The sequence below is a fragment of the Variovorax sp. CF313 genome (genome assembly GCF_000282635.1).
Classification (GTDB): domain Bacteria; phylum Pseudomonadota; class Gammaproteobacteria; order Burkholderiales; family Burkholderiaceae_C; genus Variovorax.
Map to the genome: position 1 here is coordinate 167,398 of NZ_AKIW01000033.1, position 56,175 is coordinate 223,572.

The 56,175-nt window shown below is 65.2% G+C and carries 55 protein-coding genes and 1 tRNA gene (2 of these 56 cut by a window edge); 33 read left to right on the top strand and 23 right to left on the bottom strand.

Going from position 1 to position 56,175, the window contains the following annotated elements; genetic code table 11:
• The 7 genes from nusA to PMI12_RS11415 all read right to left on the bottom strand — a co-directional run.
• Positions 1-206: the beginning of a transcription termination factor NusA gene (nusA, locus tag PMI12_RS11385; RefSeq protein ID WP_007832261.1), read on the bottom strand. Its footprint begins 1,288 nt before the window's first position; 206 of the gene's 1,494 nt are visible here — the first part of the coding sequence; the start codon lies at positions 204-206; its stop codon lies beyond the left edge, outside the window.
• A 16-nt stretch (positions 207-222) separates the two neighbouring features.
• A complete protein-coding gene (rimP, locus tag PMI12_RS11390) occupies positions 223-870 on the bottom strand; it encodes a ribosome maturation factor RimP (RefSeq protein WP_042673195.1) in 648 nt (215 codons plus the stop codon).
• A 195-nt stretch (positions 871-1,065) separates the two neighbouring features.
• Complete coding sequence (locus tag PMI12_RS11395) at positions 1,066-2,268, bottom strand: YbfB/YjiJ family MFS transporter (protein WP_007832268.1); 1,203 nt, start codon at positions 2,266-2,268, stop codon at positions 1,066-1,068.
• 16 nt (positions 2,269-2,284) lie between these two features.
• Positions 2,285-3,922 carry an ABC transporter ATP-binding protein gene (locus PMI12_RS11400; protein ID WP_007832270.1) on the bottom strand — a complete coding sequence of 546 codons (1,638 nt, stop codon included), beginning with the start codon at positions 3,920-3,922 and terminating at the stop codon, positions 2,285-2,287.
• Positions 3,919-4,995, bottom strand: coding sequence for an ABC transporter permease (locus PMI12_RS11405; protein ID WP_272943559.1), 1,077 nt, complete (start codon positions 4,993-4,995; stop codon positions 3,919-3,921). Before PMI12_RS11405 ends, PMI12_RS11400 begins: the two co-directional genes overlap by 4 nt.
• Positions 4,996-5,008: 13 nt before the next feature.
• On the bottom strand, positions 5,009-6,049 hold the full coding sequence (locus PMI12_RS11410) for a microcin C ABC transporter permease YejB (RefSeq protein WP_007832274.1): 1,041 nt from the start codon (positions 6,047-6,049) through the stop codon (positions 5,009-5,011).
• An 18-nt stretch (positions 6,050-6,067) separates the two neighbouring features.
• Complete coding sequence (locus tag PMI12_RS11415) at positions 6,068-7,882, bottom strand: extracellular solute-binding protein (RefSeq protein WP_007832276.1); 1,815 nt, start codon at positions 7,880-7,882, stop codon at positions 6,068-6,070.
• 37 nt (positions 7,883-7,919) lie between these two features.
• Here PMI12_RS11415 and fabI point away from each other — a divergent pair, with 37 nt between their 5' ends.
• The gene (gene fabI, locus PMI12_RS11420; protein WP_007832278.1) at positions 7,920-8,702 is read left to right on the top strand and encodes an enoyl-ACP reductase FabI; all 783 of its coding nucleotides are present in this window, start codon (positions 7,920-7,922) and stop codon (positions 8,700-8,702) included.
• Positions 8,703-8,764: 62 nt separating this feature from the next.
• Positions 8,765-9,607: a DNA ligase gene (locus PMI12_RS11425; protein WP_042673198.1), complete on the top strand. Its 843-nt coding sequence runs from the start codon at positions 8,765-8,767 to the stop codon at positions 9,605-9,607.
• Positions 9,608-9,644: 37 nt separating this feature from the next.
• Here PMI12_RS11425 and PMI12_RS11430 read toward each other — a convergent pair whose 3' ends face one another.
• Positions 9,645-11,933 (bottom strand): arginine/lysine/ornithine decarboxylase, encoded by a 2,289-nt coding sequence (locus PMI12_RS11430; RefSeq protein ID WP_007832282.1) that lies wholly within the window; start codon positions 11,931-11,933, stop codon positions 9,645-9,647.
• A 216-nt stretch (positions 11,934-12,149) separates the two neighbouring features.
• On the opposite strand from PMI12_RS11430, the gene PMI12_RS11435 reads away from it, so the two are divergent.
• From PMI12_RS11435 to PMI12_RS11455, 5 genes are all read left to right on the top strand, one after another.
• Positions 12,150-12,575 carry an NfeD family protein gene (locus PMI12_RS11435; RefSeq protein ID WP_007832283.1) on the top strand — a complete coding sequence of 142 codons (426 nt, stop codon included), beginning with the start codon at positions 12,150-12,152 and terminating at the stop codon, positions 12,573-12,575.
• A 36-nt stretch (positions 12,576-12,611) separates the two neighbouring features.
• Entirely contained in the window at positions 12,612-13,541 is a 930-nt protein-coding gene (locus tag PMI12_RS11440) for an SPFH domain-containing protein (RefSeq protein ID WP_007832284.1), read from the top strand.
• Positions 13,542-13,566: 25 nt separating this feature from the next.
• A tRNA-Ser gene (locus PMI12_RS11445) sits at positions 13,567-13,657 on the top strand.
• A 197-nt stretch (positions 13,658-13,854) separates the two neighbouring features.
• The gene (locus tag PMI12_RS11450; protein ID WP_007832285.1) at positions 13,855-14,211 is read left to right on the top strand and encodes a hypothetical protein; all 357 of its coding nucleotides are present in this window, start codon (positions 13,855-13,857) and stop codon (positions 14,209-14,211) included.
• 99 nt (positions 14,212-14,310) lie between these two features.
• The gene (locus PMI12_RS11455) at positions 14,311-14,700 is read left to right on the top strand and encodes a response regulator (RefSeq protein ID WP_007832286.1); all 390 of its coding nucleotides are present in this window, start codon (positions 14,311-14,313) and stop codon (positions 14,698-14,700) included.
• A gap of 89 nt (positions 14,701-14,789) precedes the next feature.
• On the opposite strand, the gene PMI12_RS11460 is transcribed toward PMI12_RS11455, so the two are convergent.
• The 4 genes from PMI12_RS11460 to PMI12_RS11475 form a co-directional block, all read right to left on the bottom strand.
• On the bottom strand, positions 14,790-15,995 hold the full coding sequence (locus PMI12_RS11460; protein WP_007832287.1) for a branched-chain amino acid ABC transporter substrate-binding protein: 1,206 nt from the start codon (positions 15,993-15,995) through the stop codon (positions 14,790-14,792).
• A gap of 136 nt (positions 15,996-16,131) precedes the next feature.
• On the bottom strand, positions 16,132-16,527 hold the full coding sequence (locus PMI12_RS11465; protein WP_007832288.1) for a hypothetical protein: 396 nt from the start codon (positions 16,525-16,527) through the stop codon (positions 16,132-16,134).
• A 1-nt stretch (position 16,528) separates the two neighbouring features.
• On the bottom strand, positions 16,529-16,969 hold the full coding sequence (locus PMI12_RS11470) for a DNA polymerase III subunit chi (RefSeq protein ID WP_007832289.1): 441 nt from the start codon (positions 16,967-16,969) through the stop codon (positions 16,529-16,531).
• Entirely contained in the window at positions 16,966-18,480 is a 1,515-nt protein-coding gene (locus tag PMI12_RS11475) for a leucyl aminopeptidase (RefSeq protein ID WP_007832291.1), read from the bottom strand. Before PMI12_RS11475 ends, PMI12_RS11470 begins: the two co-directional genes overlap by 4 nt.
• 21 nt (positions 18,481-18,501) lie before the next feature.
• Here PMI12_RS11475 and lptF point away from each other — a divergent pair, with 21 nt between their 5' ends.
• From lptF to PMI12_RS28145, 6 genes are all read left to right on the top strand, one after another.
• Complete coding sequence (gene lptF, locus PMI12_RS11480) at positions 18,502-19,623, top strand: LPS export ABC transporter permease LptF (RefSeq protein WP_007832293.1); 1,122 nt, start codon at positions 18,502-18,504, stop codon at positions 19,621-19,623.
• Positions 19,620-20,729, top strand: coding sequence for an LPS export ABC transporter permease LptG (gene lptG, locus PMI12_RS11485; protein ID WP_007832294.1), 1,110 nt, complete (start codon positions 19,620-19,622; stop codon positions 20,727-20,729). Before lptF ends, lptG begins: the two co-directional genes overlap by 4 nt.
• Positions 20,726-21,088, top strand: coding sequence for a sirohydrochlorin chelatase (locus PMI12_RS11490; protein WP_007832296.1), 363 nt, complete (start codon positions 20,726-20,728; stop codon positions 21,086-21,088). Before lptG ends, PMI12_RS11490 begins: the two co-directional genes overlap by 4 nt.
• Before the next feature lie 63 nt (positions 21,089-21,151).
• Positions 21,152-22,093 (top strand): CysB family HTH-type transcriptional regulator, encoded by a 942-nt coding sequence (locus tag PMI12_RS11495; protein ID WP_007832298.1) that lies wholly within the window; start codon positions 21,152-21,154, stop codon positions 22,091-22,093.
• Positions 22,090-23,262: a pyridoxal phosphate-dependent aminotransferase gene (locus PMI12_RS11500; RefSeq protein WP_007832300.1), complete on the top strand. Its 1,173-nt coding sequence runs from the start codon at positions 22,090-22,092 to the stop codon at positions 23,260-23,262. Before PMI12_RS11495 ends, PMI12_RS11500 begins: the two co-directional genes overlap by 4 nt.
• Before the next feature lie 155 nt (positions 23,263-23,417).
• The gene (locus tag PMI12_RS28145; RefSeq protein ID WP_007832302.1) at positions 23,418-23,576 is read left to right on the top strand and encodes a DUF3309 family protein; all 159 of its coding nucleotides are present in this window, start codon (positions 23,418-23,420) and stop codon (positions 23,574-23,576) included.
• Positions 23,577-23,636: 60 nt separating this feature from the next.
• Here PMI12_RS28145 and hrpA read toward each other — a convergent pair whose 3' ends face one another.
• Positions 23,637-27,416 (bottom strand): ATP-dependent RNA helicase HrpA, encoded by a 3,780-nt coding sequence (gene hrpA, locus PMI12_RS11505; protein WP_007832303.1) that lies wholly within the window; start codon positions 27,414-27,416, stop codon positions 23,637-23,639.
• Positions 27,417-27,860: 444 nt separating this feature from the next.
• Here hrpA and PMI12_RS11510 point away from each other — a divergent pair, with 444 nt between their 5' ends.
• The 10 genes from PMI12_RS11510 to PMI12_RS11555 all read left to right on the top strand — a co-directional run bounded on the left by PMI12_RS11510 (position 27,861) and on the right by PMI12_RS11555 (position 40,030).
• Complete coding sequence (locus tag PMI12_RS11510) at positions 27,861-29,846, top strand: AAA family ATPase (RefSeq protein ID WP_007832304.1); 1,986 nt, start codon at positions 27,861-27,863, stop codon at positions 29,844-29,846.
• Positions 29,847-29,895: 49 nt separating this feature from the next.
• Positions 29,896-31,242, top strand: a complete 1,347-nt coding sequence (argA, locus tag PMI12_RS11515) for an amino-acid N-acetyltransferase (protein ID WP_007832305.1) — start codon at positions 29,896-29,898, stop codon at positions 31,240-31,242.
• Positions 31,243-31,278: 36 nt separating this feature from the next.
• The gene (locus tag PMI12_RS11520) at positions 31,279-31,920 is read left to right on the top strand and encodes a LysE family translocator (RefSeq protein WP_007832306.1); all 642 of its coding nucleotides are present in this window, start codon (positions 31,279-31,281) and stop codon (positions 31,918-31,920) included.
• A 71-nt stretch (positions 31,921-31,991) separates the two neighbouring features.
• Entirely contained in the window at positions 31,992-33,221 is a 1,230-nt protein-coding gene (gene dapC, locus PMI12_RS11525; protein ID WP_007832308.1) for a succinyldiaminopimelate transaminase, read from the top strand.
• A 40-nt stretch (positions 33,222-33,261) separates the two neighbouring features.
• Positions 33,262-34,086: a 2,3,4,5-tetrahydropyridine-2,6-dicarboxylate N-succinyltransferase gene (gene dapD / locus PMI12_RS11530; RefSeq protein WP_007832310.1), complete on the top strand. Its 825-nt coding sequence runs from the start codon at positions 33,262-33,264 to the stop codon at positions 34,084-34,086.
• A 63-nt stretch (positions 34,087-34,149) separates the two neighbouring features.
• On the top strand, positions 34,150-35,298 hold the full coding sequence (locus tag PMI12_RS11535; RefSeq protein WP_007832312.1) for a PilT/PilU family type 4a pilus ATPase: 1,149 nt from the start codon (positions 34,150-34,152) through the stop codon (positions 35,296-35,298).
• 16 nt (positions 35,299-35,314) lie between these two features.
• On the top strand, positions 35,315-36,493 hold the full coding sequence (dapE, locus tag PMI12_RS11540; RefSeq protein WP_007832315.1) for a succinyl-diaminopimelate desuccinylase: 1,179 nt from the start codon (positions 35,315-35,317) through the stop codon (positions 36,491-36,493).
• Positions 36,490-37,377: a 50S ribosomal protein L3 N(5)-glutamine methyltransferase gene (gene prmB / locus PMI12_RS11545; RefSeq protein WP_007832317.1), complete on the top strand. Its 888-nt coding sequence runs from the start codon at positions 36,490-36,492 to the stop codon at positions 37,375-37,377. Before dapE ends, prmB begins: the two co-directional genes overlap by 4 nt.
• 126 nt (positions 37,378-37,503) lie before the next feature.
• Positions 37,504-39,498: an ABC-F family ATP-binding cassette domain-containing protein gene (locus PMI12_RS11550; RefSeq protein WP_007832319.1), complete on the top strand. Its 1,995-nt coding sequence runs from the start codon at positions 37,504-37,506 to the stop codon at positions 39,496-39,498.
• 28 nt (positions 39,499-39,526) lie between these two features.
• Positions 39,527-40,030: a hypothetical protein gene (locus PMI12_RS11555; RefSeq protein ID WP_007832320.1), complete on the top strand. Its 504-nt coding sequence runs from the start codon at positions 39,527-39,529 to the stop codon at positions 40,028-40,030.
• Here PMI12_RS11555 and PMI12_RS28715 read toward each other — a convergent pair.
• A complete protein-coding gene (locus tag PMI12_RS28715) occupies positions 39,981-40,214 on the bottom strand; it encodes a hypothetical protein (protein ID WP_157632175.1) in 234 nt (77 codons plus the stop codon). The two genes, PMI12_RS11555 and PMI12_RS28715, sit on opposite strands and share 50 nt — an antisense overlap.
• 3 nt (positions 40,215-40,217) lie before the next feature.
• Complete coding sequence (locus tag PMI12_RS11560; RefSeq protein ID WP_007832323.1) at positions 40,218-40,451, bottom strand: XRE family transcriptional regulator; 234 nt, start codon at positions 40,449-40,451, stop codon at positions 40,218-40,220.
• A 92-nt stretch (positions 40,452-40,543) separates the two neighbouring features.
• On the opposite strand from PMI12_RS11560, the gene PMI12_RS11565 reads away from it, so the two are divergent.
• The gene (locus tag PMI12_RS11565; protein WP_237726078.1) at positions 40,544-41,236 is read left to right on the top strand and encodes a helix-turn-helix domain-containing protein; all 693 of its coding nucleotides are present in this window, start codon (positions 40,544-40,546) and stop codon (positions 41,234-41,236) included.
• A gap of 44 nt (positions 41,237-41,280) precedes the next feature.
• Here PMI12_RS11565 and PMI12_RS29410 read toward each other — a convergent pair whose 3' ends face one another.
• From PMI12_RS29410 to PMI12_RS11575, 3 genes are all read right to left on the bottom strand, one after another.
• Complete coding sequence (locus PMI12_RS29410; RefSeq protein WP_157632176.1) at positions 41,281-41,583, bottom strand: hypothetical protein; 303 nt, start codon at positions 41,581-41,583, stop codon at positions 41,281-41,283.
• A gap of 359 nt (positions 41,584-41,942) precedes the next feature.
• Positions 41,943-42,689, bottom strand: a complete 747-nt coding sequence (locus tag PMI12_RS11570; protein WP_007832325.1) for a hypothetical protein — start codon at positions 42,687-42,689, stop codon at positions 41,943-41,945.
• 15 nt (positions 42,690-42,704) lie between these two features.
• Positions 42,705-43,742, bottom strand: coding sequence for a hypothetical protein (locus PMI12_RS11575; protein ID WP_042673202.1), 1,038 nt, complete (start codon positions 43,740-43,742; stop codon positions 42,705-42,707).
• Positions 43,743-45,128: 1,386 nt separating this feature from the next.
• On the opposite strand from PMI12_RS11575, the gene PMI12_RS28150 reads away from it, so the two are divergent.
• Together PMI12_RS28150 and PMI12_RS11580 are read left to right on the top strand one after the other, a co-directional pair.
• Complete coding sequence (locus PMI12_RS28150; RefSeq protein WP_081502641.1) at positions 45,129-46,118, top strand: DNA-primase RepB domain-containing protein; 990 nt, start codon at positions 45,129-45,131, stop codon at positions 46,116-46,118.
• Positions 46,119-46,393: 275 nt separating this feature from the next.
• On the top strand, positions 46,394-46,795 hold the full coding sequence (locus PMI12_RS11580; protein ID WP_042673203.1) for a plasmid mobilization protein: 402 nt from the start codon (positions 46,394-46,396) through the stop codon (positions 46,793-46,795).
• A gap of 213 nt (positions 46,796-47,008) precedes the next feature.
• Here PMI12_RS11580 and PMI12_RS28725 read toward each other — a convergent pair whose 3' ends face one another.
• Complete coding sequence (locus PMI12_RS28725; RefSeq protein ID WP_157632177.1) at positions 47,009-47,146, bottom strand: hypothetical protein; 138 nt, start codon at positions 47,144-47,146, stop codon at positions 47,009-47,011.
• A 288-nt stretch (positions 47,147-47,434) separates the two neighbouring features.
• On the bottom strand, positions 47,435-47,806 hold the full coding sequence (locus tag PMI12_RS11585) for a hypothetical protein (protein ID WP_007832332.1): 372 nt from the start codon (positions 47,804-47,806) through the stop codon (positions 47,435-47,437).
• Here PMI12_RS11585 and PMI12_RS11590 point away from each other — a divergent pair.
• From PMI12_RS11590 to PMI12_RS11620, 7 genes are all read left to right on the top strand, one after another.
• Positions 47,805-48,209 (top strand): hypothetical protein, encoded by a 405-nt coding sequence (locus PMI12_RS11590; protein WP_042673204.1) that lies wholly within the window; start codon positions 47,805-47,807, stop codon positions 48,207-48,209. The genes PMI12_RS11585 and PMI12_RS11590 overlap by 2 nt on opposite strands.
• Positions 48,206-49,504, top strand: a complete 1,299-nt coding sequence (locus PMI12_RS11595) for a hypothetical protein (protein ID WP_042673206.1) — start codon at positions 48,206-48,208, stop codon at positions 49,502-49,504. The genes PMI12_RS11590 and PMI12_RS11595 overlap by 4 nt, the downstream gene beginning before the upstream one ends.
• Positions 49,501-50,301, top strand: a complete 801-nt coding sequence (locus tag PMI12_RS11600) for a hypothetical protein (RefSeq protein WP_007832338.1) — start codon at positions 49,501-49,503, stop codon at positions 50,299-50,301. Before PMI12_RS11595 ends, PMI12_RS11600 begins: the two co-directional genes overlap by 4 nt.
• Before the next feature lie 841 nt (positions 50,302-51,142).
• A complete protein-coding gene (locus tag PMI12_RS11605; RefSeq protein WP_202801676.1) occupies positions 51,143-51,433 on the top strand; it encodes a hypothetical protein in 291 nt (96 codons plus the stop codon).
• A 25-nt stretch (positions 51,434-51,458) separates the two neighbouring features.
• Entirely contained in the window at positions 51,459-51,725 is a 267-nt protein-coding gene (locus PMI12_RS11610) for a hypothetical protein (protein ID WP_007832343.1), read from the top strand.
• Between the two features lie 24 nt (positions 51,726-51,749).
• The gene (locus PMI12_RS11615; RefSeq protein WP_007832346.1) at positions 51,750-52,406 is read left to right on the top strand and encodes a ParB/RepB/Spo0J family partition protein; all 657 of its coding nucleotides are present in this window, start codon (positions 51,750-51,752) and stop codon (positions 52,404-52,406) included.
• Positions 52,403-52,723, top strand: coding sequence for a hypothetical protein (locus PMI12_RS11620; RefSeq protein ID WP_007832347.1), 321 nt, complete (start codon positions 52,403-52,405; stop codon positions 52,721-52,723). Before PMI12_RS11615 ends, PMI12_RS11620 begins: the two co-directional genes overlap by 4 nt.
• Positions 52,724-52,849: 126 nt before the next feature.
• Here PMI12_RS11620 and PMI12_RS11625 read toward each other — a convergent pair whose 3' ends face one another.
• The 3 genes in view from PMI12_RS11625 to PMI12_RS11635 are tightly spaced (at most 37 nt apart) and all read right to left on the bottom strand, a layout consistent with a single transcriptional unit that may run on beyond the window.
• Positions 52,850-54,301 (bottom strand): TolC family protein, encoded by a 1,452-nt coding sequence (locus PMI12_RS11625; RefSeq protein ID WP_162130817.1) that lies wholly within the window; start codon positions 54,299-54,301, stop codon positions 52,850-52,852.
• Positions 54,302-54,338: 37 nt separating this feature from the next.
• Positions 54,339-55,706 (bottom strand): HlyD family type I secretion periplasmic adaptor subunit, encoded by a 1,368-nt coding sequence (locus tag PMI12_RS11630; protein WP_007832351.1) that lies wholly within the window; start codon positions 55,704-55,706, stop codon positions 54,339-54,341.
• Positions 55,703-56,175, bottom strand: the end of a protein-coding gene (locus tag PMI12_RS11635; protein ID WP_007832360.1) for a type I secretion system permease/ATPase. The gene runs 1,696 nt beyond the window's last position; the window shows 473 of its 2,169 coding nt (coding positions 1,697-2,169); its start codon lies beyond the right edge, outside the window; its stop codon occupies positions 55,703-55,705. The genes PMI12_RS11630 and PMI12_RS11635 overlap by 4 nt, the downstream gene beginning before the upstream one ends.

Here is a 56,175-nt window from a genome sequence, read left to right on the forward strand (position 1 = left end):
GCCTCGTCGGGCACGACATGCCAACGGCGGAAGGTCTCGTAGTCGCCGCTGTCGCGATCGACCGCGACGCGGATGTCCACGTCGCCCTGATGGAGCTTCTTGGTGGCTTGCGCCAGTGCGGATTCGACCGCGCCGAAGACGACGTCACGCTCGACGTTCTTCTCGCGCGAGATCGCATCCACCAACATCAACATTTCGCGATTCATGCCACCACTCCTCTGGTCAGTCCGGAACCTGCGTTCCGTCGTCAATATCCGAAAAACCCGGTTGGGTTTTGGCCTTGCGGCCCTTGAAATCCACAATGGGCGCGAGCCGCGCGTCGCGCAGCTCGTCCAGCACGAAGCCCAGCGCCTGCAGCGTTGCGGGCGCGCGCTTCTTGCTCACTTTTTGACCTGGCTTGGGCTCCGGCGCATCGCTCCAGACGATTTGCCAGCCCTGGGCGCCAGCGGCACCCTCTACCTTTGCGACCCGCTCCAGCGTGCCGCGAAACTTCTTGCGGTTGGCCGACACCTGGCCCGCCGCTGCAGCGCCCATGGGCGCCTTGAGCGTGATGTCGATCACCTCGCCCACGAAACGCTCGAAATCCTGCTCATTGCGCAGCGGACGGTCAATACCCGGCGAGGACACCTCGAGCCGCTTGTAATCGACACCATCGACCTCGAGCGCGAATTGCAATTGGCGCGTCACCTTCTCGCAGTCCTCAACCGTCACGAAGGGCTCGGGCACACCGGCAGCCACAGCTTCGGAGGTGGGGGCCGTCCAGGGCAAATCAATCGTCACGCGCAGCAATCCCCCGGCCGAGCGCTCGATCTCGACCAGGTCATAGCCGAGACCGGCCACGGTTTGTTCCACTATTTGCTGCAATGCCACGTGTTCGAATGCGCCTTTTGAGTAACTGGATTCATGCCACCCGCCCGCCACGGATGCCAAATCGCCACGAGCTCAGCCATGAATGCTCAGCCCAGAATGCATAGACCAAAAAAAACGGGCGGTTGGTACCCGCCCGTTTGGTCGTGAGCCTCGAATTATATGCTATTTGTGCAATATATGAAGGGGCTTTGCCCCTCAATCGGCTATTGCGCGACGCGATTTAGACCAAACCAACGCAAACAGGACCGCACCGAGTGCCAGCGCCGCCGCCGCGACGAGCAGCGGCAACTGAAAAGACCCGGTTCGCTGGGCCAGCGGCGCCGCAAACAACGGCCCGATGATCTGCCCTACCCCATAAGAAGCCGTTGCATAGCCGATCAGCCCGGCCGCCGCATTGCCTCGCAGACGACGGGCATCCCGCATGGCGAAAAGCGTGATGGCGGTGAACGGCATGCCCAGCAGCAGGCTGCCGAGCGCGAATCCGGCGATGCTCGGCCACGCCACCGACAGAACGACACCGAGCGCCTGCAGCGCGTAGGCGCCAGCCAGCAGCAGCCGATTGTCCCAATGCGTTGGCGCGCGGGCTCCGATCAACGCCCCCGGAATGATGGCCAGCCCGAACAGCGGCCAGAAGAAATCGGGCCAGGGCGACCCCGGCAGCGCCTGCCGGGCGATCACTGGCAGGAAGGTGGCGGTGATGATGTAGCCAAAACCGGCCAGGCCATAGAGCGCGACCAGCCAGATGGCGTCGCTGCGGTCGGCCGCCGATCCGGCTTCGCGGGCCGCGGCAGCAGGCGCCGGCGCAGCCCCGCCGCCGACCGGTGCCCGCTCGCCGTCGTCGAAAACCCGCCAGATCACCGCGACCAGCACGATTGCCAGGATGCCCAGGCCGATCCACCCCGCCTCGGAACCCCAGCGCCCCAGCACCCCGCCGAGCAGGCCGGTCATGGCGATGCCGATGCCCGGCCCGGTGTAGATCACCCCGGCCAGCGTTGGCGCGTTCGTTTCCGACAGGCGGCGCAACCCCCAGCCCGAGGCAAAGACAAAAACCCAGGCGCTCATCACGCCCGCCGCCGTACGCAGCACGCCCCAGCTGGTAAAGCTGTGCAGCAACCCCATGCCGATCAGCAGGGCCGCCGTGGCCGCCAATCCGCCGCGCACCATGCTCGAAGCCTTGATGCCGATGGCCGCGCAGCTCAGCGCGCCGAGGAAATAACCCAGGTAGTTGAGCGACGCCAGCACCCCGCCCGCCGCGAGCTCCAGTTTTCCCTCGTGCAGCATGATGGGCAGCATGGGCGTGAAGGCGAAGCGCCCCAGGCCCATCGCCACCGCAAGGGTGACCATGCAGGCCAGCGCCGCGCGCCAGGCGCCGCGCCGGTCGCGTCCGATTTCCGACATTTCCTGCAATCTCCGTTTATTCCAGCAGCGCGGCGGCCACCAGCTTTTTTGTGTAGGGGTGATCGGGCGCGTCGAGCACTCGCTCGACCGGCCCGGTTTCGAGAATGGCACCGTCCTTCATCACGATGACGTGGTGCGCCATGGCACGGATCACCTCCACGTCGTGCGTGATCAGCAGATAGCTCAGCCCCCGCTCGCGCTGCAGGCGCTGCAGCAGGCCCAGCACCTGCTTCTGGATCGTCACGTCGAGCGCGCTGGTCGGCTCGTCGAGCACCAACAGTTGCGGATCGACGATCAGCGCGCGGGCGATCGCCAGGCGCTGCCGCTGGCCGCCCGAGAACTCGTGCGGATAGCGGTCGAGCAGCGAGGGGAACTGGGCCTCCGTCAGCCCGACGTCGGCCAGTGCGGCGAGCGCGCGGGCGCGGCGCGCTCCGATGTTGAGTTCGGGTGCATGCACGCGCAACCCCTCGCCCACGATCTGCTCCACCGTCATGCGCGGCGACAGCGAAGAGAACGGGTCCTGGAACACTACCTGCATGACGCGGCGCAAGCCGAGATCGGAGGCGCGATCGACCGCCCAGCCCTTGCCCGCGACCTCCAGTGCACCCTGGTGCTTCAAGAGCCCCAGCGCCGCCAGCGCAAGCGTCGACTTGCCTGAACCCGATTCACCCACCACGCCCAGCGTCTCGCCCGGCACGATGCGGAAATCCGCGCCCTGCACCGCCACGAACTCGCCCTTTCGGAACCAGCCGGCGATGCCGGGCCTCGGCACGGGGTAGATCACGCGCAGGGCCTTCGCCTCGATCACGGGCGTTGCGTCGGCACGCGCGGCAACGGCCGCCACATTGCGCTGCGGATGGCTGTCGATCAGCTTGCGCGTATAGGGATGCTGCGGGGCATCGAACACCGGCGCCACGGCGCCATGCTCGACGACGTGGCCGTTCTCCATGACCACCACGCGATCGGCGAAACGACGCACCAGGTTCAGGTCGTGCGTGATGAGCAGCACGGCCATGCCGTACTTGCGCTGCAGATCGGCCAGCAGTTCCAGGATCTGCGCGCGCACCGTGACGTCGAGCGCGGTGGTCGGTTCGTCGGCCAGCAGCAGGCGCGGCTTGCAGGCGAGCGCCATCGCGATCATCGCGCGCTGGCGCTGGCCGCCCGAGAGCTGGTGCGGAAACGCCCTCGCCCGTCGCGCCGGCTCGGGAATACCGGTATCGGCCAGCAACTGGACAGCGGCCGCCTGCGCGGCGCGAGCCGACAGACTCTCATGCAGTTCGAGCACCTCGGCGATCTGGTCGCCGACGCTGTAGAGCGCATTCAGTGCAGTCATCGGCTCCTGGAAGATCATCGCGATCTCCTTGCCGCGGATGCCGCGCAATTCGCGCTCGGGAATCGACAACAGGTCGCGCGCGCCCTGCGAGCGCTCCCCGCCGAAAAGCCGGGCAGTGCCGGACAGATCGGCGTTCTGCACCAGCCGCAGCAGCGACAGCGCAGTGACCGTCTTGCCCGAGCCCGACTCGCCGACGAGCGCGAGCTTTTCGCCAGCGGCCATCTGGAAGTCGATGCCGTGCACGACCTCCTTGCCGCTGAATGCGACACGCAGGCCTTTCACGTCCAGCAGGGCCTGCTTGAGTTGCGGATCGTTCATCATTTGTCGGCCTTGCGCGGATCGAGTGCGTCGCGCAGCGCGTCGCCCATGAATGTCAGCAGCATCAGGGTAACGACGAGCACGCCGAAGGTCGATATCGAGATCCACCAGGCATCGATGTTGGCCTTGCCCTGGCTGAGCAGCTCGCCGAGCGACGGCGTGCCCGGCGGCACGCCCAAGCCCAGGAAGTCGAGCGAGGTCAGCGCCAGGATGGCCGCGCTCATGCGAAACGGCAGGAAAGTGACGACCGGCACCATGCTGTTGGGCAGGATGTGGCGCCACATGATCTGCAGGTTGCCGACGCCCAGAGCGCGCGCGGCGCGCACGTAGTCCATCTGGCGGTTGCGCAGGAACTCCGCGCGCACGTAGTCGGCCAGGCCCATCCAGCCGAACAGGCTCAGCAGGATGAGCAGCAGTGCCACGCTGGGAACGAAGATCGCGCTGAAGATGATCAGCAGGTACAACTCCGGCATGGAGCCCCAGATTTCGATGAAACGCTGGAACGCGAGATCGGTCTTGCCAGCGAAGTAACCCTGCACGGCACCGGCGACCACGCCCAGCACCGTGCCGATGGCGGTGAGCGCCAGGCCGAACAGCACGCTCACGCGGAAACCATAGATGAGCTGCGCCAGCAAGTCGCGGCCTCGGTCATCGGTGCCGAGCAGATTGTCGGCCGTCGGGGCGGCCGGGCTCGGCGACTTGGCGAAGTAGTTGAGCGTTTTGGGGCCGTAGGGATTGGGTGCGTAGATCGCCCAGTTGTCGCCCTTCGTGATGCGCTCGCGAATGAAGGGGTCAAGGTAGTCGGTTGGCGTTTCGAAGTCACCGCCGAAAGTCTTCTCGGAGTAGTCGCGCAGCACCGGAAAATAAGTGTGCCCTTCATAGTGCAGGACAAGCGGCTTGTCCGTCGACAGCACCTCCGCGAACAGGCTCAGCACCACCAGCGTCGCGAAGATCACCAAGCTCCAGAAGCCGAGGCGGTCACGCTTGAAACGCATCCACGCACGACGACCAGGCGAGAGGTGGGCCGTTGTGGCCACCGGCGCTGCCTTCGTCTCCGTGCCACCGGTCGCACTCACGGGCACAACGCCCTCAGTCGAATTTGACACGCGGGTCCACCCAAACGTAGCAAAGATCGGAAATCAACTTGGTCACCAGGCCGATCAGCGTGAAGAGATAAAGGGTGCCGAGTACGACGGGATAGTCACGCCGGATCACGCTCTCGTAGCCCAGCAAACCCAGGCCGTCTAGCGAGAACAGCGTCTCAATCAGCAGCGAGCCGGCGAAGAACGCACCGATGAACGCCGAAGGCAGCCCGGTGATGATCGGAATCAGCGCATTGCGGAACACATGCTTCCAGAGCACCTGCTTCTCGCCCAGCCCCTTGGCCCGCGCCGTCAACACGTACTGCTTGCGGATTTCCTCGAGGAAGGCGTTCTTGGTGAGCATGGCCGTCACCGCGAAGCTGCCGAGCACCATTGCCGTGACAGGCAGCGTGATGTGCCAAAGATAATCGACGATGCGCGCGCCCCAGCCCAGGTCGTCCCAGTTGGCCGAGGTCAGGCCTCGCAGCGGGAACCACTGCAGTTGCCCTCCGAACACCACCAGCAGCGCCACACCCAGCACGAAGCCCGGGATGGCGTAGCCGATGAGCACAATCAGCGTGCTGATCAGGTCGAAGCGCGTTCCCGCCTTTACCGCCTTCGCGACACCCAGCGGCACCGCCACTCCATAACTGATGAAGAAGGTCCAGAGGCCCAGGCTGATCGAGACGGGCAGTTTCTCGAGGATCAGCGTCCAGACGTCCTTGTTCTGGAAGAAGCTCTTGCCCAGGTCGAAGCGCGCGAACTGGCCTAGCATCTGAAACAGCCGTTCGTGCGGCGGCTTGTCGAAGCCATACAGCGCCTTGATCTGCTCGAGCCGCTTCGGGTCGACGCCCTGGTTGCCGCGATAGCTGCCACCGCCGGACTCGAAGCCGCCGCCACCGCCGCCCCGCCCCGCCGTCTTGGCTTCAGCCAGGTACTGCTCCACCGGCCCGCCAGGCACGAACTGGATCACGAGGAAAGTCACCAGCAGCACGCCGAGCAGGGTCGGGATGAACAGCAGCAGACGCTTGAGGACGTAGGAGAGCACGGCCTGTTTCCTTCTCTTCTATTTCTGGCGCGCCGGCTTGGCCCACCATGTGCCCATGACCCAGTCCTCGCCGTTGGCGTACGGCGGCATGGGCGATTTGAACGCGAGCCGCCAGTCGTCATAGACGATGCGGTGCGAGTTCAGCGTCCATTGGGGAATCAGGTAGTGGCTGTGCATGATCACGCGGTCGAGCGCACGGCAAGCGGGTATCAGGTCGGCCTTGGTGTCGGCATCGACGATGTCCTTGAGCAAGGCATCGACCGCCGGCGTCGACACGCCCATGTAGTTGCCCGAGCTCTCCGTCTTGGCCGCCTTGCTGCCGAAGATCTCGAGCAACTGCTGCCCGGGGTTGTTCGTGCCCGGGAAATTGATGGTCGTGATATCGAAGTCGAAGCGGTCGAGGCGCTCCTGGTAGAGAGCGAAGTCGACGGTCGCGAAGTTCAGGGTGATGCCGAGCTTCTCGAGGTTGCGGATCCAAGGCGACACGGTTCGCACGCCGCCTTCCTTGCTGTCGAGGTATTCCAACGTCATGGCCTCGCCCTTGGCGTTGCGCAAGGCGCCGTCGCGGTATTCCCAGCCGGCCTGCTTGAGCAGGTCGCGCGCGCGGCGCAGGTTGTTGCGCAGCGAGTGCCCCTCGCCTTCGGTGATTGGCGGCGTGAACATTGGTCCAAAGCTCGCGTCGGGGATTTTGCCGCGCCAACGTTCGAGCAGCGCCTTCTCCTCGGGCGACGGCGAGCCCTGCGCCTCGCAATCCGTATTTCCGAACAGGTCCTTCACGCGCGGATAGCCGTTGTAGAACATCTGCCGGTTCATCCACTCGTAGTCGAGCGCCAGGCCCAGCGCCTCGCGCACGCGCGGGTCACTCAGCCTGTCGCGGCGGCTGTTGAGCACGAAGCTCTGAAAACCCGCCGGCTTCTTGTGCGGGAACTCGTGCTTGACGAGTTCACCCGTAGTGAAGCGCTTGCCGTTCACCCGGCGCGCCCAGTCGCCGGCCGAGTAGAAGCTCATCATGTCGAACTCACCCGCCTTCAGGGCTTCAAGCCGGGCCGTGTTGTCCTTGTAGATCTTGACAGTGATCCGGTCGAAATTGTGCAGGCCACGGTTCACAGCCAGCTCGCGACCCCAGTAGCCGGGATCGCGCACATAGGTGATGTCCTTGCCGAAGCGCACAGGGCCGATCTTGTAGGCGCCGCTACCGATGGGAATATCCATCACGACTTGGTCGAAGGGCTTGGGCTTGCCGTTCTCTACGCCCCAGGCACGGCTGAAGATGGGCAGGCTGCCCACGATCAGCGGCAACTCGCGGTTGACCGTCTTGAAGCGAAAACGGATGGTGCGCGCATCCAGCACGTCGGCACCGTCGACTTCCTGCAGCAGCGTCTTGTAGCCCGGCGAGGTGAAAGGGCCGATGAGCGTGTCGTAGCTGTGCTTCACGTCAGCCGCCTCGACTGGCATGCCATTGTGGAATCTCGCCTCGGGTCGCAGGCGGAAGGTGACGCTGCGGCGGTCGGGGGCTACCGCGACGTCCTCGGCCAACAGGCCGTAGCCCGACCCGGTTTCGTCCATCGAACCGGCCAACAGAGACTCGAACAGCATGCTGTCGAGGTAGGCCGGCGGTGCCCCCTTGATGGTGAAAGGGTTGTACTTGTCGAAAGTCGAGTAGCGCTGGTTACTCACCAGCCGCAACTCGCCGCCTTTCGGGGCGTCCACGTTGACGTAGTCGAAGGCCTTGAAGCCTGGGGCGTACTTCAGGTCGTCCCAGAGCGCATATCCATGCGCGGCCCACGCGGGAGCCGCACACACCATCAACCACCAGACCCGGAGAAACCGCATGCGAGAATTCTGCCCAAGATTTTCACGAGGCAACTTCATGGGCTTTCTTTCCGGCAAAAAACTGTTGATCACCGGTGTGTTGAGCAATCGCTCCATTGCTTATGGCATTGCCAAGGCCTGTCATGAACAGGGCGCGGAGCTCGCCTTCAGCTATGTCGGCGAGCGATTCAAGGACCGTATCACCGAATATGCCGCAGACTTTGGCTCGAAGCTGATTTTCGATTGCGACGTGGGCGACGACGCGCAGATCGACAAGCTCTTTGCAGACCTCTCGCAGACCTGGCCGAAGTTCGATGGCTTCGTGCACAGCATCGGCTTCGCGCCGCGCGAATCCATTGCGGGCGACTTCCTCGACGGGCTCTCGCGCGAAGGCTTCAAGATCGCGCACGACATCAGCGCGTACAGCTTTCCGGCCATGGCCAAGTCGGCGCTGCCCTACCTCAACGACAAGGCGGCCCTGCTCACGCTGACCTACCTGGGCGCCGAACGCGCGCTGCCCAACTACAACACCATGGGCCTGGCCAAGGCCTCGCTCGAAGCCTCGGTGCGCTACACCGCCGCCTCGCTCGGCCCGAAGGGCATGCGCGTGAACGGCATCAGTGCGGGCCCGATCAAAACGCTGGCAGCCAGCGGCATCAAGGGCTTCGGCAAGATGCTGGCGGCCGTGGCCGACGCCTCGCCCATCCGCCGCAACGTGACCATCGAGGAAGTCGGCAACGTGGCCGCCTTCCTGCTGAGCGACCTGGCCAGCGGCGTGACCGCCGAGATCACCTACGTGGACGGCGGCTTCAGCAACGTCGTCGGCGGGATGGCCGAGTAGTCCTGCGCCAAACCCCGGCACGGCTGCCAAACGGCCGTGCTGCGCAACCCATTTCACACATCGTGCTGAATCGACGCTCCTTGCTGCTTGCCGTTTTCGGCGTGATCGTCGCGCCCTCCGCATTCGCGCGCGAGGCAGCGCCCTCGCTGATGCTGGCCGACGTCTACCGCCCCGGCATGTCGCTGAACGACTACTGGGTCAGCGAGAAGTACGACGGCGTGCGCGGCTACTGGGACGGCAAGCAGCTCTGGACGCGCGGCGGCGAGCGGATCATGGCGCCCGCATGGTTCACCGCCCCGCTGCCCAGGCAACCGCTCGACGGCGAGCTGTGGGCCGGACGCGGCCGCTTCGCCCATGCGATGTCGACAGTGCGCAGCCAGACGCCCAACGATGTCGCATGGCACGAGATGCGCTTCATGGTGTTCGACCTGCCCGCCCAGGGCGGCGACTTCACGACGCGGCTGGCCGCGCTGCGCAACCTGCTTCCCATCACCGACGCTCCCTGGGTGGTGCCGGTGCCGCAGCAGCGCGCGACCACGCATGCAGAGCTGCAGGCGCTGCTCGACAAGACAATCAAGATGGGCGGAGAGGGGTTGATGCTCCACCGCGGCAGTTCCCAGTACCGCGGAGAGCGCAACAGCGACCTGCTGAAGGTCAAGCCCTATGAAGACGCCGAGGCCCGCGTGATCGAGCACGTGGCCGGCAAGGGCCGGCACAGCGCCCGGCTCGGCGCACTGGTGGTCGAGACGTCAGACGGCAAGCGCTTCAAGCTCGGCACCGGACTGACCGATGCCGAACGGGAGAACCCACCCGCCATCGGCAGTTGGGTGACCTACCGCTACAACGGCACCACCGCCAAGGGCCTGCCCCGCTTTGCGCGCTTCATGCGCGTTCGCGAGGGCTGACCACCCCTCGAACGACTTCGGCCGCGCCCTACTTCGCTTACTTGACGCAGTCCGCGTAGTAGCGCTTCTTGCCCGTCTCGTCGATGCGCGCCACGAGGCCGTGGATGTCGGTCTCGAAGCCCGGGCACTGCGTATTGAACTCGCGCGAGAACTTGAGGTAGTCGACGATCTTCTTGTTGAACACTTCGCCAGGAATCAGCAGCGGAATGCCCGGCGGGTACGGCGTGATCAAGCTGGTGGTGATTCGGCCTTCGAGCTCGTCGATCTCCACGCGCTCGGTCTTGCGGTGCGCGATGTGGGCGAAGGCGTCGCTGGGCTTCATGGCCGGCGTCAGGTCGCTCAGGTACATCTCGGTCGTGAGGCGGGCCACGTCGTAGCGCGCGTACAGCTGGTGGATGTGCTGGCACAGGTCGCGCAGGCCGAGGCGTTCGTAGCCCGGATGCTGCTGGCAGAACTCGGGCAGGATGCGCCACATCGGCTGGTTACGCGCGTAGTCGTCCTTGAACTGCTGCAACGCCGTCAGCAGCGTGTTCCAGCGGCCCTTGGTGATGCCGATGGTGAACATGATGAAGAAGCTGTAGAGCCCGGTCTTCTCCACGATCACGCCATGCTCGGCGAGGAACTTGGTCACCACGCTGGCCGGGATGCCGGTTTCGGCGAAGTTACCTTCGAGGTCGAGACCCGGCGTGACGATGGTCGACTTGATCGGGTCAAGCATGTTGAAGCCGTCGGCCAATTCGCCAAAGCCGTGCCAGTTGCGCGGCGACTTCTTGTTCTTGGGCTTGCCGTTCTTCTCGCCCTGCATGATCCAGTCGTCGGCGCGGCCGATGCCTTCTTCGACGAGCTTCTCGGGGCCCCAGACCTTGAACCACCACTCGTCCTTGCCGAACTCCGCCTCGACCTTGCGCATGGCGCGGCGAAAGTCGAGCGCTTCGAGGATGCTTTCTTCCACCAGCGCGGTGCCGCCGGGCGGCTCCATCATGGCGGCGGCCACGTCGCAGCTCGCGATGATCGCGTACTGCGGGCTGGTCGACGAGTGCATCAGGTAGGCCTCGTTGAAGAGGTCGCGGTCGAGCTGGCGATTCTGCGAGTCCTGCACCAGCACATGGCTGGCCTGGCTGATGCCGGCCAGCAGCTTGTGCGTCGACTGCGTGGCGAACACCAGCGATTCCTTCGGGCGCACGCGGCGCTTGCCCATCGCGTGATAGGCGCCATAGAACGGGTGGAAGGCCGCGTGCGGCAGCCACGCCTCGTCGAAGTGCAGCGTGTCGACGTAACCGTCGAGCATGTTCTTGATGGTCTCGGTGTTGTAGATCACGCCGTCGTAGGTCGACTGCGTGAGCGTCATCACGCGCGGCTTGACCTTGTCGGGGTCCACGTCGGCCAGCAGCGGGTTGGCCTTGATCTTGGCCTTGATAGCGCTCTGCTCGAACTCGCTCTTGGGAATGGGGCCGATGATGCCGAAGTGGTTGCGCGTGGGCTTCATGAACACCGGAATCGCGCCGGTCATGATGATCGCGTGCAGGATCGACTTGTGGCAGTTGCGGTCGACCACCACCACGTCGCCCGGCGCCACCGTGTGGTGCCACACCATCTTGTTGCTGGTGCTGGTGCCGTTGGTCACGAAGAAGCAGTGGTCGGCATTGAAGATGCGCGCCGCGTTGCGCTCGCTGGCCGCCACCGGGCCAGTGTGGTCGAGCAGCTGGCCGAGTTCTTCCACCGCGTTGCAGACGTCGGCGCGCAGCATGTTCTCGCCGAAGAACTGGTGAAACATCTGGCCCACCGGGCTCTTCAGGAACGCCACGCCGCCCGAGTGGCCCGGGCAGTGCCACGAGTAGGAGCCGTCTTCCGCGTAGTCGATGAGCGCCTTGAAGAACGGCGGCTGCACGCTCTCGAGGTAGCTCTTGGCCTCGCGGATGATGTGGCGCGCCACGAATTCCGGCGTGTCCTCGAACATGTGGATGAAGCCGTGCAGTTCGCGCAGGATGTCGTTCGGGATGTGGCGCGATGTCTTGGTCTCGCCGTAGATGTAGATCGGCACGTCGGCGTTCTTGCGCCGCACTTCGCCGATGAAGTTGCGCAGGTTCAGCACGGCCGGATCGAGGTCGGGGCCGATGGTGAATTCCTCGTCGTCGATCGACAGGATGAAGGCGCTGGCCCGGCTTTGCTGCTGTGCGAACTGGCTCAGGTCACCGTAGCTCGTGACGCCCAGCACCTCGAAGCCCTCCGTCTCGATGGCCTGCGCGAGCGCGCGGATGCCGAGGCCCGAGGTGTTCTCGGAGCGGAAGTCCTCGTCGATGATGACGATGGGAAAGCGGAATTTCATGAGCGGGGCTCCGGACAGGCAGACAGACAGGCAATGAGGCGAGGCGCGAAGTGTACGGAATTCGGATGACGAATCTGGTCAGGCTCGTGCAAGCCATTCGGGCCCGTCCGGCAAGGCCCATTTCTCCGGCTGCGGCGCAGTACCCCTACCCAGGGCAAGCGCTTGGGGCATATGCCTCAGAATGGCGCGCATCGAACAAGGAAAAGAGGAGTTGAAATGGCGAATTCCACCGTCTGGTGGCTGATTGCGGGGGCCGCCATCGTGGTCGAGTTGCTCTCGGGCACCGTCTACCTTTTGCTGCTGGCCGCAGGCTTTGCAGCCGCGGCGATCTCGGCGCACCTGGGCTTCGGCACCGTCACCCAGCTGATCGTGGCCTCGGTGATCGGCGTGGGCGCCGTGCTGACCTGGTACTCGATCCAGCGTAAGCGCCCCCCTGCCCCGCCCACCGGAACCAACCGCGACGTGAACCTCGACATCGGCGAGAGCGTGCAAGTCGATGCGTGGAATGCCGATGGCACGGCGACCGTGCGCTACCGCGGCGCGCAGTGGACCGTGATCCAGCGCGCGGGCCGCACGCCGTCGACCGGAGAGCACCGGGTGGTCGAGGTGATCGGCAGCCGGCTGGTCGTCGACAAGGTCTAGTCACAGTCCATAGAACTCAGAAAAAGGAAGCGCACCATGGAATTTTCGGTCCCTCTCATCATCCTGGTCATCGCGATCATCTTCATCAGCCAGTCGGTCAAGTTCGTGCCGCAGCAGAACGCCTGGGTGCGCGAGCGCCTGGGCAAGTACCACGGCACCATGACGCCCGGCCCCAACTTCCTGATTCCGTTCATCGACCGGGTGGCCTACAAGCACAGCCTGAAGGAAATCCCGCTCGACGTGCCGAGCCAGATCTGCATCACGCGCGACAACACGCAGCTGCAGGTCGACGGCATCCTGTACTTCCAGGTGACCGATCCGATGCGCGCGAGCTACGGTTCGTCGAACTACATCGTGGCCGTGACGCAGCTTGCACAGACCTCGCTGCGCAGCGTGATCGGCAAGCTGGAGCTCGACAAGACCTTCGAGGAACGCGACGTCATCAACGCCCAGGTGGTGGCCGCGATCGACGAGGCCGCGCTCAACTGGGGCGTGAAGGTGCTGCGCTATGAAATCAAGGACCTGACGCCGCCGAAGGAAATCTTGCTGGCCATGCAGGCGCAGATCACGGCCGAGCGCGGCAAGCGCGCGCTGATTGCGGCCTCCGAAGGCCGCCGCCAGGAGCAGATCAACATCGCCACCGGCGAACGCGAGGCCTTCATCGCCCGCTCCGAGGGCGAAAAGCAGGCGCAGATCAATAACGCACAGGGTGAAGCCGCCGCGATCACCGCGGTGGCCACCGCAACGGCAGACGCCATCGAACGCGTGGCAGCGGCCATCCGCCAGCCCGGCGGCGAGCAGGCCGTGCAGCTCAAGGTGGCCGAGCGCGCCGTCGATGCCTACGGCAAGGTGGCGGCCGATTCCAAGACCACGCTGATCGTGCCGAGCAACATGACCGAGACCGCCGCGCTCATCGCTTCGGCGATGCGCATGGTCCAGGCAGGCAAGCCGTCGAATCCGGCCTGAACTGACTGCTACAATCGTGGGCTCAGGAGCGGTGGATGAGCGGTTTAAGTCGCACGCCTGGAAAGCGTGTGAGGGTTAATAGCCCTCCGCGGGTTCGAATCCCGCCTGCTCCGCCAGAGATCGATTGTTCGTAACCGTTCACGAACATCAGACAACGCAAGAAGCCCAAGTTGCCACAAGCACTTGGGCTTTTTTGTCGTCCGGCTCACCAAGCAGTGCGTTGCTTTGCAACAACTGGATATCACCTGCCGGATCCTTTCATCTGGCGCTACGATCCGAATGTTTTAGTTTCAAAGCCTGCAAAGGAGCCTCGATGGCTGGACAACGAAAAAACGCGCCGCGCGGCAGGACCCCACTGGACCGCACCCTGGAAAAAAGCGAGCAGGTGGCCGCCGACGTGCAGCGGGCATCGGACAACCTCGCCGTGGTGAACACGGTACTCGAACAGGAGTTGCCCGAAGAAGTGCAGGTCGGCGAAGTGGCACAGGCCATCGAGCACACGAGCCAGCTGGAAGAAAAGCTGGCCAAGTCCGCCGAGAAGCTGGCTGAGGTCAACGCCGCACTGAGCGAGGAGATCGAGAAGCGCCTCGAAGCGGCGGCGGAGCGCGACGAAAGCCAGGCGCTGGCCAAGAAGCTCAAGGCAGAGATCCGCGCCGACGGCGACGACTGACCCCGGATTCGGCCACCGGCACTCCGTCCGTATCCTTTCTCCTACGCCGCGGCAACGCCAGGCACGCTACGCTATTCGTTCTCAAAGCGAAACCACGGCATGGCCCTCATCACGTTCCTCGTCGAGGACAACAAGACCATCAGGGATAACCTGGTCCCGGCACTCGAGGATTTGGTCAATGGCCGTGTGGTCGGCTTCGCCGAAACCGAGACAGAGGCCCTTGCATGGCTCGAGGTGCATCCCGACGACTGGCAGCTCCTGATCGTCGACCTCTTCCTGAAGGAAGGTTCCGGCCTCGGCGTTCTGGGCGGCTGCAGGAACCGCAAGCCCAGCCAACGGGTAGTGGTGCTCAGCAACTACGTGACGGCCGACATACGCGCGCGTTGCATGGCTCTGGGTGCAGACGCGGTGTTCGACAAGTCGCGCGATCTCGACGCTTTCATCGAGTACTGCAACGCCAATCGCCCTTCGGGTCTTGCGCCGCTCTGAACCGCGCCTGAAGCAGCCATGGAAAAAGGGCCCGAGGGCCCTTTTCTCTTTTTGCGAACAACCGTGAAGGTTGCCGCTGCCGAAGCGAATCAGCGCACCACGGCGATCTGCGTGCGCGCACCACCCTTGTAGGTGTACAGCGTCAGGGCGCCGTTCTTGATGTCGCCCTTTTCGTCGAAGGCGATCGGGCCGGTCACGCCCTTGTATTGTGTCTTGCCGACTTCAGGCAGGTACTTGGCCGGGTCGGACGAGCCGGCCTTGACCATGGCTTCGGCCAGCACGTTGACCGCGTCGTACACGTACGGTGCGTAGATCTGCACTTCGACGCCGTTCTTGGTCTTGAACTTGGCCTTGAAGTCTTCCAGCGGCTGCTTGAAGTCGCCGTCCACGCCACCGGCTTCAGCGCACACCACCATTTCTTCGCCAATCGCATCGCCAGCCAGCTTCGGCAGTTCGCCGGTGCACAGGCCGTCGCCGCCCATGAACTTGACGTTCAGGCCGAGCTGCTTGACTTGCTTGAGCATCGGGCCGCCGACGGCGTCCATGCCGCCAAAGAACAGCACGTCGGGCTTGGCAGCCTTGAGCTTGGTCAGGATGGCGTTGAAGTCGGTCGACTTGTCGGTGGTGAACTCGTGGCCCACGATGGTGGCGCCAGCGGCCTTTGCCGACTTCTCGAACTCTTCGGCAACGCCTTGGCCATAGGCCGTGCGGTCGTCGATCACGGCGATGTTCTTGCCCTTGAGCGTTTCGACCGCGTACTTGCCCAGCGTGCCGCCGAGCTGCGTGTCGTCGGCCACCACGCGGAACGTGGTCTTGAAGCCTTGGCGCGTGTACTTCGGATTGGTGGCCGAAGGCGAGATCTGCGGAATGCCGGCGTCGCTGTAGAGCTTCGAAGCGGGAATGGTGGTGCCCGAGTTCAGGTGACCCACCACACCGTTGACCTTCTCGTCGACCAGCTTCTGGGCGACAGCGGTGCCCTGCTTCGGATCGCCAGCGTCGTCTTCGGCGACCAGTTCGAACTTGGCGACCTTGTCGCCGATCTTGAGGCCCTTTGCATTCAGGTCTTCGATGGCCATCTTGGCGCCGAACTCGTTGTCCTTGCCGAGGTGGGCAATGGGACCGCTCGTGGGCGCAACGTGGCCGATCTTGACGAGCAGGGTTTCTCCGGCAGGTGCAGCAGCCGGGGCCGCAGCCGTTGGCGCGGGCGCCGCAGCGGGAGCAGCAGCTTCTTCCTTCTTGCCGCAAGCCACCAGCGTGAGTGCAGCCAGTGCGACCGCAGTCCATTTCAATTGCATGAGAACCTCCAGAACTTGGATGAAAAGAATAAAAAACCGGTCGTGTGATCCGGGCGCACAGACCTCGCAAGTTTCGCGCCGCGGACCAGCGGCACCCTCACGCCCTTCCGACCTGCGGCGCAGTTTAGCCGAGGATTCAGGCGCCGGAAGCTGGCGTAGACCCTGTGTTTTCGCTGAGTTCCGCGGCCATTGCCTCGATCACCAACGCACGCAGAACGGCTTCGATTTCATTGCGCAAACGCGGCACCATCGCGTCGAGCTGATGCTGAACGGCAGCTGACACGGTGTCGCTCAAACGCTCTTCCAGAGACAGGTCGACGCGCTGCAACACGCGGTGCAGCAACTGCTCTTCGAGGCTGACGATTTCCGCCTGCGAAAGCTGCACGGCCGGCGGCAATGCCATGACGCTCGCCGGGTCGGGTTGGAGCGCGGCCGCGGCCTGCGGCTCGGGACTCGCGGGCTCCGCCGGAACCTCGAGCACCGTGGTCAGCGTGGGAACGAACCGAGGCGGTGTGCGCAGCGTGCTGGCCATGTCAGGAACTCTTTGCGAAATCGTGTGGCTGGATGGTGTAGCCACGATCGGCATAGTGGCGCCAGCGCGAACGGCCGACCTGGCGATCGTTGGCCTCGTCGCTCACGATGTCGATCATGCGTTCATAGCGCTCGAAGCCTGCAGGCACTTCGAGTCCGAGATTCACCAGCATTTCGCGGTGCGGCAGCGAGGCCGCGTCGGCCCCCTCCGCCGAAAGAACGACGGGCGAACGCGCGACCACATGGGCCGGCGCATCGCCGCGGCAGTGCGCGACGAAGTCCACCGGCGACAGCTGCCAGAGCGCGGCGTCCATGGCATCGAGCGCAAGCGCATCGCCGACGACCACCACGCGCAGGCCGCGTGCATTCACGGCCTTGCGAACCAGCCGGCAGGCGTAGTTCAGCTTGTCGGGCGCGTTGTAGTGAAAGCCGATTTCCGTCACTTCGCCGACCTGGCCTTTTTGGCCGGAGCTGCGGGGGTTTTGGTTTTGCTGGCCTTGCCCGATCCGTCGCCGCCGTTTGCGCGGGTTGTCAGGTACGACACCAGCAGGCCCACCGGCCGGCCGGTCGAGCCCTTGGCCGCACCGCTCTTCCAGGCGGTGCCCGCGATGTCCAGGTGCGCCCAGGCGAAGTCGCCGGCAAAGCGCTGCAGGAACTTGGCGGCGGTGATGGCGCCGCCGGCGCGGCCGGCAATGTTGGCCACGTCGGCAAAGTTGCTCTTGAGGCCTTCGGCATAGTCGTCGTCCAGTGGCAGGCGCCAGCAGCGGTCCTGCGAGGCCTCGCCGGCAGCTTCGATCGCTGCGGCCAGCGTTTCGTCGCTGGTGAACAGACCGCTGCGCACGCCGCCGAGGGCCACCACGCAGGCGCCCGTCAGGGTCGCTATGTCGATCACGGCCGCCGGATCGAAGCGCTTGGCGTAGGTCAATGCGTCGCAAAGGATGAGCCGGCCCTCGGCATCGGTGTTGAGTACCTCGATGGTCTGGCCGCTCATGCTCGTCACCACGTCGCCCGGCTTCACGGCGCGACCGTCGTTCATGTTCTCGCACGAGGGAATGAGGCCGACGACGTTGATGGCGGGCTGGAGGTCGCCGAGCGCGCGGAAGGTGCCGAGCACACTTGCCGCGCCGCACATGTCGAACTTCATTTCGTCCATTTCGGCCGCGGGCTTGAGCGAGACACCGCCGGTATCGAAGGTGATGCCCTTGCCGACAAGCACCACGGGCGCCTCGTCCTTGGGCGCACCGTGGTAGCGCAGCACGATGAAGCGCAGCGGCTCCGCCGAACCTTGAGCCACGGCCGCGAAGGCACCCATGCCGAGCTTCTCGACTTCTTTCGGGCCCAGCACTTCGCACTTGATGTTCGGCAGCTTGGCCAGCCCCTTGGCGACCTCGGCCAGCAGCGTGGGCGTGGCATGGTTGGCCGGCCGGTTGCCCCATTCCTTGGCCAGTTCGATGCCCTGGACAGCGGCGCGGGCGGTGTCGAAGGCGCCGGTGACGACGGCGGCATCGGCCACGCCGACGATCAGCTGGCGGATGCTGCGGGGCTCGGCCTTCGACTTGGTGGTCGTGTAGACATAGCTGGCGTCGGCCGCCGCCGTGACGGCGCTCGCTACCGCCGCGCCGTCAGTGGGCTGCGCAAAGACGATGGCCACGCGCTTGGGCCCCTGGGCCTTGACCGCGTTGACCGCCGCGATCACCCCGCTGCGCACCGAGGCGGGCTTGCCGTCGCCGATGGCGGCGAGCACCACGCGGGACGCGACCACGTCTTCCGGACGGTAGAGCCCCAGCTGCTTGCCAGCCTTGTCGGGCAGGTCGCCGGCCTTGCGGGCACTGGCGGCGAGCACCGACAACGGGTCTTTGGAGGTGAGCGGAGCGCTGCCCACGAGCACGATGAGGACGTCGGATTTCTCGGCTGCAGCCTGGGCGACGGTGAGGGTCTTGAGTTGAAAGTCCATAATCCTTTTTTTCCTCGAACGATGTTATTCCATTCTTCCCTACGCAAGGAGCTGTCCCGCAGCTTCGGAGCAACCCTCGTGGTCTTGGTCACCATCGTGATGACCATGATGCTCATCCGCACCCTGGGGCTCGCGTCCAAGGGCAGTGTGAACCCGCAGGAGGTGTTCCTGGTGATGACTTACACGGTGCTCGGCTACATGCCGACCATCCTGAGCCTGAGCCTGTTCATCGCCATCGTCGGCACCCTCTCGCGCATGTACCGCGACAGCGAGATGGTGATCTGGTTTTCCAGCGGGCGCGGCCTGATCGACTTCGTCAAGCCGCTGTTCCGCTTCGCCTGGCCAGTGCTGATCCTGATCGCGGTGATGGCGCTGGTGGGCTGGCCGTGGGCCAACTCGCAGACCATCGGCATGCGCAAGCAGTACGAGCAGCGCAGCGACATCGAGCGCGTGGCGCCGGGTGAGTTCCGCGAATCCGCAGGCCGGGTGCGCGTGTTCTTCATCGACAAGGAGACGGCTGACAACTCCAAGGCCACCAACGTCTTCATCTGGTCGATCGAGCGCAACATGCAGATCACGACCTCGGCGCGCAGCGGCAGCATCGAGAACATCGGCAATTCGCGCTACCTCTTGCTCAACAACGGACAGCGGCTCGAGCAACCCATTGCCCAGACCGGCCTGAAGATCAGCGAATTCAAGACCTACGGCACCCGGGCAGGCGGCAACAACGGCCTGACCAACGACGCAACGCCGCCGCGCGCGCGCAACACGCTGTCCCTGCTGACCGATCCGAGCGACCCGAGCCGCGGCGAGCTGGCCTGGCGCATCGGGATGCTGCTGACGGCCGTCAACTTCGTGCTGCTGGCGCTGAATGTGTCGAGCGCCAACCCGCGCGTCGGCCGCAGCGGCAACCTGCTGCTGGCGCTGTTCGCTTTCGTCGTCTACTACAACATGCTCAACCTGGGGCAGAGCTGGATCAGTTCAGGCAAATACAGCCTGGGTGGCTTCATGGTGCTGCTGCATGGCGGCGTGCTGCTGATCAACCTGGCATGGCTCGGCATACGCCAGAACAACTGGGGACGGCCGGGCAAGCCACGTCCGTCCGCCGCCGCGCTGCCTACACCCAAGATCGAACCCACGTGAAAACGATAAGACGCCTGATCTACGTGGAGGTGCTGAAGGCCGTGGCGTTCGTGACGCTCGGCTTTCTGAGCCTCTTTTTCTTCTTCGACTTCGTCGATGAACTGCAATCCATCGGCAAGCCGGACAGCCTCAACTACGGGCCGGCGCAGGCGCTGGTCTACGTGACGCTGCTGATTCCGAGCCACCTCTACGAACTGCTGCCGATCACGGTGCTGATCGGCTCCATCTTCGTGATGGCCCGGCTGGCGCAGAGCTCCGAATACACGATCCTGCGCACCAGCGGCCTGGGGCCCTGGCGTGCGCTGCGCACCCTGCTGCTGCTGGGCATCGGTTTCGTCATGCTGACCTTTGCCATCGGCGACTATGTCGCACCGGCGTCGGAGCGCACGGGCCAGCTGCTCAAGGCCAAATACCAGGGCGTCTATTCCCTGGCCGGCAACACGGGCGCTTGGCTCAAGGAAAAACGGGGCAATGTGTCGTTCGCAGTGAACGTGCTGTCGATCGACCGCAAGGGCACGCTGAAGAGCCCGCGCATCTTCGAGTTCGATGACAACGGCTACATCAGCACCCAGATCGTCGCGAGCTCGGCCCGCATCGACAACGGACACTGGATGCTCACCGACGTCGAAGAGCAGAAGTACGACACGCGCAGCTCGGCCGACCAGGCCCGCATTGCCACGACCAAGATTCCGCAGCTGAACTGGCCCACCACGCTGACCGCCGAAATGGTGTCGGTCGCGCTCCTGCGCCCCGACCGCATGGGCACGATCGACCTGTTCGACTACATCCGCCACCTCGACGCCAACGGCCAGACCGCGCAGCGCTACGAGATCGAGTTCTGGCGCAAGGTGTTCTATCCGCTCTCGTGCCTGGTGATGGTGGTGCTCGCCCTGCCCTTCGCCTATCTGCACTTCCGCCAGGCCGGCATCACCACCTACGTGTTCGGCGGCGTGATGATCGGCATCAGCTTCTTCCTGCTGAACAACGTGTTCGGCTATCTCGGCAACCTGAGCAACTGGTCGCCATGGCTCACGGCGGCGGCGCCGGGAATGATCTATTCGGTGATGTCGTTGACGGCCTTCAGCTGGCTGGTGCTACGACGATGACCCAGGGCATCGTTTTACTGGCGCATGGTTCGCGCGACGAGCGCTGGCGCCAGCCCATCGAGGCCGTGGCCGAGCGCGTGTGCAGGAACGAGCCCCGCGCCCGCGTAGCCTGCGCCTACATGGAACTGGCAACGCCCGACCTGCCCACGGCGACAGCGGCGCTGATTGCCGGCGGCGCCACCGCCATCCGCGTGGTCCCGCTGTTCCTCGGCATGGGCAAGCACGCGCGCGAAGACCTGCCGCACCAGCTCGAGGCGCTGCGCCAGCGCTGGCCCGACGTTGGCTTCTCGCTCGCCCGCATCGTTGGCGAGGAGCCCGAACTGGTCGATCTCCTGGCCAGAATTGCGGTCAAATCCTGAACATCCGGCAATTTCGATAGATTCCGAAGGCATAATAAATTCCGTAATAAGACGGAATTTGATATGAATCTGCACCAGTTCAAGTTTGTTCAGGAAGCCGTGCGGCGCAACCTGAATCTCACGGAGGCGGCCAAGGCGCTCCACACCTCGCAGCCCGGCGTTTCCAAGGCCATCATCGAGCTCGAGGAAGAACTGGGCGTTGAAATCTTCGCGCGCCATGGCAAGCGCCTGAAGCGCGTGACCGAGCCGGGCCAGCACGTCATCGCCAGCATCGAACTCATCATGCGCGAGGTGGGCAACCTCAAGCGCATCGGCGAACAGTTCAGCGCGCAGGACAGCGGCACCCTCTCCATCGCCACCACCCACACCCAGGCGCGCTACGTACTGCCGGTGCCCGTGGCCAATCTGCGCGAGGCGTACCCCAAGGTCAACGTGAGCCTGCACCAGGGCTCGCCCGACCAGGTGGCGCGCATGGTGATCGACGAGATCGCCGAGATCGGCATCGCCACCGAATCGCTCGACGGCTACGCCGAGCTCGTGACCCTGCCCTGCTACGAATGGCAGCACGTGCTGGTGCTGCCCAAGGACCATCCACTGGCCGCCAAGGAGCGCATCTCGCTCGAAGACCTGGCGAGCGAGCCGATCATCACGTATCACCCGTCGTTCACCGGACGCACGCGCATCGACCATGCGTTCGCGCAGAAGAAGCTCACGCCGCGCATCGCGCTCGAAGCCATCGACTCCGACGTGATCAAGACCTACGTGCGCCTCGGGCTGGGCGTGGGCATCGTGGCCGAGATGGCCGTGCGCGACGAATCGAACGCCGACCTCGTGGTGCGCCCGATGGGCCACGTGTTCGGCCAGAATATCGCGCGGGTCGCGTTCAAGCGCAGCGCCTACCTGCGCAACTTCGTCTTCAAGTTCGCCGAGCTGCTGTCCGACCGCCTCGACCGCAACCTGATCGCCAAGGCCCTGAGCGGCCATCAACAAGACTACGAACTATGAGCACAGCTCAATCCCCACGCACGCCCGACATCGCCACCAAGCTGCCGGCTGTAGGCACCACCATCTTCACCGTGATGTCGGCGCTGGCCGCCGAGAAGAATGCGGTCAACCTCGGCCAGGGTTTTCCTGATTTCAACTGCGATCCGAAGCTGCTCGAAGACGTGACGGCCGCCATGGCCGCGGGCCACAACCAGTACCCGCCGATGCCCGGCATTCCGGCGCTGCGCGACGCCATCGCCGCGAAGATCTCGGCGCTGTACGGCCACGGCTACAGCGCGGCCACCGAGATCACCGTCACCGCCGGCGCCACGCAGGCCATCATCACGGCCATCCTCGCCGTGGTGCGCCCGGGCGACGAGGTGATCGTGCTCGAGCCCTGCTACGACAGCTACGTGCCCAACATCGATCTGGCCGGCGGCAGCGTGGTGCGCGTGCCGCTCGTGCCCGGCACCTTCCGCCCCGACTTCGACAAGATCGCCGCCGCGCTCACGCCGCGCACGCGCGCCATCATCATCAACACGCCGCACAACCCGAGCGCCACGGTCTGGACCGCCGCCGAGATGCGCCAGCTCGAGGAACTGCTCGCGCCCACCGACGTGTTCGTAATCAGCGACGAGGTCTACGAGCACATGGTCTACGACGGCGCGCGCCACGAAAGCGTGGCGCGCTTCCCGGGCCTGGCCGCGCGCAGCTTCATCGTCAGCAGCTTCGGCAAGACCTACCACGTCACCGGCTGGAAGGTCGGCTTCGTGGCTGCGCCGGCTCCGCTGATGGCCGAGTTCCGCAAGGTGCATCAGTTCAACGTGTTCACCGTGAACACGCCGATGCAGCACGCGCTCGCGCAGTACATGGCCGAGCCGAAGCCGTACCTCGAGCTGCCTGCCTTCTACCAGCGCAAGCGCGACCTGTTCGCCGCCGGCCTGGCCGAGAAGACGCGCTTCAAGCTGCTGCGCAGCGAAGGCAGCTATTTCCAGTGCGTCGACATCTCGGCGGTGAGCGACCTGTCCGAAGCCGAGTTCTGCCTGTGGCTCACGCGCGAGATCGGCGTGGCGGCAATCCCGCTGTCGGCCTTCTATGGCAACGGCTTCGACCAGCGCGTGGTGCGCTTCTGCTTCGCCAAGAAAGACGAGACGCTGCTCGCCGCGCTGGAGCGGCTCGCCAGGCTCTGAGGACGCTCCTTCCGTCGCTTGCAGATACACCGGGCAAAACGCCGACGCGCGCGGTAGGACTGTCCTGACCACCGAAGGGGTGGCTCTCCGGCGCCGCGCCACCGCGGGGATGACCAGCATCGGGGTTCGTTGCAACAACGTCCCAGGAGCAAACCATGTCCCTCTCGTTCATTCTGCTGATCATCCTGATCCTGCTGCTGATCGGTGCGCTTCCAAGCTGGGGCTATAGCCGGTCCTGGGGCTACGGGCCCAGCGGTGGCCTCGGCCTCGTGCTCGTGATCGTTGTCATCCTCGTGCTCATGGGGCGCATATGACCGGGCGGCGGCAGCTTGTGCCGCCTTCGGCGAAGAGCCCGCCCCTTTCGGCGGGCTTTTTCATGCCTGCAGCTGAGCCCACGCCTTGTCGAGCCGCTTCACGCTTACCGGCTGCGGCGTGCGCAACTCCTGTGCGAAGAAGCTCACGCGAAGCTCCTCGAGCAGCCAGCGGAATTCGAGCATGCGCTCATCCACCACGCCCTTGCGCTCCGCCACCAGGCGCCAGTAGCGCTGCTCCTGAGGCTTGAGCTCGGCGAGCTTCGCGGCGTCGCGCGCGGGGTCCGCGCGCAGCTTGTCGAGCCGCAGCACGATGGCCTTGAGGTAGCGCGCGAAGTGCTGCAACTGCGTCCACGGTGCATCGGCGATGAAACGCTTGCCGACGAGACGCTGCAGCTGCTGCGCGGCATCCTGCACGGCATCGGGCTGGATCTTCGTGTCCTTGATCTTGCGCGCGGCCGCCGCGTATTCGACGAGGATGGCCGACGCCAGCCGGCCCACCTCGTTCGCGATCAGCGTGAGGCGGCCGCGCCCCTCTTCCAGCCGGCGCTTGAACGCAAACTCGTCGGTCGGCAGCGGCTCCTGAAGGAAGGCGCGGTCGATCGCCACATCGATGATCTGCGTGCGCAACTCCTCGGAGGTGCCGAGCGGCATGAACGCGACCGACATCTTCTGCAGATCGGGGATGTTCTTCTCGAGGTACTTGAGTGCATCCTTCAGCTGCAGTGCGAACAGGCGGCGCAGGCCGGCCCGGTGCTTGGCGGCCGCCACGGCAGGCTCGTCGAACACCTCGATGGTCACGGCGTCCCCCTCGTCGCGCAGCGCCGGAAAACCGATCAGCGATTGCGAGCCGCGGCGCACTTCCATCAGTTCGGGCAGCTCGCCGAAAGTCCAGCCCGTGTAGCGCTGGCCGGCGGGTAGCGCGGCGGGTGCAGGCGCGTTGGCCGCCTTCGCGGGCGCCTTCGAGCCTTCGTCCGTCGCCGTCTTCTTCTCCGGCGACGCCTTCACATTCAGCCCCGCGAGCGCCTGGAACGCGCCGCGCGCCTGCGCACCGAGTTCGGCCTTCAGCGCACCAAGGTTGCGCCCCATGCCCAGCTGCCGCCCGTGCTCGTCGATCACGCGCAGGTTCATGAACAGGTGCGGCGGCAGCATGTCGAGCTTGAAGTCGGCGCGCTTCACGTCGATGCTGGTCATGTCGCGCACGCGCTTGAGCAGCACGTCGGTCAGCGAGCCCGTACCGAACAGCTCGGGCGCCGATAGTTCTTCCGCCAGCTTCGAAGCCGACTCGGGCAGCGGCACCAGCCGCGAGCGCGGGCGCTGCGGCAGGCTCTTGAGCAGCGCCTGGATCTTGTCCTTGAGCATGCCCGTCACCAGCCACTCGCAGCGTTCCTCGCTCACCTGGTTGAGCACAAACAGCGGCACGCTGACGGTGAGGCCGTCCTTCGCGTCGCCGGGCTCGTGCAGGTAGGTCGCAGCACAATCGACGCCGCCCAGCCGCAGCGTGGCCGGAAAAGACTGCGTCGTGATGCCAGCCGCCTGGTGGCGCATCAGTTCATCGCGCGTCAGGAACAAGAGACGTGGCTGCTCCTCCGAGGCATGGCGGTACCAGTTCTCGAAGGTGATGCCGCTGGCCACGTCGGCGGGCAACTGCGCGTCGTAGAAGGCGAAGATCAGTTCGTCGTCGACCAGCACGTCCTGCCGGCGCGACTTGTGCTCCAGCCCTTCGACCTCGCGCACCAGCTTGCGGTTGGCCGTGAGGAACGGGAACTTGCTCTCCCATTGCCCACCGACCAACGCCTCGCGGATGAAGATTTCGCGCGCCGCGACCGGATCGACCTTGGTGAAGTCGACGCGGCGCCCGCTGTATACGACAAGCCCGTACAACGTCGCGCGCTCCAGCGCCGACACCTGCGCGCCCTTCTTCTCCCAGTGCGGGTCGAGCAATTGCTTCTTCAGCAGATGCCCCGCCACCTGTTCGAGCCACTGTGGCTCGATGTTGGCGATGCCGCGCCCGAAGAGCCGCGTGGTCTCGACCAGTTCGGCCGCAACGATCCAGCGGCCGGGCTTCTTCTTCAGATGCGCACCCGGGTGCTTGTAGAACTTGATGCCGCGCGCACCGAGATACGCCTCGTCATCTTCGAGCTTCCAGCCAATGTTGCCGAGCAGGCCCGCGAGCATCGACAGGTGCAGCGGCTCATAGCCAGCGGGCTCGGCGTTGAGGCGCCACTTGTGCTCGGTCACGACTGTGAGCAGCTGCGAGTGGATGTCGCGCCACTCGCGCACACGGCGGATGTTGATGAAGTTCTGGCGCAGCAGCTGCTCGTACTGGCGGTTGCTGAGCTTGTGCGTGTCTCCGTGGCCGCCGCGCGCGTCGGCGATCCACTTCCACAGCCGCAGGTAGCCGCTGAACTCGCTCTTCTCGTCGTCGAATTTCGAATGCGCCTGGTCGGCCTGCTGCTGTGCGTCCATCGGGCGGTCGCGCACGTCCTGCACGCTGAGGGCCGAGGCGATGACCAGGACTTCTTCGAGCGCGCCGCGCGATCGGGCTTCCAGGATCATCCGGCCGACGCGCGGGTCGAGCGGCAGCCGCGACAGCTCGGCACCGGTTTGCGTCAGTTCGTTGGCGTCGTCGACCGCGCCGAGTTCGTTGAGCAGTTGGTAGCCATCGGCAATCGCGCGCGGCGATGGTGCCTCGAGGAACGGAAAGCGCGCCACGTCGCCCAGCCGCAGCGACTTCATTCGCAGGATCACACCCGCGAGCGAGGAACGCAGGATTTCCGGATCGGTGAAGCGCGCCCTGCCTTCGAAATCCTTTTCGTCGTAGAGCCGGATGCAGATGCCGTTCGCCACCCGCCCGCACCGGCCCGCGCGCTGGTTGGCCGCGGCCTGGCTGATCGGCTCGACCAGCAACTGCTCGACCTTGCTGCGGAAGCTGTAGCGCTTGACGCGCGCCGTGCCGGTGTCGATCACGTAGCGGATGCCCGGCACGGTGAGCGAGGTCTCGGCCACGTTGGTGGCCAGCACGATGCGCCGGCCCGTGTGGCCGTCGAAGATGCGGTCCTGCTCGGGACCCGAGAGGCGCGCGAACAGCGGCAACACCTCGGCGTTGCGCAGCAGCGGCTGGTGACTCAGGTGGCGGCGCAGGTGGTCGGCCGCTTCACGGATCTCGCGCTCGCCGGGCAGGAAAACAAGGATGTCGCCCGCGTTGTGCGGGTCGCGCCAGAGTTCGTCGACACCATCGGCGATCGCATCGTTCAGGTCGTGCTCGCGCGACTCCTCGAACGGGCGGTAGCGCTGCTCCACCGGGAAAGTACGGCCGGAGACATAAATGATCGGCGCCGGCCCGTTCCTGGACGCGAAGTGCTGCGCGAAGCGGTCGGCATCGATGGTGGCCGAGGTGACGATCACCTTCAGGTCGGGCCGGCGCGGAAGAATCTCGCGCAGGTAGCCCAGCAGGAAGTCGATGTTCAGCGAGCGCTCGTGGGCCTCGTCGATGATCAGCGTGTCGTAGGCCTTCAGCAGCGGGTCGGTCTGCGTCTCGGCCAGCAGGATGCCGTCGGTCATCAGCTTGACCGAGGCGTCGCGGCTCAACCGGTCCTGAAAGCGCACCTTGAAGCCGACCACGTCGCCCAGCGGCGTCTTCAACTCTTCAGCGATGCGCTTGGCGACCGAGCTCGCAGCAATGCGGCGCGGCTGCGTGTGGCCGATGAGCCGGCCCTTGCCTGGCTCGGCGTTGAGCTTGCCTCGACCCAGCGCCAGCGCGATCTTGGGCAGCTGCGTGGTCTTGCCCGAGCCCGTTTCGCCGCAGACGATAACGACCTGGTGCGCCGAGATGGCGGCCATGATTTCGTCGCGCCTGCCCGAGACAGGGAGCGATTCGGGAAATTCGATGCGAAGAGGTGTCGTGGTCGTCAAGGGAAGGCAGTCGTCGGGCTGGCGCGGCGGGCAAACCGTCGATTATCGGTGCGCACGGCAGTTGTTGCAGGGCGCCCACAGTGCGCCGCCCCATGGCAACACGTCGTGTAAATAGTCTTTACTCCACTGCACCCTCTCGCTACGATCGCGTCCATGTCCTGCCTTGCCCCCACCACCTTGCGCCGTCGCTGCGCAAGCCGTGCGCCCACCGCGCATGGACGGGCCAAGTTGCCTCGCCCGGCCTGAAGCCGCGCCCCCGCGCGCTTCGAGCACAGAAGCGCCGCAACAGCTCCCACAGCGTCTGACTGCCGACTCCTTCGTGCGAAGGAGCGGGCGCTTTTCCGTCCCTGTTCGATAAAAAAGAAAAACACCATGTCCAAAGACATCCACTCCCGCCTGCACGCCGAGCTGTCCGAACGCACGCGCCATCTGCAGACCGTCGCCGAGGCGCTGAAGGCCGAACTCTTCGGCATCGATGACATCATCGACCGCGTGATCGATTCGCTGCGCGCCTGGTATGTGCTGCCGCAGCTCATCAGCCGCCCTGTGGTCATCTGCCTCTGGGGCCTGACCGGCACGGGCAAGACACAGCTCGTGCGCCGCCTGGCCCAGCACCTGGGCTTCTACGACCGCTTCATCGAAGTACAGATGGACGGCTTCAGCCATGGCTCGGGCTATCACAGCCGCGGCTCCATCTCGGCCATGCTGGCCGAATCGGGTATTGCCGAAAGCACGCCCGGCATCCTGGTGCTCGACGAGTTCCAGCGCTTCCGCACCGTCGATGGCAACGGCAACGAGGCCAAGGTCGAGCGCTACCAGGATGTGTGGGCGCTGCTGTCCGACGGCCGCCTGCCGCCCGCGCTGTCGATGCTGGGCGAGATCGAATCGTCGCTCGCGCAGGCCGAGTACGTGCAGGACCGCGACGGCCCGGCCGACAGGAAGAAGGACGACAAGAAGCGCAAGCTGCACCTCTCGCCCTGGGAGGCGCACGAAGTGAAGCGCTGCCTGAAGCTCTCCGAGACCCTGCTGCAGATCATGGCCTGGAAGCCCGCCGAGGTGCATGCGCGCCTGCGCGCCTTCCGCGACGCGCAGCAAGACTGGGAGACCGACTACAGCAAGCTGCTGGTGTTCGTCTCGGGCAATCTCGACGAGATGTACGCCGAGACGGCCCGCCGCGTCGAGGACTGCGACACCGACGCCGACATCTTCCACACACTGACGAAGAAGCTCTCCGTCATCGACGTGAAGAAGGCGCTGGCCGAGCGTTTCCGCCCCGAGCAGATCGCGCGCCTGGGCAACAACCACCTGATCTACCCGTCGTTCAACCGTGCGACCTACGTGCGCCTGATCCTGTCGATCTGCGACCGCTACGTGGGCGAAATCCAGGAAAGCTCCGGCGTGCGCTTCGTGCTCGACGCGAGCGTGTACGAGCAGATCTACGCCAACGCCGTGTTCCCGGCGCAGGGCACGCGCCCGCTGTTCTCTTCGATCCACGCGATCCTGAGCGCCACGCTGGTCAATGCCGCGCTGTGGGCGCTGGAGCAAGGCGCCGACGGCGGCGAGCCGGTGTGGCTCACGCTGGATGCGGGCGCCTCCTGCATCCAGGCCAAGTACCGCAAGGTGCGCCGCCAGTTCCCGGTGTCGCTGGAGCTGAACCGCCTCAAGCAGCGTTCGAGCGAGGACTTCCGCGCCCTGCTCGCCGTGCACGAGGCCGGCCACGGCGTGGCCTACGGCCTGCTGTTCGGCCGCGCACCGCAGGAGATCAAGATCAACGTCGCCTCGTTCGAGGGCGGCTACAACAGCTACGAGCAGCGCAAGGCCTGGTCGAAGGAGAACCTGCGCGACCGCATCTGCGTGAGCCTCGCGGGCCGTGCCGCCGAGCAACTGGTGTTCGGCGAGCAGGCCTGCACCTCCGGCGCCGTGCAGGACTTCATGCAGGCTACCGCCTGCGCGGCACAGTACGTGCGCCACTTCGCCTTCGGCACGCGCCTGAGCCGCACCGACGTGGCGAACGACCCGGAGGACAACCGCAATACCGACGTCGATGCCACCAACCCCGAGATCGAGGCCCTGCTCGCGCAGGAGCATGCGCGCGCCCTCGCGCTGCTCGACGCGCACACGCCGGCGCTGGTGGTGGTGGTCGACGCGCTGATGCGCGAGGGTTCCATCGCGCCGGCCGAACTGGCGGCAATGCTCGGCCTGCCAACCGCTCCCACCGGAGAGCCGACCGACGCCTATGCGGCGCTGCTGGCGAGCTTCCGCGCCCGCCATGCCGACCTGCTGCCCCCGGCGCAACCAGAGGCCGCCGCGGCAGCCGTTCCCGCCAGCGCGGCCCGCGTGCTGCGGGCGATCGCCTGAATCGCCCGAGTCAGGCAAACGACGCTCCATGAATGCACAATCACGCCCCATGTCCACCGTTTTCAACTTCACCTTCGTGCCCTGGTTCCGCTCGGTCGCGCCCTATATCCACACGCACCGCGGCAAGACTTTCGTGGTCGCCCTGGCGGGCGAGGCGATCGCGGCGGGCAAGCTGCAGAACATCGCGCAGGACCTGGCCCTGATCCAGAGCATGGGCGTGAAGATCGTGCTGGTGCACGGCTTCCGTCCGCAGGTCAACGAGCAGCTCGCGGCCAAGGGCCACGAAGCAAAGTACTCGCACGGCATCCGCATCACCGACGAAGTGGCGCTCGACTCCGCGCAGGAAGCCGCGGGACAGCTGCGCTACGAGATCGAGGCTGCCTTCAGCCAGGGCCTGCCGAACACGCCGATGGCGGGCTCGACGGTGCGGGTGATCTCGGGCAACTTCATCACCGCGCGGCCCGTTGGCGTTGTCGACGGGGTGGACTTCAAGCATTCGGGCCTGGTGCGCAAGGTCGACTCGGCCGGCATCCGCCGCACGCTCGATTTCGGTGCGATGGTGCTGATGTCGCCCTTCGGCTTCTCGCCCACCGGCGAGGCCTTCAACCTGACGATGGAAGAGGTGGCCACCAGCGTCGCCATCTCGATCCAGGCCGACAAGCTGATCTTCCTGACCGAGATCCCGGGCATCCGCATCGACAGTGAGTTGCCCGAGAGCGAGGACAACCCGATCGACACCGAGCTGCCGCTGGATGCCGCGGAAAAACTGCTCGCCTCGCTGCCGCCGCCGCAGAAGCCGACGGACACGGCTTTCTACCTGCAGCACTGCGTGAAGGCCTGCAAGGCCGGCGTTGAGCGCAACCACATCCTGCCCTTCGCGCTCGACGGCTCGCTGCTGCTCGAGGTGTACGTGCACGATGGCGTCGGCACGATGGTGATCGACGAAAAGCTCGAGAGCCTGCGCGAAGCCTCGGTGGACGACATCGGCGGCATCCTCCAGCTGATCGAGCCCTTCGAGCGCGACGGCACGCTCGTGAAGCGCGACCGCACCGAGATCGAGCGCGACGTGGGCCACTATACGGTGATCGAGCACGACGGCGTGATCTTCGGCTGCGCAGCACTCTACCCATACCCCGAGGCGCGCACCGCCGAGATGGCCGCGCTCACGGTGTCGCCTCAATCGCAGTCGCAGGGCGACGGCGAACGCATCCTCAAGCGTGTCGAACACCGCGCCAAGGCGATGGGCCTGGACAGCATCTTCGTGCTCACCACGCGCACCATGCACTGGTTCCTCAAGCGCGGCTTCCAGCAGGTCAACCCCGACTGGCTGCCCGAGGCGCGCAAGCGCAAGTACAACTGGGACCGCAAGAGCCAGGTGCTGGTCAAGAAGATCTGACCGACTGCTGAAATCCCCGAGAAGGAGACTGCCCCGATGACGCTCGCCACAGCCCTGCTCTTCGCCATCGTGGCCTTCGCCGCCATCGCCACGCCCGGTCCTACCGTCCTGCTGGCGCTCAGCAACGGCTCGCGCCACGGCGTACGGCGAGCCTTGCCGGGCATGCTCGGCGCAGTGCTGTCGGACTTCGTGCTGGTCGGCGCCGTGGCCCTCGGCCTTGGCGCGCTGCTGGCCGCGTCCGAGTTCTGGTTCTCGATGCTGAAGTGGGTCGGCGCGGTGTACCTGGCGTATCTCGGCCTGCGCATGCTGCGCTCCAGGGGCGGCGGCTTCCATCTGCCTGCCGCCGACGGCGCGCCGTCGACCACGGCGGGCGAGAGCAAGCGCATCTTCTTCAAGTCCTTCCTCGTGGCGGCGACCAACCCCAAGGGCTACATCTTCTGCTCGGCGCTGTTGCCGCAGTTCATCGATCCCTCGGCCGCGCAGGCGCCGCAATACTTCGTCATCGCCCTGATCTTCGCGGGCCTGGACATGGCGGTGATGCTGGCCTACGCCTTCGTCGGCGCCCGCGCGATCCGGCTGCTGACCGTATCGGCCACGCGCTGGATCGACCGCGCCTGCGGCGGCATGCTGCTGGCGCTGGCCGGCTCGCTCGCCTTCTACCGGCGCGGCGCGGCCTGACGACGACACCTGTCGCCGGCCAGTAGCCGCTTCGCCAGGAGCGGTAACAGCTGTCACCGATAATCCCGGGCATGAATCCCCTGCTTTCCCGGTTGCAACCCTATCCCTTCGAGCGGCTGAAGCAACTGTTCGCGGGCGTCACGCCCAATCCCGAGTTTTCCGCCATCAGCCTGGGCATCGGCGAACCCAAGCACGCCACGCCGGGCTTCATCAAGGACGCCTTGAGCGCCAGCCTCGGCGCGCTGGCCGCCTATCCCGCGACCGCCGGCGACGTTGCGCTGCGCACCGCCTTCACCGACTGGCTGAAAACCCGCTACAGCCTCGCCCTCGACCCGGCCACGCAGGTGCTGCCCGTCAACGGCTCGCGCGAGGCGCTGTTCTCGCTGGCCCAGACCGTGGTCGACCCAACCGCCTCGCCGCAGCCGGTGGTGATGTCGCCCAACCCGTTCTATCAGATCTACGAGGGCGCGGCCCTGCTCTCGGGCGCCGAGCCGTACTACGTGGCCAGCGTGCCCGCGCGCAATTTCGCGGTCGACTGGGACAGCGTGCCCGACGACGTCTGGGCCCGTACGCAACTGGTGTTCGTCTGCTCGCCGGGCAACCCGACGGGCGCCGTGATGTCGCTGGACGAGTGGAAGAAACTCTTCGCACTGTCCGACCGCCACGGCTTCGTGATCGCCGCCGACGAGTGCTACAGCGAAATCTACTTCCGCGACGAGCCCCCGCTCAGCGGCCTCGAAGCCTCGGTGAAGCTCGGCCGGCCCGACTTCAGAAACCTGATCGCACTGACCTCGCTGTCCAAGCGCAGCAACGTGCCCGGCCTGCGCAGCGGCTTCGTGGCGGGCGACGCGTCCATCATCAAGAAGTTCTTGCTCTACCGCACCTACCACGGCAGCGCCATGAGCGGCACCGTGGCCGCCGCCAGCATCGCGGCCTGGGGTGACGAGTCTCATGTGGTCGATAACCGCGCGCAGTACCGCGCCAAGTTCGCTGCCGTCACGCCGCTGCTCGAACCCGTGCTCGACGTGCGCCTGCCCGACGCCAGTTTCTACCTCTGGGCCGGCGTGCCCGAAGTGTGGGCTGGCGACGACGAAGCCTTCGCCCGCGCGCTCTACGCTCAATACAATGTGACGGTTTTGCCAGGCAGCTATCTGGCGCGCCATACGACATACGGGGCGCACAGCGCCAACCCCGGCCGGGGCCGCATCCGCATGGCGCTGGTGGCCGGAACGGCCGAGTGCGTCGAGGCCGCCGGACGCATCGTCCGCTTCTGCAACGAGGGCACGGACGCCCGCCGCTGATCCGCTTTCCCGCTCCCATTTTTCACCCGAGACCTTCTCCATGACCCAGCAACTGCAACAAATCATCGACGCCGCGTGGGAAGACCGCGCCAACATCTCGCCCTCCGCCTCGTCGGCCGAAGTGCGCGATGCCGTCGAGCACGTCATCACCGAACTCAACAACGGCAAGCTGCGCGTGGCCACCCGTGAAAGCGTCGGCAAGTGGACCGTGCACCAGTGGATCAAGAAGGCCGTGCTGCTGTCGTTCCGCCTGAAGGACAACGAGCAGATGCAGGCCGGTTCGCTCGGCTTCTACGACAAGGTGCCGACCAAGTTCTCGCACCTGTCGGCCAACGAGCTGAAGGAGTCGGGCGTTCGCATCGTGCCGCCGGCCGTGGCCCGCCGCGGCAGCTACATCGCCAAGGGCGCGATCCTGATGCCCTCGTACGTGAACATCGGCGCCTACGTGGGCGAAGGCACCATGGTCGACACCTGGGCCACCGTGGGTTCGTGCGCGCAGATCGGCGCCAACGTGCACCTGTCGGGCGGCGTCGGCATCGGCGGCGTGCTCGAGCCGCTGCAGGCCGGCCCCACCATCATCGAAGACAACTGCTTCATCGGCGCGCGCTCCGAAGTGGTCGAAGGCGTGGTGGTCGAAGAAAACTCGGTGCTGTCGATGGGCGTGTTCATCGGCCAGAGCACCCCGATCTACGACCGCGCCACCGGCGAAACCCACTTCGGCCGCGTGCCCGCGGGCTCGGTCGTCGTGGCCGGCAGCCTGCCCAAGGACAACGGCCGCTACAGCATGTACGCCGCCATCATCGTGAAGAAGGTCGACGCCAAGACGCGTTCCACGACCTCGCTGAACGACCTGCTGCGCGACTGAACGGTCCCAGGACCAATCCCTTTTCCCCTTAGAGAAAACAACAGCACCCGAGGAGAGAGACCGATGAACATGATGGAGCGGATTCTTCGTTTGATGGCCGAGCGCAAGGCCTCCGACATCTACCTCTCGGCCCACTCCCCGGTGCTGATCCGCATCAACGGCATCTGCGTGCCGATCAACGCGCAGGTGCTGCCGGCCACCGCGCCGCTCGCGCTGCTGTCCGAGGTGGTGCCCCCCGCCCGCATCCAGGAGCTGGAAAGCACGGGCGAACTCAACATGGCCGTCGCTCTCGAAGGCGCCGGCAACTACCGCATCAGCGCCATGCGCCAGCGTGGCACCTACGCGGTGGTGGTGCGGCACATCGCCTCGACGATTCCAAGCTTTGCCGACCTGAACCTGCCCGACATCCTCAAGACGCTCATCATGGACAAGCGCGGGCTGATCCTGATGGTGGGCGCCACCGGCGCCGGCAAGACCACCACGCTGGCCTCGATGCTCGACTACCGCAACGAGCACGCCAGCGGCCACATCCTGACGGTGGAGGAACCCATCGAGTTCACCTACACCAACAAGAAATCAGTGGTGAACCAGCGCGACGTGGGCAGCGACACCACCTCGCTGCAGATGGCGCTGAAGAACGCGCTGCGCCAGGCGCCCGACGTGATCCAGATCGGCGAAATCCGCGACCGCGACACCATGACCGCCGCCATCGCCTACGCGCAGTCGGGCCACCTGTGCGTGGCCACGCTGCACGCCAACAACAGCTACCGCGCGCTGAACCGCATCCTGAGCTTCTTCCCGGTCGAAGTTCGGCCCACGCTCCTGGGCGACCTGGGTGGCGCGCTGCGCGCCATCGTTTCGCAGCGCCTGCTGCGCACGCCGACCGGCGGCCGCGTGCCGGCGCTCGAAGTCATGCTCAACACCGCGCTGGTGGCCGAGCTGATCGAAAAGGGCGACTTCTCGGGCGTCAAGGAAGCCATGGAAAAGTCGATGGCCGAAGGCTCGCAGACCTTCGAGGAAGACATCGCCCGCCTCATCACCGAAGAGCGCGTGACCCGCGAGGAAGGCCTGTCGCACGCCGATTCGCCCACCAACCTGATGTGGCGCCTGCAGAACCGCGCCGCGCCCAAGCAGCAGGTGGATGACCGCCACCTGACCGACCAGGTCGACGAACCCACCTTCACCGACATCACGCTCGACGTGAAGTTTTGAACCAAGCCTTTTCCCGATGTCCCGTACGCTCCAGCTCGCCGAACAACTCATCTCGCGCCCCTCCGTCACCCCCGACGATGCGGGCTGCCAACAGATCCTCGGCGAGCGGCTGGCGCCACTGGGCTTCACGCTGGAAACCATCGAGAGCGGCCCGGCCGACTTTCGGGTGACCAACCTCTGGGCGGTGCGCCGTCCCACCAACGCGGCTGCGACCAAAACGCTGGTGTTCGCCGGCCACACCGATGTGGTGCCCACCGGCCCTGTCGAGCAATGGACCAGCCACCCTTTCACCCCCACGCATCGCGACGGCAAGCTCTATGGCCGTGGCGCCTGCGACATGAAGACCTCGGTGGCCGCCTTCGTGACCTCGATCGAGGAATTCCTGCAGGCCGTGCCCGACCCGCAGCTCACGCTCGCGTTGCTGCTCACCAGCGATGAGGAAGGCCCCGGCGTCGACGGCACCGTCATCGTCTGCAACGCGCTGGCCGCGCGCGGCGAAGTCATCGACTACTGCATCGTCGGCGAGCCCACGGCGGTGGAGCGCTGCGGCGACATGATCAAGAACGGCCGCCGCGGCACCATGAGCGGCAAGCTCACCGTCAAGGGCGTGCAGGGCCACATCGCCTACCCGCACCTGGCGAAGAACCCCGTGCATTCGGTCGCGCCCGCGCTGGCCGAACTGGTGGCCATCAACACCGCGGGCGGCTGGGACACCGCGAGCAACCCCTACTTCCAGCCCACCAGCTGGCAGATCAGCAATTTCCATTCGGGCACCGGCGCAAGCAACGTGATTCCGGGCAGCGCAGTGATCGACTTCAACTTCCGCTTCTCGACCGAATCGACGCCCGAATCGCTGCAGCAGCGCGTGCACGCCGTGCTCGACGCGCACGGCATCGACTACACGCTGGCCTGGACCGTCGGCGGACTGCCCTTCCTGACGACGCCCGGCGAACTGGTCGCGGCCGTGCAGGGCGCGATCCGCGCAGAGACCGGCATCGAAACCGAGCTGTCGACGAGCGGCGGCACCAGCGACGCGCGCTTCATCGCCAAGATCTGCAGGCAGGTAGTCGAACTCGGCCCGGTGAACGCCAGCATCCACAAGATCGACGAGCACATCGACGTGGCCGAGATCGAGACGCTGAAGAACATCTACCTGCGCACGCTGAAGCAGCTCGATGCTGCACTCGCGACATGAGCACCGTCATCGAGCTGATCGAGTCGGGCGCCAAGCGGCTCGAGGAAGCCGGCGTGGCTTTTGGCCACGGTACCGCCAACGCCTTCGACGAAGCCGCCTGGCTCGTGCTGTGGCGCCTGAAGCTGCCGCTGGACGACCTCGACAGCGTCGCCGACACGCCCGTGTCACCCGCAGAAGCCGGCAAGGTCGCCGCGCTGATCGAAGAGCGCATCGCCACGCGCAAGCCCGCCGCCTACCTCACGAAAGAGGCGTGGCTGCAGGGCGTGCCCTTCTACGTGGACGAGCGCGCCATCGTGCCGCGCAGCTTCATCGCCGAGCTGATCGCCGACGGTTCCATCGACTACTGGCTCGGCGAGCACACGCGGCGCGTGCTCGACCTGTGCACTGGCAATGGCAGCCTCGCGGTGCTCGCGGCGCTGACCTATCCGGACGTGACCGTGGATGCGGCCGACCTGTCGGCCGAGGCCCTCGAAGTGGCGGCCATCAACGTCACCCGCCACGAGTTGGACGCGCGCGTCACGCTCATCGAATCGGACGGCCTGGCGAACACGCCCGGCCCGTACGACCTCGTGCTGTGCAACCCGCCCTACGTGAACAGCGCCAGCATGGCCGCCCTGCCCGCCGAATACCGTGCCGAGCCCGAGCTCGCACTGGCCGGCGGCACCGACGGCATGGATTTCGTGCGCCAGTTGTTCGCCGCCGCGCCTTCCTGCATGAGCGAGCGCGCCGTGCTGGTGCTGGAAATCGGCAACGAGCGCGACTACTTCGAGGCCGCCTTTCCGCAGCTCGAGGTCGTCTGGCTCGAAGCCTCGGCGGGCGAGGACCAGGTCTTGCTGGTCACACGGGAGGCGCTGCTGAAATCGGACTTCCGGACGCAGAAGTAATACAAAACCATTTTTTGGTTTTCCTTTTGCGCCCTCTGCGAAATCTTCGCGTCCTCTGCGTCCGGTAACCCGCATTCGCGGCCCCCTTCAGCCCACCCGGGATAATCCCGGCCTAGGCCCATTTTCATGATCACTCTCAAAAACGTCATTCTTCGCCGCAGCGCCAAGGTTCTGCTCGACGGCGCCACCGTCACCCTCAACCCCGGCGAAAAGGTCGGCCTGGTGGGGCGCAACGGCGCCGGCAAGTCGACCCTGTTCGCCCTGCTCAACGGCACGCTGCACGAAGACGGCGGCGACTTCTCGGTGCCCAAACACTGGCGCATGGCCCAGGTGGCGCAGAACATGCCCGAGACCGAGGAGTCGGCCACCGACTTCGTGGTGGGCGGCGACACCCGCCTGACCGAGCTGCGCGAGTCGCTGGCCGCCATCGAGGCCGCCTACACCGCGAACCCCGACGACGCCGACATCGGCATGGAGCTGGCCCACGCCTACACCGACCTGGCCGACGCAGGCGAGCACGACGCCGTGCCGCGCGCGCAGGCGCTCATCCTGGGCCTGGGCTTCAAGTCGCACGAGCTCGACGAGCCCGTCAACAGCTTCTCGGGCGGCTGGCGCATGCGCTTGCAGCTGGCCCGCGCCCTGATGTGCCCGAGCGACCTGCTGCTGCTCGACGAACCGACCAACCACCTGGACCTGGACGCCCTCGTCTGGCTCGAAGCCTGGCTGCAGAAGTACCCGGGCACCATGATCGTCATCAGCCACGACCGCGAGTTTCTCGACGCCGTGACCGACGTCACCCTGCACATCGCCAACGCCCAGCTCACGCGCTACGGCGGCAACTACAGCAAGTTCGAGGACATGCGCGCGCTGCAGATGGAGCAGCAGCAAGTGGCCTTCAGCAAGCAGCAGGACAAGATCGCCCACCTGCAGAAGTTCATCGACCGCTTCAAGGCCAAGGCCAGCAAGGCCAAGCAGGCACAAAGCCGCGTCAAGGCGCTGGAGCGCATGGAAAAGGTGGCGCCGCTCCTGGCCGAGGCCGACTTCACCTTCGAGTTCAAGGAGCCGGGCAACATCCCCAATCCGATGCTGTCGATCAGCAACGCGAGCTTCGGGTACGAGATCGAGAACGAAGCGCCCAAGACCATCCTTCGCGGCGTGAGCCGTTCGGTGCTGGCGGGCCAGCGCATCGGCATCCTGGGCGCCAACGGCCAGGGCAAGTCGACGCTGGTGAAGACCATTGCGCGCGAAATGGGTGCGCTGGCCGGCCAGGTCACCGAAGGCAAGGGCTTGAACATCGGCTACTTCGCGCAGCAGGAACTCGACGTGCTGCGCCCGCAGGACACCCCGCTCGAGCACATGGTGCGCATGGCGCGCGAGCTCGGCAGCAGCGTCAAGGAAGCCACCGGCGAACAGGCCCTGCGCGGCTTCCTCGGCAGCTTCAACTTCAGCGGCGACATGGTCAAGCAGCCCGTGGGCACCATGAGCGGCGGCGAAAAGGCCCGCCTCGTGCTCGCGATGATGGTGTGGCAGCGCCCCAACCTGCTGCTGCTCGACGAGCCCACCAACCACCTGGACCTGGCCACCCGCGAGGCCCTCGCCGTGGCGCTCAACGAGTTCGAAGGCACGCTGATGCTCGTGAGCCACGACCGTGCGTTGCTGCGTTCGGTGTGCGACGAGTTCTGGCTGGTGGGCCGCGGCGTGGTCGGCGACTTCGACGGCGACCTCGACGACTACCAGCGCTACCTGCTCGACGAGGCCAAGCGCCTGCGCGAAGAAGCGAAGATGGCGACGCGCGAGGCCGTCAGCATCGCCGCTGCTGCCGCAGCAGCCGCACCGGTGGCGGCGCCCGCCGCTGCGCAGCAACGCAAGCAGGACGCCCAGGAGCGCCAGCAGCGCAGCGACCAAGCCAAGCCGATCAAGCGCGAGATCGCGCAGATTGACGAGCGCATGGCCGCCGCCGGCACCGAACGCACCGCGCTCGAAGCGCGCCTGGCGCAGCCGCTGCCTCCTGCGGAGATTGCCGAAGCGGGCAAGCGGCTGAAGGCGCTCAACCATGAAATCGGTCGCCTCGAAGAGCGCTGGCTGGCCCTGTCGGACCAGCTCGAAGCCCTGGCGGCCTGACCTGGAACCAGGCAAGGGGAATCACCGGATGCCGTCCGCCATCGACCTGGCCCGGGGTGACGAGAAACTCGTCGCCGCCGTGCACCGCAGCCGCCGGCTCATCACCCGCAAGGCCCTGATGGCCGCCGCCGCCAGCGCCGTGCCCCTGCCCGGCATCGACTGGATGGCCGACGCCGCCCTGCTCTCGCGGCTGGTGCCGCAGATCAGTGCCGAGTTCGGCCTCTCGGTCACCCAGGTCGAAAAGCTCGCGCCCCACCAGCGCGAGCGCATCCAGAAGGCGGCGACCACCGTCGGCGCCCTGCTGGTCGGCCGGCTCGTCACGCGCGACCTGCTGATCCGGCTGGCCAGGCACGCGGGCGTGCGCCTTACCGCCAAGCAGGCAACCAAGTACGTGCCCATCGCCGGGCAGATCGTGTCGGCCGCGCTCGGCTATGCGGCACTGCGCGCGCTCGGCGAGCAGCACATCAAGGACTGTGTGCGCGTCAGCACGACCCTCGCTCTCGCGCCGCCCGAACCGCACGCGAACGCCTGAGCGACTCGCGGTCGAACAGCACCTGCGCCGCCCAGCCTGCACACACCAGCCCGAAGCAACCGGCTCCCGCGACGGCGGGGCGCGCCGCCATCAGCCCGACGATCAGCCCCGCAAGGGACAGCAGCGCCAGCAGCGCGCACAGCACGCGATCAAGCCAAAGGCCCGACAGGAAGCGTCTGAGCACGGTTTACTCATCGGCCGACGGTTGGCGCAAGGCCCGCGCAGCGGATTTGAGCGCCTCTTCCCGTACCTGCTGCTCGTAGGCAGCCAGCAGCGCAATGTAGTGGCGCGACATCACGTCGCTCACCCGTCCCAGGCCGATCTTGCTGATCGTCGGCTGCGGAATGCCTGTTCTCTGCTCGATCTGCTTCTGCGTGAGCCCCATGGCCCTCAGCGCCAGGACCAATTCGCGTGGCTTCATGGTTTTCTCCCTTTTTCTCATATTCTAAAGTCCAGGAAGAATATTCATCTGAGCTTAAATCCCGCTCGATGGAGACCATTGCCACACGCGCCTTGGCCGCGCGCAAATTCGCCAAGATGACGCAGAAGCAGGCAGAGGCAGCTTCCGGCGTCAAGCAGTCCAGCATTTCCAAGATCGAGCGGGGAGACACCAGCCGATCGATGAGCGTGCTCGCGCTGGCGCGCGCCTACCGTGTCGACCCCAACTGGCTGGACACCGGCGACGGGCCGGCTCCATGGGACGAAGACCAGATCCGCCAGGCCCGCGACAAGGCCAACGAACCGCCTGGCCCCTATCGCGTGACGCGCACTCCGCCGTCGATCCCCTCGTTCAATCCCCGCACTCCCGGTACCGTGCCGCTCATCGCGTGGGCGGATGCCGCCAACTGGGACAGCCTCGAAGTTTCGCAGCAGCCCAGCGCCGAGCGCTGGATCCCCTGCATCGCCCATCACAGCCTTCATACCTATGCGCTGCGCGTGCGCGGCGACAGCATGACCGCGCCCAGCGGCCATCTGAAGAGCTATCCGGCGGAGTCGATCGTGTTTGTCGACACACAACTGAAGACACCCGATGACGGCGAACGCATCATCGCGAAACTCGACGACAGCGGCGAGATCACCTTCAAGGTGTTCAAGGAAGACGACGGGCGCCGCTGGCTGCTGCCGTTGAACCCGACGCACGAGCCGGTGCGCCAAGCCTTCACAGTGCTCGGCACCGTCATCGGCAAATGGGAAGACGAAGACTGAGGCCGTTGAAACGAGATTCCATCAAGGTCAGCTTCCATGCAGGTTCACAGGCGATAGTCATGGCTCTCCCTGTGGCCTGCATTCTCTGATCCTCCCTCCTCCAGCAGGTCACCTTCCAGCCCGCCTTCGTGCGGGCTGTTTTTTTGTTGTTCCAGGTGCGCGCGCTTCGCGTTACCTCGCCGGGCAACTTTGAACGCCGCAAATGAAAAAGGCCGCTGGAAGGCGGCCTTTTTCAACGTGTTTTCAGAGGAGAAGGGTTCTGGTAGGACGTACTGGATTCGAACCAGTGACCAACGGATTAAAAGGCGTTGGCAAGCAAAATCAGCGCTCGAATGAGCAACCTTCATCGATCGCTGTTGATTATGTAAGGCCTTGATCTAAAAGGCAAATCTCCGTTGATTGCTGTTGACCGCTGCGCACGGCAGTTGAACCGACTTCACTTTTGAGTGCACTGAAATTGCACTGGAGATCTGCACCCCGCCCCCTCAACGCCATGCCCGCGCGAATTCAGCACGGCCCACCTCGGTCTCGCTTCGCTCCCGCGCTCGGACGCTCCTACTGCTTGGACGGCGCCGGTCGACAGCAGTCACACTCTCCGCCAAAACAGTGCCTATCTGGTTCATTTTTTTAGGCGCCGGGAGTTTCCCCAGCAAATTCCCCCTGCAACGGACGGTAACTGGCCCGGCCGCGAAGTCGCCGGCCGCGCTCACCGCAAGTTGGAGTCAAACGGCTGCTGGCCTTTGCCGAATATGCGAATCCCACGCGTAGTCGGCTCGTAGCAGCTCTGCGAAGTCGAGCCGTCAACGCGCAAGACGGTGAGCAGATTCCCCGGCGCCGTAGCTTGCCAAGCGACGAACGCGCGGTCCTTGTCGGTGTTCGCCATGCCTGATTGAAACTGCGCAATCTGCTTGCACGTGAGACGCCACATCGTCGCGGGGCGGTTCTCGAATAGGAAGTCCTCACGCATGCCCGGCGGGGCGGATTCGAGGTGCACCAGCAACCGCTCACTCAAGGCCGACGTGTGCGGGTGCTCGGGCATCGGCGCGGGTTTGATCGGCGGCGGGACCAGCTGCGTCGGTCGGGCCTGCACGCGGTTCGAGCGCACGATGCGCTCGAACTCATCGATGCGCTCGGGCGACATGTACCCGTCGTAGCCGTTTTGATAATAGCCCTGGGTGCGTAGTTTGAGCTCAAGTTTATCCCGCTGCGTGCATGTCGCGTCCGATGTCGAGCCGCTGCGCCGGCACATCTCGCTGAGCGATTTATAGTCGTCGAGCGCGTCGGCTCGGGCCTGCGTAGGGGCTGTCGCTGCCGCCAAGACGAGGACGAGGGCTAGCCACAGCTCAGGCGATTTGCCCGACGCCAGGGCTCGCCGCCCGGCTTCCCTGTCGGCAACAGGTGCGGGGGTAATCGCGCGGGTTATGGAGTCGATGCGCTGGGTGATCACGGTCATGTGGAGAGCCTTTCGTCAGCGCCAGCGAGCGAGCCCCTGGGCGAGATCGACGCTGGCGCCGGCGTCATTGCCCTGCGCCTGGCCGCGGCGGCCAGCGCGTGGCCGGTGGGCCGCGACCGCGTACTCGGCCAGATCGAACGCGGCGGACATGCTGTCTGCGGCGGGCTGAATCGCCCAGGCATGGCCTTCCTCACCTTCGCGCATCGTGTAGACCACCACCAATGGGGACGCCTCGATCACGTCTCCGACCTTGCGGTCGCTGAGCGCGACCTCCACCGCTGCCGGCACCGGCGGCTCATTCAATGCATCGAGACTCACTGGGCCTTGCAGCGCATCCACCTGCGCGGCGTGCGCCGCTGCGGATTTGCGAAATTCAGAACCTCCCTTGACCATTGCTCGCCAAGCGCGCGCCAGCTCGGAAGATGTCAGCGCTGGCGGCGGGGGTGCCAGCAGCGCGGCCTCTAGCTCTCGCAGTTCGTGGGACCACACCCGATCTTCTTCGGGCTCTGGGGAGGCGAGGGTCAGCAGCAGGCGAAGTAGGTACGGCGCGCGCCAATGCCCCTCGGGGAGCCAGCCGATGCTCTCTGCTGCCTGAGCCAGCCACCCGGCGCGCTCTCGACTCAGACCACTGAGGTGCTTGCGCTTGCGCTTGGGACCTGGATCTGTGCAATGCGCCTGAAGGACGGCCCCGAGTTGCGCGGCATCGTCGATCCCATCGGGTAGCCCGCCGGCTGCTTTCTCAAGCTCTTGCGCGATCTGCAAAGGGCTCAAAGTGGGCTCGTCCACGCGGGCAGCCATGACGATCATCCTCACCAGCATCCGATTCGCATCGTGTGGGACCGTCGGCGGCTTGCCACGGCCTCGGCGCCCCTGCCCTTGGTCCGACGCGGCGGCGTCGGCATCAAGCGCACCGAGCATGACCAGCTCGAGGACCCTCCGGCATGCTTTCTTGTGGGCGTCGCTCAGATCGATTGCGTAACTCGTGCCGAGCGGGAGATCCAGAGCCAGCCGAGCGCGCAACGACTCCATGGCCTCGATCGTGTCCGAGGCCAATCGTTCATTTCGGTGACGGGCTGAATTTGTCATTTTGGTGCACCCGCGTTGATGGCAGGTAATTCGCTCATCACAGATTACCAGCCATCGAACAACATATGCCAAATTCTTACGCGACGGACCACAACGAGCGCGCACAGCATCCGGCCATGCCAGACGACACGTTTCTGACCGCTGAGGCTGTCGGTGCGCTGCTGCCTTGGCTCCGCGGCCGCACCCCGGCTCAAGTAAGAGGCGGGGTGCGCTATGCCGCGAGGCAAGGACTGATTCCCGCGGCGGCGGTTGCAGGTGTCGGCGGTCGACCGTCTGTGTGGCTCGCCAAGGACATCAAAGCGTGGATAGCCGGGTTGTCCACCACAGCGGCCCCTGCATCGCCAGCCTCAGTTGCTCCTGCCGCGGAACCCACTGCCACCGCACACGTTCAGCCGCAGCAGGCGCCGCGGCGCGGGAGAAAGCGGCGCCCTTTGCCTGAACGCGCGCTCGCTCTGTTGCAGGGGTCCGAGGCCTGAAAAGGGAAAAGCCCGGACGCCTTGGGGAAGGCAACCGGGCTCGGAGAGGTAGCTTGGACGCTGCCTAAATTATCTTCGGGCCTCGTAAATGCGGCAAGCATCTCGCGCTTGCTCGCCTCCCTCGAGCATCGGGTTATTCGACCCATGGACGCGCTCACTCAATTTCTCGGCAGCGAGATCCTCTGGGTTGGCCAGCGGCTGACGCCTACAGCCGGTCAGGTGCTTGCCGAGCTATGCCGCAAGGCCAAGGCCAGCGACCCAGCTGCAGGGATCAAGGTGAAGCTTGAGTTTCTAGGCAGCCACGGGCCGAGGCAAGCCTCGCGCCGCGCCGTGGACGATGCGGTGGCCCTCTTGCTGCAAGTCGGCCTGATCGCGCGTGAGCGGCGCCGGCCGCGCGGCGCCAGGCTCAAGGAGGAAGTCGCCGTGACTCACCTGAATCCTGCATTCATCGAAATCGCGCTGGCTTGGCACAGGCGGCGTGCAGCGCTGCGCGCGGCGGGCAAGCGGGGGCACTTGGCCTACCCGCTACCGGCAGAAATCGAGCTCCCAATGACTTTCATCCCAGGGCCTCCGAGGCCAAGAGACTTGCGTATGGCAATCACGCCCAAAAAAGACGCCCCCTCTGGAAACCCAATGCCCATGCGGGTTGCCAGTGTCCCAGCACGCAAATACTGCGCTCTCCAGTACGCAAATTTTGCGGAGACCGGTATTCACACCCCCCTGGCCGCCGGACTCGACGCGAGAGACTTGGGCGGCCAAGGGGTGCACTCCTCCGCGGTTTCTGCGGCGCGCGAGCGCCGCTCCCCTCCACTCCCGCCCGCGACAGCGGGCTGGGGGGGGTGGTGCCCAGTTCATCGAGAAACCAGCTCCCGAGGCCATGAGATCCCCGCTGATCGACTCTTCCATGGCCGGCCGCCAGTTGAACGAGTCCCAGGGAATGAGTCGATCAGAAACAGCGATGCGCGAACGGTGCTCCAATTCGACTCGCCTGGCCATTTGGATCATGAAACAGAACGGAGGCAATCGAGACCACCTGACCCGATTGGTGACGATTCGGTGTTCGAACGATGGCCGCTATTCCGGCGGCGAATTACCCATTGGAAAGTATTCCAAGAATGCCGAGTCGATCGGTCAATACAGCGGCCTCTCACTTACGAGCTGGGAAGATTTTTTCAAAATGGTGTACGCCCGAGAAAATAAAACATCCAAAGGCGCGGACGAGTTTATCGGCGAATCACTCTTTGCTGGACCACGCGAAGGTTCACGGATCCTTCTACTTGATGACATCAATTCAGCGACGCCACTTTTCGACGGGTTTGCTTGCGCAATTCTCGAAACGTCATTTGGAAATTTTCAGCACCTTTATGCGGGCGATAGAGATATGACGAATGAAGATCGTCATCAGGCTCACCGCGCCTTATATGAAATCACCGGATGTAAATCAGATTCTGGTGCACTTTCGGGGCATCAGGCTCATCGGTGGCCTGGCTCTGTAAATCTCAAGCCTGGCCGAGGAAGATTTTGGACTCGGCTTGTTTATTTGTCCGATGGAAAGAAGCATGAAATCGGAAATTTACTTGCAAAGCCCCAATTTAGTCGCCCGTCCGCATTGGAGAAGAAAGTGCCGGTGGCACAACAGCCGCGAGCGCTAACCCCTAGCTCCGGCACCGACAGCACAGCCTCAGGGCGCGACTGGGGCCGCGCGATCGGCATGCTGAAGTCCGGGCGTGGTGCTGCGGAGGTCGAAGCCTTCCTTCAGCATTCGGTGCGGCAGCCAGGTCGGCAACCGCGCGACGAGGTGCGCTGTACGCACTATGTAAGCACAACCCTAAACAAGCTCCGTCAGCAGGGCTTCTTGTCAGACTGAGATCAGGAGCCCCCAAGCTGCGGGGCACACCAGCGCCACGCTGCGACGGTGTGCCTCAGGGTAGGCCCCAGTGCTGTCTCAACTGCCCCAGCCGAATTTGTCATTTCGGTGCACCTCGCGCTTAGGAAGACCATCGCGGTCATGCCCTGCTCGAACCGAAACCAGCCTACGCCGGACCCCAAAACTTTCAGTTTTGGGTCCGGCGGCTGGTCATGGACTGCGTCCCTGAAACCCTGCTGCCGCGCCGCGCCCGCTGCTCCCTCGGAGCTTGATTCGTGAGCCGGCCGCTCACCTTCGACGAGCCTCTCGACGACCAGGTCAAGGTCAGGCTGACCGTGACTGAGGGCGCGTCGGTGCGCCGCGCTGCGGCGGCTAGCGGCGGATCTCTTAGTGACTTCCTCAGGGCGTGCCTGACCAGCGGAGGTCCCGACGTTCGCGCCACCGGCCGGCCCGCCCCGCGCCGCCGCCAGCCCGATTTGTCAAAACGCAGATACACGCAGGTTGATCCCGCGCTTCTGTTTCAGTTGAGTCAACTTGGCAATTCGGTCAATCAGATCGCGCATCGGTTGAACGCGCAATACATCACCGGTACTCCTGTAGATGTATTGACCTCAGCCAAATCCCTTAAGCAAATCGAACTCTCGATGCAGGAAATTCTGCATGCGCATCTGAGATAATTATGAATGTACGTCAGTTTTACTGCGCACGGCCAGGGAAATCCTCGAGATGCCATCGACTACATCTTGGCGCCGAAAGACGCCAAGGGCGTACAACGGGCGGGAATTCGCATTCTTCGAGGAGATCCTCAGCTCGTCGCAAAGGTGGCTGGCACGCTCGATTTCAAATGGCGCTACAAATCCGGTTCTCTCGGATTCAGCCCGGAAGAAAAATTAACCGAAGCGGAAACGCAGGACTTGCTGAACGACTTCGAGCGAGTGGCCTTTGCCGGGCTCAGTCCCCATCGAAATTGCTGGACTGCCGTCGAGCATCGGCGACCAAACGGTGGTGTCGATATTCACATCGTCCATGCCATGGTCGATTTGCAAAGCGGCAAATCTGTGAATATTGCGCCTCCTGGTTGGCAAAAAACCTGGGATCCATTCCGCAATTCATGGAATTGGAAGCTCGGCTTGGGCAGACCGGACGACGAAAGGCGGATGCAGGATGTACAACCTGCCAGGCACGAAGCCTTCATTGCGGCGTCGGAATTACGCGCGTCCCTGGCTGCTCAGCCTACCGATGCACCGACCACGCGGGCGCGCGTCGGAGCCTGGTTGGAGGCCGGGGTGCGTGCCGGTGCCCTGACCGACCGAGCATCAGTTCTCGCTGCCCTGACCAAGGCCGCGCAGCACGGCGGCGGCTCCATTACGAGAACCGGTGCCGACTACATCAGTCTCCGGTTGCAGCCTGGCGCCAGGCCGCTGCGCCTTCGGGGAGCCCTGCTCGATGAACAGTTCGATGCCGCTCAATGGCTCGAAGCTGACCGAGCCCGATCCGTTCGCGTTCCTGGACATGACCTGGTCATCGGCTCCAGCGGCAGAGGCGGTGACATCGACCTCGAACGGGCTCGAGCCGAGCGTCGCCGGCTCGTCACACAGCTCGAAGCCGCTGCCGCGCGGAATCGAAAACGCTATGGCCCAGACACCGAGCTCGATCGCATCTACATCGAGTCCGACGCCGACGGACATGGAGATCGAGCGCGGAGCGAAGGCGCTGGTCCAACTCGATCGGCAACTCGGCCAACTCGCCGCCAAGGGCCGGACGCTCGGAACGCTGCTCGATCAGGCGACGGCGCGGATGTCGACGGATCTCCAGCTACACGAACAGGCGCTGCGCGCGCAGATCGAGTTGAGCCAGGGGCAAACGACGACAGAGCTTCGGAACGCCCGCCAGCGTCTGCGCATGGCGTTGCTTTGGGCCGTCTTCACGCCGACCGTGGTGACGGCAGTGACGTGCGCCTTGATTGGCGCAGCGACGTGGGCTTGGGCACAGCTGCAGATATCCAACGTGCAGGCCGCGCAAGCGCAGCTCCAGCAGCCCGAAGCCCGGCAAAGCCAGAGCCCGGCCGCAAGCGCAAGGCGGCGGCCATGAGCGCGCCGTCTGTCGTCGATCAGTTCCTCGCCCGCGCCGAAGCGCATGTTGCCGCCGCGATCCCCATCTCTTTCAACCACCACCAGGAGCAATCCATGAGCATCCCCGATCCATCTACAGCCACCACCTCGACACCTTCTCCAGCGGTTGCTGCACCCACGCGTCCATCGCTGAAGGACTCGTTGCGGTTCGATGCAGTGCCGAAGAAGACCGCCGTGGCGGCCGCGGCCGCCGGCGTCGATCTCGATCGCCCCCGGCCGACAGCAGTCAAAAGTGAGGCTGGCGAACTCGCTCCGATCGGATTCGGCCCCGGCTGGCTGAGCCGAATCTTGGAGGCGTTCAGGTCGCTCCTGATGCGCCTGCTCGGCGGCCTGTGGGGACCGTCCTCTATCCCTTCCGGCACCGTGGTGACGGGCGAGCCAGGAGAGCCGCCCCAAGACGGCAGGGATGCCCTCATTCAATTGCTCAAGGAAGAGCTCGCTGAGACGCGTGCTGAGCTTGCAAGGCTTCGTGCTGCGGCCAGTGCCGCAGGTTTGGATCTGGATCACGTCAATCGCGCCGAAGACGCTGTAGCGAAGAGTTTCGACGCGGCGGACCGTGCCCTTGCCCTCGACAGGGCACGCGATGCCGCCCGCGCAAAGCGCGAGGGTATGGAGCTGCCTGGAGAAGACCATCTGCGGCAACTCCGCAGCAACAGTTTTGCCGTGGCCGCCGTCGTGCCGGAAGACCGGCCACGAGCGCTCGAGGTCATGAACGCCGCGCGCGAAGACGCGACCACCTGGTCCCGCAGCGTGGCTGCGGCCGCGCGCCGTGCTCCAGATGACCACCCATTGAAGCTCCAGGTCCAGGCGATCGCGGAGGCGAGCACGATGGCCGATGCCGCAGCCGATGCTGCGGCTGCACTAGCTGGGCAAGCTGCGGCCGACGTAGAGGCAGCGGACGAAGAGGCCGCAGCGGGACCTGATCGGGCGCCATCGCCACTCGATAAATTGGATCCGGCGCGGGCCGCGGCGCTACGTGCTCAATGGATCGAGACCAACAGGCGGACCCGTCGTCTTCACGCCCACGTCGTGAATCTGCGCAGCCCCAGCGAAGAAGAGTTGCAGGCGCTGCCGACCCCCGCAGCGCGGCTCGCCGCGCTGCGGGCTCACGAGAAGACTTTGCAACTCGTGCAGGCCCAGCGCTACGAAGAGCTGGCCGAGCTCGGCGAGCAACAGCGCGCGCTGGCCCGTCAGCTCTGGCCGGCCGACGACCTGGACGACGACACCGATCATGACCGTCCGGGTCGATCGTGAACCACCGCGTGGCCACGGATCTCGAGAAGGTTGGGGCACTGGCACTGCCGGTGCCAGTCTTCCAGGTGCAGCCCGCACCCCCAGCCTTGGCCGGCTGGGTGACCAGGCTGCTCGCACCCGTGGTCGCGGCGTGCCGCTTCCGCGGCACGTTTCCGGTCGAGCTCAGGCCGACCGGGTGCTGGGGCGGCTGGGCACTCCCCCCGGAATACGCGCCCGACAAGCGCGTCAGTATCAGTAATCGCATGCTCCATCGTTCGCCGCGCGCGCTGGTAGCTATTTTTTTGCATGAAGTCACGCACCAACTCGTTGGCGCCGATCACGACCACAACGCGGCGTTCTTTGCTACGAACTTGATGCTGCTGCTGCGGGTCAGCGAGTCGGTCGACGCCGATGTCGTACCCGCCGGCGGCGCACTGGCCGAGATGGGCCTTTATGACCTTCAGGCCCCGCCCGTTGAGCTGCAGCGCGAGCCGGATGCGGGCGTTGGCCGAGCCGTTTCGTGGGCCATCCGCGTGGCACATGAGCTCGCGCCGACGCCGATGGCTGCCGAAGACGCGGCTGTAGAGATCCGCGCCCGCTACACGGCCTGGATCGCCCAGCTTGAAGCAGCCCCGGCCGCAGCTGCTGCTCGTGCTCAGACCGTCGCTGACGCCGCCGCTTCTGCCAAGGCGACTCGCGATGAACTGCAGCGAACGATCGGCTTGCTGCGCTCTGTTTCGATTTGGCTGGGTGTCGCTGGCACGGCTGTTCTGGCCGAAGCGTTCATGCTGCTGAAGCTCGCGTTTGGCGGAGCTTGATCGTGACGCAAGCCGTCAAGTTCGCCGAGCATTCGGACGGACTCGGCCGAACCTTCGGCCAAGCTTCGTGCAAGTCCTCACTTGGCCGAACCTTGTACGAAGGTTCGGTCATCTTTTTTCTCTGCAGTGTTGCCGCGCGCTCGGCGCGCGGCTTTCGCGGCAGTGTTGTACGAAGGTTGGCAGAAGCTTCGTACAAGTCGCGACTTGGCCTAGGGTTCGGACAAGTTTCGGCCAACGATGGACGAAGGTTGGAAGAAGGCTCGGCTGTTGCTGATGTTTCCTCTTGGCGTCTCGCCCTTCGGGCGAACGCGCTCTCAGGGCTACGCCCCCAAGCCGCTCCGCGTCTTGGCCTTCGGTTCCGATCGCTGACGCACGCTGCCTGCGGCAGCAGCTCGCTGTGCTCGACGGCCTCCGGCCGGCCTGTGCCGCTGCGCGGCAGGAGGCGCTCGCCGCGCGGCGTCCCGTCTGGGAAATGTTCTCCGCGGCCTTCACCGTCTACGTCGCGCCTTCGCTATTCCTTCGTCAGTGTGGCCGGCGCCACGCGCTGCGCGCGCTCGATTGCCACCCGCAAGGGTTCGCTTCGCTCCCGTCCTCTCCCGTTCGCACTCGCTGCGCTCGCTTGCGCATGCGGCCTCCGGGCGGGCCCTTGCGTGCATCAATCGCGCCGGCCCCACGGACTCCGGGCGAAGGCGAGAGGTAGACGGTGATTGAGACCGCCTGGATCGTTTTCCCAGCCGGGACCGGATTCCCAAGGGGCTCAGCTCAAGGTTCCGGTGTTTTTTGAAGACCAACGCCGCATTGCGGCAAGAAAGGAAACCAGATGACAGAGCAAACAGTTTCAGTGGATCAAACGCAGGGCGCACTCCGCGCGTTCGCAGGCGACCGGGCTCCAGAGGGCGCTGAGTTTCGTCACCTGCTCGGCAAGGCGCGGGACGCAGCTCGCCGCGGCCGCGATGCCTGGGACGTTCAGTCGACCGGAGAGAAGGTGGCCGTGGCTTTGGTGTTGAACAAGCCGGCTTGGCTCAAGGCGATGGACTACTCGATGGTGGAGGCCATCGAGCGCACCGGCTCGGCCTGGCTTGCGCTCATGCCTGCCGTGGTCCGCGCGTTGAGGGACGCGGGCGAGATCTGAACGCAACGACGACGAGGAGTGAGCAATGAGTCAACAGCAAACCCAACAAGAAATCGACACCGCCAACGAGGCCGCCGGTATGGCGCTGGTTGAGCAGAAATGGGATGAGATCCGCAGGGAGCACCCAGCTTGGTATGCCCGCTACGACGACCTGATGCCAGACACGACTGCGAACCGCTCCGAGATGGCCGAGCTCTGGGCCACGGCGCCGACACCGTGGGCGGCCGCACTGATCTACGGGAAGTTCGGGCTTCGCCTCGAAATCTCGGTCCACGCCGGTATGCCGTTTTGATCTCAACCAACAGGGACCAACACCATGACAAGCACTTTCACAGCGCAACGGCTCGACCCAGCCGACGTTACTGCGTCGCGCTTTGCCACGCGTCACCCACGGGCGTACGAGACGGCCGGGTTTCAGAGCCTGAAGGCGGACATCGCCCATGCCGGCGGCAATGATCAGGCCATTAAGGTGCGGGCGCTGCTCAACCTCGAGAAAGAGGGCGTTCGCTACGAGATCGTGTTCGGCCATCGGCGCCATCGCGCGTGCCTGGAACTGGGTCTGCCAGTGAACGCGGTGGTCGAGCCATTCATGACCGACGCCCAACTGCACGCCGAAATGGAGCGGGAAAACCGCTATCGCGAAGACCTCTCTCCATGGGAGTTGGGGAGGCGCTATCTGACTGCGCTGGATGCAGGCCTGTATCCCTCAATGCGTCAAATGGCGGCGCAACTAGGCATCGACTGTTCCGCAGTCTCGAAGGCGATGGGCCTGGCAAAGCTGCCGTTGGAGGTAGTCGATGCATTTTCCTCGCCGGTCGATCTGCAGCTTCGATGGTCGACCGCCCTTGCCGACGCCATGGCTCTGGATCCTGCCGGCGTGATCGAGCGCGCTCGCACCATTCGTGCAATGCACAAGCGGCCGGCTGCATCGGCTGTGTTCTCCATGCTCGTCTCGAAAAGGAAGATGCCATGAACGTCAAACCACTCAACGCGGAGGCTGCAGCCCGTCTCAGACGCGAGCTGGCGGCGATCGATCTGCAGCTCGAGGTCGAGCTCGCCGCAATTCGCCTGGCCAGCATCGAGTCGCGCCTGGAGCAGTTCGATGCGATGCAGCGCCAGCGCCGGCGGGCCGCCCAGTCGGCAGGACAAACAGCCGCAGCCGAGCACGACCGCGCGATGCGCCAAGCGCGTCTGGCGCAAGGCCTCGGCATAGCTCTGTTCGGCGGTGCAGCGGCTTTGTTTGCTGCTGCGCCTCGGCAGCACTCGATGGGATTGCGAGATCTCGACTGAACTCGCGCCCCAACACCTTTCAACAACAGATCTTCAGTTCCCGATTTTTTCTTTTCGGCTGGCACTCTTCGCATGGCGTCTATCGGGATTGAGGATGCGAGGTTCGCAGGGACCATGGCCGCAATCTCAATTTGCATTGGTGTTTTTCAAGTGCATCGTGCCAAGCCGCCCCGCCGCCGCAACAACGCGCAGGCTCGCCGAGCGCCACTCCGACAGGCACCGGATACGCTCTTCCTGCGCATCAGCCAAGGCTTTTTGCGTGCTGAGTATTTCCAGCACATCCGCCGCACCTTTCTCGTATTTGTGTTGCGAACTCGCCAGCGAAGACTGTGCAGCCTTCAGCAAGGCATCCGAGGCATCGAGGTTCTTGAGCGCGGCAGCAGCGTCCGAGTACGCCTGTACGACCTCCATGGCCACCCGATGCTCCACGTCATGCAACTCCGCATCGCGCTGTTCAACCAGCGCATCCGCGCCTCGAATCTTGTAGGTGCGCGCGAAGCCCTCGAAGATCGGCAGATTCAGCGTCACCCCCACCAATCGTTCCCGCGTCTGCGTCGTGCTCAGCCCCTGGCCAGGGCGCCCGTTCTGATAGAACGACGCCGAGAGATCGAACGACGGCAGGCCCTCGGAACGAGTGGCTTCGGCACGGGCTCGGGCCGCAGTGACCTGCGCGCGTGCGGCCTCAATGGCAGGGTGGCCTTTCTCTGCCTGCGCCAGCCAATCCGCGAGGGACTGGGCCAGTTCGCCGGCTTTCGGCGGCCCGAGAGGGGCCAACGCGAACGCCTTCCCGAACGGAGCACCGATGGCGTAGACCATGACGGCCTTGGCTTTGCCCAGGTCGCCGGCCGCCCGGCTCGCCTCCAGGGTCGCGCGGGCCACGGTAGTCTGCGCCTGCAGGGTCTCTCCGGCCGAGCCGGCGCCACGCGCCTCCTTACGGCGGGCGGTCTGCAGAGTGCTCGATGCAATCGAGGCCGCCTCCTGCTTGGCGACCAGGGCCGCCTGCGTCGTCTGCACGTCAAAGTACGCCTGGATCACCGCTGTCAGGGTCTTCTGCAACGTGGCGTCATGGGAGGCCAGCGCCGCCGCCAGCAGGCTCTTCGCCGCGCTCAGATTGGCCTCGCGCCCTCCAAAGTCCAGCAGGCGCCACGTGAGCGCCGCATAGACGGTGTTGCCCGTCGTGTGCGCGGCGGCGGTGGTGCTGCCAGGAAACCAGGTCGTGTCGTTCAGTCGACTCAGGGAGCCGGTCAGCGTCGGAAGGTAGGCCGCCTTCGCTTCGCCGACCGCCCCCGCTTGCACCTTGATCGCCGCCCAGGCCGCGCGCACCTGCGGATTGCTGCACAGCGCCAGTTCCACGGCCGCCTCGAGAGACAGCTCGGCGGCAGCCTCCCCTGTACCTGCCCCCCCGCAGGAGACAGAAGCCTCGTCGCCAGGAAGCACAACGCCGTCCCGCACCGCAGCAGGTGTCGTCTGAAGCGGATCGCGCAGGGCCTCCGCGCGCAGGATGTCGTCCAGGTCGAACGCACAGGCCGCGCCCGCATGGGCCAGGCACGCTGCCGCTGCAAACATCGCCGCCATCATCCGAGGTGGCCCTTGGAGTCGCAGCCCTCGCAACCGCTTATCGCTCACGCAGGCTTTCATGGACTTCCTGCAGCAGCGGGCTGAGCACATACTCGATCACGCGGCGCGTGCCGGTCTTGACCTCGACGTTCACCGACATGCCCGGGCTCAGAGTCGCCGGCTTGCCATCGACCTCCAACGTCGATGCGCCGAGCAGCACCTTGGCCGAATAGATCAGCCTCTTTTTCTCGTCCTGCTGCTTCTCGTCTTCGATGGCATCGTGCGATACGTGCGTCACCTTGCCCGACAAGGTGCCGTACTTGGTGTAGTCGAACGCATCCACCTTGACCTGAGCGTCCTGGCCTTCGCGCACGAAGCCGATGTCCTTGTTCTCGAGGAAGGCCTCGACCTCCACCGAATCCTGCTGCGGCACGATCAGCATCAGCGGCTGCGCCGCCGGCACGACACCACCGACGGTGTGCACCGTGAGCTGCTGCACGGTCCCGTCGACCGGCGCCGTGAGCTTGAGCAATTTGCTGTGCGAATCGGCGCGCACCGCATCCTGTCGCGCGCCGCTCTCGATGCGGCCGCCCTCGGTCAATGCATCAAGCGCGTCCTTCTTGGTCTGCGCGATCAGCGCCGAGCGCTGGTTGCGGGCATCCGCGAGCTGGCCTTGCAATTCGACGCGGGCACGTTCCTTGTCGAGGTAGGCGTGCTCCGAAACATCGTGGTTGCGCGACAGTTCCTTGTAGTCACTCGCTTGCTGGGCGGCCAGCGCCAAAGCCTGGCCGAAGCGATGGATGTCGCCGTCGATACGGTCCAACTTGGTGCGGAAGTCTTTGTACTGGCCCTCGAGGTGGCTTTGTTCGGCGCGCCGCTGCTCGGGCGGCACGTGGTCGAGCGCGGGCAACTGCGGCACGCTCAATGTATCGACACCCCGAATCAGCGCCCTGGAGCGCGCGGCCTGCAGGGTCGCCACCACGGCATCGCCGGACGCCTTGTCTCGCTCCGCGTCCGTTGCGCTGGTGTCCAGCTCGAGCAAAGGCTCGCCAGCCTTGACGAATTGGCCTTCGACCACGTGCAACGCATGCACGCTGGCGACGTCGACCGAGGCAATGCTCTTGGTGCGTCCACTCGCAATCACCTTGCCTGTCGCATTCACCACGATGTCAATCTTCCCCAGGATGGACCATGCGAGCACGGCGGCAACCAAGGTCATCAGCACCCGCGCGGTCCAGCGCGCCGTCGAGGACACGGGACGTTCCTGCAGCGCCAGCGCCGCCGGCAGGAATTCGGCCTCGTCTTCATTGAATAGCCCCAGGCTGCGGTCGTTGCGGCGAGCCCAGTGGGCAGCGAAGACAGCGCGATAGTGCGCCAGTAAGCCGCCATAGGCCTGCGCGCGATGTTTGAGGTGTGGAAGGCTCATTGCATGACCGCCAACGCTGGCGGCGCCGCCATGGCCACCGTGCCCGACTGCAGGTTGTAGAGATGCCGGTAGATGCCGGCCTGGTTGCCCAGCAGTTCGGCATGTGAACCCTCTTCCGCGATCTGTCCACGCTCCATCACGATGATCCGGTTCGCTTCGCGCACGGCCGACAGGCGGTGCGCGATGATCAGCACTGTGCGGCCCTTACAGATGAGGCGCATGTTGTCCTGAATGATCTTTTCCGATTCGTAGTCCAGCGCGCTGGTGGCCTCGTCGAAGATCAGAACCCGTGGATTGGTGATCAGGGCACGCGCGATGGCGACCCGCTGACGCTGCCCACCCGACAAGCCGGTGCCATGTTCACCGACCATCGTGTCATAGCCCTCGGGCAGCTCGCTGATGAACTCGTGCGCGCCGGCCAGCTTGGCCGCGGCCATGATGGCTTCGATCGGGAGTGCGGGGTTGGACA

Bases quoted from the DNA above. Each gene is read 5' to 3' on its own strand.
- PMI12_RS11395 (WP_007832268.1), bottom strand. From the start codon at position 2,268: ATGTCGGAAATCGGACGCGACCGGCGCGGCGCCTGGCGCGCGGCGCTG.
- PMI12_RS11400 (WP_007832270.1), bottom strand. From the start codon at position 3,922: ATGATGAACGATCCGCAACTCAAGCAGGCCCTGCTGGACGTGAAAGGC.
- PMI12_RS11415 (WP_007832276.1), bottom strand. From the start codon at position 7,882: ATGCGGTTTCTCCGGGTCTGGTGGTTGATGGTGTGTGCGGCTCCCGCG.
- fabI (WP_007832278.1), top strand. From the start codon at position 7,920: ATGGGCTTTCTTTCCGGCAAAAAACTGTTGATCACCGGTGTGTTGAGC.
- PMI12_RS11430 (WP_007832282.1), bottom strand. From the start codon at position 11,933: ATGAAATTCCGCTTTCCCATCGTCATCATCGACGAGGACTTCCGCTCC.
- PMI12_RS11435 (WP_007832283.1), top strand. From the start codon at position 12,150: ATGGCGAATTCCACCGTCTGGTGGCTGATTGCGGGGGCCGCCATCGTG.
- PMI12_RS11440 (WP_007832284.1), top strand. From the start codon at position 12,612: ATGGAATTTTCGGTCCCTCTCATCATCCTGGTCATCGCGATCATCTTC.
- PMI12_RS11450 (WP_007832285.1), top strand. From the start codon at position 13,855: ATGGCTGGACAACGAAAAAACGCGCCGCGCGGCAGGACCCCACTGGAC.
- PMI12_RS11455 (WP_007832286.1), top strand. From the start codon at position 14,311: ATGGCCCTCATCACGTTCCTCGTCGAGGACAACAAGACCATCAGGGAT.
- PMI12_RS11460 (WP_007832287.1), bottom strand. From the start codon at position 15,995: ATGCAATTGAAATGGACTGCGGTCGCACTGGCTGCACTCACGCTGGTG.
- PMI12_RS11465 (WP_007832288.1), bottom strand. From the start codon at position 16,527: ATGGCCAGCACGCTGCGCACACCGCCTCGGTTCGTTCCCACGCTGACC.
- PMI12_RS11475 (WP_007832291.1), bottom strand. From the start codon at position 18,480: ATGGACTTTCAACTCAAGACCCTCACCGTCGCCCAGGCTGCAGCCGAG.
- lptF (WP_007832293.1), top strand. From the start codon at position 18,502: ATGTTATTCCATTCTTCCCTACGCAAGGAGCTGTCCCGCAGCTTCGGA.
- PMI12_RS11490 (WP_007832296.1), top strand. From the start codon at position 20,726: ATGACCCAGGGCATCGTTTTACTGGCGCATGGTTCGCGCGACGAGCGC.
- PMI12_RS11495 (WP_007832298.1), top strand. From the start codon at position 21,152: ATGAATCTGCACCAGTTCAAGTTTGTTCAGGAAGCCGTGCGGCGCAAC.
- PMI12_RS11500 (WP_007832300.1), top strand. From the start codon at position 22,090: ATGAGCACAGCTCAATCCCCACGCACGCCCGACATCGCCACCAAGCTG.
- PMI12_RS28145 (WP_007832302.1), top strand. From the start codon at position 23,418: ATGTCCCTCTCGTTCATTCTGCTGATCATCCTGATCCTGCTGCTGATC.
- hrpA (WP_007832303.1), bottom strand. From the start codon at position 27,416: ATGGCCGCCATCTCGGCGCACCAGGTCGTTATCGTCTGCGGCGAAACG.
- PMI12_RS11510 (WP_007832304.1), top strand. From the start codon at position 27,861: ATGTCCAAAGACATCCACTCCCGCCTGCACGCCGAGCTGTCCGAACGC.
- argA (WP_007832305.1), top strand. From the start codon at position 29,896: ATGTCCACCGTTTTCAACTTCACCTTCGTGCCCTGGTTCCGCTCGGTC.
- PMI12_RS11520 (WP_007832306.1), top strand. From the start codon at position 31,279: ATGACGCTCGCCACAGCCCTGCTCTTCGCCATCGTGGCCTTCGCCGCC.
- dapC (WP_007832308.1), top strand. From the start codon at position 31,992: ATGAATCCCCTGCTTTCCCGGTTGCAACCCTATCCCTTCGAGCGGCTG.
- dapD (WP_007832310.1), top strand. From the start codon at position 33,262: ATGACCCAGCAACTGCAACAAATCATCGACGCCGCGTGGGAAGACCGC.
- PMI12_RS11535 (WP_007832312.1), top strand. From the start codon at position 34,150: ATGAACATGATGGAGCGGATTCTTCGTTTGATGGCCGAGCGCAAGGCC.
- dapE (WP_007832315.1), top strand. From the start codon at position 35,315: ATGTCCCGTACGCTCCAGCTCGCCGAACAACTCATCTCGCGCCCCTCC.
- prmB (WP_007832317.1), top strand. From the start codon at position 36,490: ATGAGCACCGTCATCGAGCTGATCGAGTCGGGCGCCAAGCGGCTCGAG.
- PMI12_RS11550 (WP_007832319.1), top strand. From the start codon at position 37,504: ATGATCACTCTCAAAAACGTCATTCTTCGCCGCAGCGCCAAGGTTCTG.
- PMI12_RS11555 (WP_007832320.1), top strand. From the start codon at position 39,527: ATGCCGTCCGCCATCGACCTGGCCCGGGGTGACGAGAAACTCGTCGCC.
- PMI12_RS11560 (WP_007832323.1), bottom strand. From the start codon at position 40,451: ATGAAGCCACGCGAATTGGTCCTGGCGCTGAGGGCCATGGGGCTCACG.
- PMI12_RS29410 (WP_157632176.1), bottom strand. From the start codon at position 41,583: ATGAAGGTTGCTCATTCGAGCGCTGATTTTGCTTGCCAACGCCTTTTA.
- PMI12_RS11570 (WP_007832325.1), bottom strand. From the start codon at position 42,689: ATGACCGTGATCACCCAGCGCATCGACTCCATAACCCGCGCGATTACC.
- PMI12_RS28150 (WP_081502641.1), top strand. From the start codon at position 45,129: ATGAGATCCCCGCTGATCGACTCTTCCATGGCCGGCCGCCAGTTGAAC.
- PMI12_RS28725 (WP_157632177.1), bottom strand. From the start codon at position 47,146: ATGGACGATGTGAATATCGACACCACCGTTTGGTCGCCGATGCTCGAC.
- PMI12_RS11590 (WP_042673204.1), top strand. From the start codon at position 47,805: ATGGAGATCGAGCGCGGAGCGAAGGCGCTGGTCCAACTCGATCGGCAA.
- PMI12_RS11585 (WP_007832332.1), bottom strand. From the start codon at position 47,806: ATGTCCGTCGGCGTCGGACTCGATGTAGATGCGATCGAGCTCGGTGTC.
- PMI12_RS11595 (WP_042673206.1), top strand. From the start codon at position 48,206: ATGAGCGCGCCGTCTGTCGTCGATCAGTTCCTCGCCCGCGCCGAAGCG.
- PMI12_RS11610 (WP_007832343.1), top strand. From the start codon at position 51,459: ATGAGTCAACAGCAAACCCAACAAGAAATCGACACCGCCAACGAGGCC.
- PMI12_RS11615 (WP_007832346.1), top strand. From the start codon at position 51,750: ATGACAAGCACTTTCACAGCGCAACGGCTCGACCCAGCCGACGTTACT.
- PMI12_RS11620 (WP_007832347.1), top strand. From the start codon at position 52,403: ATGAACGTCAAACCACTCAACGCGGAGGCTGCAGCCCGTCTCAGACGC.
- PMI12_RS11625 (WP_162130817.1), bottom strand. From the start codon at position 54,301: ATGATGGCGGCGATGTTTGCAGCGGCAGCGTGCCTGGCCCATGCGGGC.
- PMI12_RS11630 (WP_007832351.1), bottom strand. From the start codon at position 55,706: ATGAGCCTTCCACACCTCAAACATCGCGCGCAGGCCTATGGCGGCTTA.